This window comes from Lacrimispora sp. (genome assembly GCF_046972725.1).
Classification (GTDB): Bacteria; Bacillota; Clostridia; order Lachnospirales; family Lachnospiraceae; genus Lacrimispora.
In genome coordinates, this window is sequence record NZ_JBKVXF010000004.1 from 115,344 (window position 1) to 173,014 (window position 57,671).

The following is a 57,671-nucleotide window of genomic DNA, read 5'->3' on the forward strand; positions in this document are numbered from 1 at the left end:
GAAAAAATCAGTAAAATTGGGAACACCTGGACAGGAATCGTTTCAGCCGGAACACCAATCTGTGAGGAAACAAAGCAAGTGATACTTGCAGATCAGGAAGGAAGAAGGACCGGACAGTTTGAAGCCTTTACCACCACCAGGGACGGCCTACAAGCAAAGGAAGACGATGATACAAGTACTGAAAATCAGGACCAGAACACCGGGTATCTAGTTACTCCGCAGCCCCTTGGAGCTGGAACCTATGTCCTATGCGAAATCAAGCCTCCGGCAGGCTATGTGAGAACAAAGCCGGTAGCCATTGAAATCTATTCCGATAAAACCACCTATTATCTTGACGGAAACCGGGATGAAAGAGTAGCCGCAGCTATCTATGAGAATCAAAGTGAAAATGGAACTATAAAAGAAGATACGGCCAGAGTATATGTAGCAAACACTCCCATCCGCTTAGAAGTATCAAAAATCAAGGATTCCGCTCAGACCGTTACCTATCACACAGAAACCAGAGTGGAAGGAACGGAACTGGAATTAAAGCAGAGGTACGGAGCTGAAAATCTGGAGTTTGCTTACAAGAACGGTACCTACTTAGGATATGGCTGGTTCAAAGGAACCTTAGAAACCCTTCAGGCCAGAAAAGAAGCCGGGGAGGATGTGGAGCCGGTTTACTTAAATGGGGTATTTGCCGGATATGGCCTCGTTTCCAGACCTCTGGATACAGCAGATGATCAGAACCGCTACGTTGTCGGTGCAAAGATGGCTCTCTACGATGCCATTGAGATCAAAGAAAACGGAGACAGCGGAGATTACGGATATGATGGCGTGGAAGTAATTAGGGACCGGAATAATAATGTCCAGTCCATGAAGGTAAAAAAGGGCTACGCTGGTAATACCGTAGAATTTATAAAAAAAGACGATCCGGAAGGAAGCCTTGCAGGAGGAACTGGAGAAGGCACCTGGACGTACCAGACCATTGACCGGGAAGACACAGACATCCTTTTCTATTCCCTGGCCAATCTTACGGTAATGGAAACTGGAACGGACGGAACTGTTTACGGCTATGACCGCAATGGAACTAAGGTCCAGGCAAAAAATAAGGAATCATTATTCCTCCTAAAAGCAGGAAAACCAGTCTTTGAGCTGACCGGAGGGGGGTTAACCACTATCCGCTACATAAAGGCAGACAAGCGCCTAGAACTTCCATCCGGTACAACACTTTATCACTTAGATGAAGACGGAAACCGGGATGCATATGTCAATCCGACCACAGGAATGGCCTACACCAAAGAGGGAGAAAAGCTCCTGGTATGGCCGGTAAAGCTATCAAAAAATAAAACTGGCGCTGTCATTGCCAGAGAAAAGATTAAAACCTACCGGATCGCTTCAATTAATGCAGATACGGACCAGGAATATACTACTGGCACGTATCAGGGTAAGGCCTTTATAAAGAGCATGAACCCGGTTTTAAACGGCCATGGCTTACCAGAGTATTATCAGAAATCCAATGAAACCTATAAAAAGGGAGATCCCATTTATGACATTGATGGAGATTATGTTCGATACCGGTATGATGATCTCTTAGATGCTTTCAATAAGGCCGCTTACCGGATCAATGATAAGGCCGGAAAAGGTGCCATTGGAAATGAAGAAGATACCACAGACGATCCGAAACTGTATCACCGTCAGGGCGATGCCTGGGTAATGGAAAATACCTGGATCACTGGAGAAAAGTGGCCGAACGATCCCTTCCAGGCGGAAGCCACAATAGGACAGGCCGATATGCTAAAGCGTGTGATTCCAGGAACTTACATCATGCAGGAGGAAAAGGCTCCTTCCGGTTATCAGAAAGGATTCCCCCAAGGAATTACCGTAGAGGAAACCAAAGAGGTACAAACCACCGGCATGGAAGATCCTAAGATCAAAGTAGAGATCACAAAGACCGATGCGGCCAGTCAGTACCGGATTCCTGTTATACCCGATGATGCGGGGTACGCTGTCAGTGACTATGAGGATGGCCTGGTTGTCACAGAACCAAAAGGATCTTACAGCTATAAGCAGATCACCGGGGCTCACTTGGCACTTTACAAAGCGAAGAGAGTTACCACTACGGACAGCAATACCTATCCAAAAGGTTATTACCTGGTCAAAGCAGAAGATAAACCGACAGAGTGGACCGTGGAGAATTCCACAGACAATGCACCGGTGCGGATTGTAGCTGACTGGATTACCGATGGAAAAGCCAAGTACTTTGAGGGAATACCGGCAGGAGATTACATATTAGAAGAATCTGAAGCAGCAAGCGGGTATGTAAGAACGTCTATGGAGATAACCGTAAAGCCGGCCGGTGGCGTTCAGACTATCAACGTAACCGATGATCACACAAAACTGGAGGTCTATAAGTACTTTTTAGACAGCAACGGAGTAAAAAAGCTTCTGCCAAACGATCATGCGGCTGGACTGGCCATATACAAAGCCAAAACAGACCAGGATGGAAACATTTTAACGGAAGGAGGAAAGCCCCAGTACGATGAGTCAAAGAAAGTAGATCAGTGGACCACCGACGATTTGAGCCAATACACGGAGCTGACAGAAAAGAGCAGCAAGCTTGCGGACCGCGTGAAAGGCTTCCTGGGTATTACCGATAACAAATCCAGTTTCCTTACCGATTTTGAAGCCGCTTACCGGGAAAAGGGAGAAGATCTCACCCATCTGACCTGGTACACCAAAGATGGAAAGCGGAGTGCAGAACGAACAGAGAGCATACCAACCGGAAAGGGAGAAAGCATCACCCAGACCTGGACCACCGATACCGGAGCTGCGATCCGGATCACTATTTACCGGAACGTGACAAACGGTGCTCTTGATTCCGACGGAAAACTGCCTTTAATCTTTGAATATCAGTTTAATTATAAGGAAAACAACGGCATAAAAGCCTATGACACCTTAGAGGGTATGCACCGCCTTGATTATCTGCCTCTGAATGCAGAAAGGGACGGGAAGAAGATCGGGGCTTATGTCCTGGTGGAAGAAAACGTCCCGGATGGATTTGAACCGGCCGATCCGAAAACTATAGTCATTACCGAAACCGGAGCTGTGCAGCGAGTCAGCTTACAAAATGAAGAGAAGTTCATCAATGTCTTAAAGGTAGTCACAGATGGAACCAATCAGTATGCAGCAGAAGGGGCAGAACTTGCCCTATACCGGGCCGATGAAGCCGGGAACCTTGTAAAGGACGAACCCCACCTTGTAGAGACCTGGATCTCCGGATCAGACGGACGTTACACCAAAGAAGACCAGTTTTATGACAAAGTCATAGAAGGGTTAAAGATTGGAGATTTAAAGCCCCACCGGATCAGCAAGGTGGCATACGGAACGTATTACCTTGTGGAAGTGACTCCACCGCCTTACATGCAGAAAGCAGATCCTGTGAAGATCGAGGTGGGAGCAGAAAAGATTCCGGTTTACCGGATTACCAATATCCCTACTATTGGAGCATTAGAAATCCATAAAAAAGCTTCTGATATCGATGAGGGATTAGAAAATGCCAGGTTTAAAGTAACCAACACAGATACGGGAACCATCTGGTACATGACAACCGGCACCGAAGGAAGGGCTGTATTGAAAGACCTTCCGGTCGGAGAGGTTCAGACAAATGGGACTATAAAACCCTATACCTACACCGTAGAAGAAATCTCTCCTCCTGATCTTTATCGGATTACCGGAAAAATGAAAAAGTTCCAGTTTGATGGAGCTGAGAATGGAAAGGAAGTGAAGTACGTTTATGAGGTTCTAGATGATCCTACAGAGATCCATTTCCAGAAAACGGACTTCAATACCGGTATAGCGGTAAAAGGAGCTGAAATTGCCGTTTATGAAGCGGCGGTAGTTGACGGAGAATATCAGAAGAATGGAGGAGCCATAGCAACCGTTCTTTCCGGGGCGGACGGATTTACTCTAAAGAAAAAACTAAAAGCAAGCCATGTTTATATCATGGAGGAGTTAAAGGCTCCAGCTGGATATGCGCTATCAAAGCCAGTGATCTTTACCGTCAATAAAGGAGGAACAGGTATCCAAAATGTATCCAATGATTTTAATGTATTAAAACTGGCCAGTGAAAACGGAGCCATTGAAGCGCTTACTGTGACCGGCAGGGTTCCGGTAAAGGTATATACCATTTTAAAAGATCTGGATACCGGCTATGAATTGCCAGCCCTAATAGGAACCGGAGAGAATCAAACCGTAAGCGCCATGGACGGAATTACCGAAGGTCATTTATATGAAATTACAGAGTATACCAGATATTCCGACGGAAGATCAGAAAAATCCTTTAAGGAAACCAGGCGGATCTACTTTGATGAAAATGGAACCTACACGTTACCTTCCAGGACGTACCTGGGAACCAGACAGGAATTAACGGACGGGGAAGGAAATACACTGGCAAGCTGGGCTGTCAATGAAGAAAACCACGAGTATACGATCCTGAATCCAGTTGTCAAAGATATACCAATAGCCAAAGTAACAAGCAGTATAGGAGCGGATTACGGAGCGGTAAAAGCAGGAAGTGTCATAAAATACTCGGTTATTTACACCAACCCCTACAACCACCCGGCAGATATTCGGGTCAAAGCGGCCCTGACAGATGGACTGGAATATTTAAGATCCACCAATTACGGAACGGAGCAGAACGGTATTATCACCTGGAACTTGACCAATGTTGCTGCCCATGAAAGTGGCACCGTGGAAGTGGTTGCAACCATAAATGGAGAGACAGGAACACAGGCGAAAGCATGGTTTGAAACAAAAGTAAATACCATATCAAAACGCACCGTACTGACAAATCCAATTGTACCGGACGGATCTATTACCATTGTAAATAAGCTGACTGGTACTGGAATACTCGGAAGTACGGGGCAAGCAGAAAGTCAAACCGATTCCTTCACTTATCATGTAAAGCTTGCAGATCAGAATGGAACTGTTTTGACCGGATACCAGGCATTTAAAGGTTCCATCGAGGGAAGGATCAAAGGAGAAGGAACCATTACCCTGATGGGAGAAGGAACCATAACTTTTGCCGGACTCCCTTACGGAACCAGATATGAAATAAGCCAGGAACCAGCAGATAATTATGAACTGGAAGGAGGGACCATAACCGGAGAAATACAAAAAGCATTACAGAGTGCCGTATTTATAAATAACCAGGATGACGAAGTGATCCGGGAACTTTTGACAGCAGGAGGAAGCTACCAGCTGACAGAAACCACGATTTACAGCGATAAAAGCAACGTTACCACCGGAATCTACCGGTTTTCCATTAACAGCTCCGGCATGATTGATAACATAGATATGGAAGATAAGCCAGTGAAACTGACCTTTGTAAAGGTTGACAGAGACACCAATCAAGTCCTGAACGGCGGTCATTACAGCCTGATTGATGAAAATAGTGGAGCAGTCCTTCATGAATTTACCGTAGAAAATGGTAAGCCAATAACAATCCCACCAGAACTTATTGCTCCAGGACAGAGATATATATTCCGGGAAGATCTCCCACCTGAAGGCTATGCCCTTGAAACGGAGATTCATTTTATCGCAGATGAAAGCGGGATTCCGGAAACTGTCATTATGGAGGATAAGCAGACAGAAGTAAGTATTATAAAAGCGGATGAAGAAACTGGAAAACTCCTAATCGGTGGGCGTTTTACAATCCGGGAAAAAGAAACCGGAAACGTTATAAAAACCTTTTCTCCGGAAGGAAAGCCGTATCAGTTAAAAGGAATTTTAATCGCAGGAAAAACTTATGAGGTGATGGAAGAGGAACCTCCGGCCGGTTATGCTTACGCTCCAATCGTAGAATTTACGGTACCAATGGAACCCCAGCCGATTACCGTGACCATGACGGATAAAATGACAGAGGTTTTAATAAAAAAGTATTTATATAGTGAATTAGAAAATACACCATTGGAAGCGAAAAAGCAAATGCCGGGAAACATTCTTCAAATATTAAATGAAGACAAGACCCCAGCAAAGGCAATCAGAAATTCCAAACATATCAACATTGGAAAAAAACTTATTTTTACAACATCTAATCAGTTTGAAGAGTTAAAAGGGCAGTTGATTGCCGGAAACAGTTATTGGCTTCGTGAGATACAGCCTGTAAACGGATACTCTTATTCGGAAGATGTGCCATTTACCGTCAGTCAGAATGGCAGCAGGGATATTGTAATTATGTTTAATCATCCGACACATGTGATATTGTCAAAAAAATCCATAACAGGCCAATTAGAACTTCCAGGCAATCATATGAGTGTAAGAAATAAGAACGGTTTTGTTGTAGAAGAATGGATTTCCACTGATCAGCCACATCAGATAATTGCTGGCCTGGTAGCTGGAGAAACCTATTATTTCTACGAAGAAAAACCAAAAAGCGGATATACATATGCAAAACCCGTTGCATTTACTGTAAAACGTAATAATGGTTCTTCCGTGATAGAGATGAGAAACGATATCACAAGAATAAATATATATAAAGTCGATGCAAATGGAAATATGCTGAAAGGAGCTGTATTAAGGATTTTAGATGAAGAAGGAAATGTAATAATAAAAGACTTTATAACCAGTGTGGAAGCGTTTCATATCAATGGGATACTGGATGCTGGAAAAAAGTATATTCTTCATGAGGTAAAGGCACCGGAAGGATATCTTTGCGCTCCCGATCTGGAATTTGTAGTCCCAAAAGAAGCAAAACAACTTCAAGTTTTTATGACGGACAGAAAGGTTCCTGGAACCAATGGAAATGAACCGGAACCAGTGCCAGAACCAATACCAATACCTGAACCTGACCAGCCTGAGGCTGAGATTAAAGTTGGGAGAATAACAGCAACATATGACAAGAATCCTTTTGACCCCGCATGGCTGGAGGTGATTTACGGAAAGATTAATGGAAAACGTGGAGAAAAGACCGGAGATGACTCTCCCATTGGATTTTGGCTTTTTGGAATATTGATTTGCCTTTCCGGTGCATTCATAACATTTAAAAGTGGAAAGTTTAAAACTCAAAGAAGGGATAGCGTTAATAAGAAAATGTCTATCAAAAAGAATCTTGATAAGGATCTATAAAATAGAATTAGTCTAAGAACCTTTAAGACATATAAGAAAGCTAAAAAGCTAAAAACCTAAAAACCTTTCAGGCAGGATTTCATATTTTAATAAAAGTATGATAATAAATGTCATGGAGAAACAAATAAAGAGAAGAGTAGATAAGAGAAGATAAGAAAACAAAAAAGCTAAAACCATAATCAAAACCAAAACCATAACCAAAACCAAAACGCAAAAGCAGAGAGGAGGTAAGAAAGCCTCAATAAATGAGTTCCTATTATAAGCGTTCTAAAGATCGTACTATTCAGAAAAAATTTAAACAAAATTTCTCAGTAATAAAAATATTTTTAATAATAATCTGGCTGTCAGGTGCATTCATATTTAGCTTTAAATTAGCCGGCCGTTATAGAACCTACCAGATGGCAGAACAGGAATATAAAGAATTAAATCAAAATATCTGGAAGGATCAAGATAAATCAAACCTTATCCTTCCCTCTTTTCTCCCAACAATTCCTCATACATCCCCTTACCTCCAACTAAAGAAAATCAACCCCGATTACCAGTTCTGGCTGACAATTCCCGGCACATCAATTCATTATCCCGTAGTGAGAAGCCCGCATCCCGGTTACTATCTAAATCACACCTTTCAGAGAACGGAAAATCCCAGTGGCAGTCTGTTCATTCAGGAGGACGCTCCCGTTCCAGGCCATGGAAATACCGTGATCTTTGGACATAATATGAAAGATAAAACCATGTTTTCAGATTTGAAAAAGTATAAAAGTGCAGAATATTATAAAGCTCATCCCATTATTTTTTTATATTATAAGGAAAGGTGGTATAAAGCAAAAATATTTTCCATCCAGTTCCGGCATGAAAGTGATTTGGATTGCTATGAAAAAGAGTTTAATAATCAAACACAAAAGCAGAAGTTTATTAATAACATGAAGGCTGCTTCCATTCACTCCATCACATATACACCCTCTGCTTCAGAGCCATTCATTACGCTGTCCACTTGTTATGGCCAAACCCAGAGAATGATTGTACAGGCTTCTGTCCTGTGCTATACTGATAATTAGTAATCGTTGTGAAAAATAAAGATAAATCAGGAGGTTTAAGCTATGGAAACAATAAAAATTGGTATTTTAGGAGCAGGTAGAATTGCGTCGGTGCTGGCAGATACAATGGTTAAGATGCCAAAAGTGGAACTGGTCGGAGTTGCTTCCAGAAGTTTTGATAAAGCTCAGGAATTTGCATCACGTTTCTCTGTCAAAAAGGCCTTCGGATCCTATGAAGAGCTGGTAAAAGATCCGGAGATACAACTAATCTATATTGCAACGCCCCATTCGGAACATTGCAGGAACGCAAAGCTGTGCCTGGAGAATGGAAAGCATGTTCTCTGTGAGAAATCATTTGCTGCCAATGCTTCCCAGGCAGAAGAGATGATTGCCCTGGCCAAAGAGAAAAGGCTTTTCATTACGGAAGCCATGTGGGTAAGGTATATGCCCATGGCAGAGACCATAAAAAAGGTTATAAATTCCGGTATAATCGGGGAACCTATGACACTCACTGCCAATCTCTGTTATCTGATCTCTGATAAGCCTCGTCTCGTTCAGCCGGAACTTGCAGGCGGTGCACTGCTTGACGTTGGCGTGTACACTCTGAATTTTGCATCTCTTATTTTCGGGGATGAGGTTACAGATATTAAATCCAGTGTGGTAAAGACCAATACCGGAGTGGATGCACAAAACAGCATCACTCTTACCTATCCGGGAGGAAAGATGGCCATACTTAACAGTTCTATACGTGTTATTTCTGACCGCCAGGGAATTGTTTATGGAACCAGGGGATATATGGTGGTTGAAAACATTAACAACTTTGAATCCATAAAGGTTTACAACACGGAGCGGAAAGTAATTGAAACCTATGAGAGGCCCCAACAGATCTCAGGCTATGAATATCAGATTGAAGCCAGTGCCGAAGCCATTGAAAAGTCACTGACAGAGTGCCCCCAGATGCCCCATAAGACAACACTGAATATTATGAACGTTATGGATGAGTTAAGGAGGCAGTGGGGGATTCGCTATCCGTTTGAGGTTTGAGAGAAGTCTTTGATTGCTTATCAGAATAAATGAACGGAGGAAACAGCAGAGGCTGCCGCTTCATATTATAAATTTGTTACTAACGTTCTTCGTTCATACGCCCGCATGAATCCACATAAGAGCCATCGATCATACGGTTAGTTGCCATAAGTCCGAGTACTCCGTCCTGATTCTGGTTAAAATAGTACCAGGAACCATCGATTTTGTGCCAGCCCGTGGACAGGATTCCAATGTGATTGGTGTAAAACCAGCCGCCATAATCAGGATCATTGATCCAGCCGGTTACCATGGAACCTTCCAAGGGCCCTTCTTCCCGGTTAAAATAATACCAATGGCTGTTTAAATATTTCCAGCCGGTGGCCATGTATCCATTATCCATAAAATAATAGGATTTCCCCTGATATTCTCCCCATGTTCCGGCTGGAGAACTGGAATTCCATTGATTTACGAAACGCCAGCCCACTTCGTCCTTTGTCCAGGATCCTGACAGATATACAGATTCATCCCTGGTATGTGCAAAGCTGACAGTGTGAAAGGAACCGGACACCAGGAACAGGAATAAAAACAACAGTGCAGCCAGTGAGCGAATTTGGAAACGGCGGTGAAAAGTATTCACAATAATGGTCACCTCCTTCATTAAGTCCATAGAATTTCTGAAATTTCTGATTCGATTATAAGTGATGGATTCATAAAATACAATGCGGGAAATAAAACTGTAAGGTTTTCGTCTGAAATCCGTTTAAAAATCATAATAAATCTCTTGACACATATAATGTGGTTTGTTATATTACATATAGAACAACGACTGCAATGTTTCTATATAGCCGGATAAAAGGAGGAAGCTATTATGAACATTAATAAATTTACACAAAAATCAATGGAAGCTGTCCAGAATTGTGAAAAACTTGCTTATGAATATGGAAATCAGCAGATCGAACAGGAGCACTTGCTTTATAGCCTTCTTACGATTGAAGACAGCCTGATTTTAAAGCTCATTACTAAGATGAACATACAAAAAGAGCAGTTTTTAAATGAAACCGTCCAGGCCATTCAGAAGCTGCCCAAAGTAAGCGGCGGACAGTTATACATCAGCAACGATTTGAATAAGGTATTGATCAGTGCGGAAGATGAAGCAAAGGGAATGGGAGATGAATATGTCTCTGTGGAGCACTTATTCCTTGCGATCATAAAGCAACCGTCAAGGCCGGTCAAAGAACTTCTCAGAACCTATGGAATAAACAGGGAAAACTTTTTAAAAGCACTTTCTACGGTACGCGGCAACCAGCGTGTGGTAAGTGACAACCCGGAAGCCACCTATGACACTTTGAATAAATATGGTTATGATATGGTGGAACGGGCCAGGGATCAAAAGCTGGATCCGGTTATCGGCAGAGACAGCGAGATCCGTAATGTAGTCCGAATTCTTTCAAGAAAGACAAAGAATAATCCGGTGCTCATCGGGGAGCCTGGGGTTGGTAAGACTGCAGTTGTGGAAGGTCTGGCCCAAAGGATTGTACGGGGAGACGTTCCGGAAGGCTTGAAGGACAAAAAGCTGTTTGCCCTTGATATGGGCTCCATGCTTGCGGGAGCCAAATACCGGGGAGAATTTGAAGAGCGTTTAAAGGCTGTCCTTGATGAAGTAAAAAAGAGCGACGGACAGATTATACTTTTTATTGACGAGCTTCATACCATTGTGGGAGCCGGTAAGACAGAAGGTTCCATGGATGCCGGAAACATGCTGAAGCCTATGCTGGCGAGAGGAGAGCTTCACTGTATTGGTGCCACTACCCTTGATGAATACCGCCAGTACGTAGAAAAAGACCCGGCACTGGAGCGGCGTTTCCAGCCGGTTATGGTGGATGAACCGACGGTGGAAGATACCATTTCCATTTTAAGGGGATTGAAGGAACGGTATGAGGTTTACCATGGAGTAAAAATCACCGACTCTGCTCTGGTTTCAGCGGCTACCCTGTCTGACCGCTATATTAGTGATCGGTTTTTACCGGATAAGGCGATAGACCTGGTGGATGAAGCCTGTGCCATGATTAAGACAGAGCTTGATTCTATGCCGGCAGAGCTGGATCAGCTTTCCAGAAGAATTATGCAGATGGAAATTGAAGAGGCAGCCCTTAAAAAAGAAACGGACCATTTGAGCCAGGACCGTTTGGCAGAATTACAGAAAGAACTGGCAGAGCTGCATGACGAATTTGCCGCACAGAAAGCCCAGTGGGAAAACGAAAAGGCATCCGTGGACCGGTTGTCCTCTTTAAGAGAAGAAATCGAGAACTTAAACCGGGAAATTCAGGATGCTCAGCAGAAATACGATTTAAACCGTGCGGCAGAGCTGCAGTACGGAAAGCTTCCTCAGCTTCAGAAAGCACTGGAAGAGGAAGAAGAACGGGTGAAGAACCAGGATTTAAGTCTGGTTCATGAAAGCGTAACAGAGGAAGAAATTTCAAAGATTGTTTCCAAATGGACTGGAATTCCCGTATCCCGTTTGACAGAAAGTGAGAGGAACAAAACGCTTCATCTGGATGAAGAGCTTCATAAACGGGTCATTGGACAGGATGAGGCAGTGCTAAAAGTAACAGAAGCCATCATTCGTTCCAAAGCAGGAATCAAAGATCCTACAAAGCCCATCGGTTCCTTCCTGTTCTTAGGCCCTACCGGTGTAGGTAAAACAGAGCTTGCCAAAACATTGGCCCAAAGCCTGTTTGATGATGAAAATAACATTGTAAGAATTGATATGAGTGAGTATATGGAAAAGCATTCGGTATCCCGTCTGATCGGAGCGCCTCCTGGATATGTGGGGTATGACGAAGGCGGCCAGCTTACTGAAGCGGTTCGGAGAAAACCTTACTCTGTAGTTTTATTTGATGAAGTGGAAAAAGCCCATCCGGATGTATTTAATGTACTTCTTCAGGTGCTTGATGATGGACGTGTCACAGATTCCACAGGCAAAACCGTGGACTTTAAAAACACCATTATTATCATGACTTCAAATATTGGTTCCCAGTTCCTGCTTACGGGCATTGACCAGAATGGAGAGATCAGGGAAGATGCAAAAGCAATGGTCATGGATGATTTGAGAAACCATTTCCGGCCCGAATTTTTAAACCGTCTGGATGAAATCATTCTGTTCAAACCGTTGAACAAGGATAATATTGCAGGAATCATCGATCTATTAATGACCGATTTAAACAAACGGCTGCTGGAGCGTGAAATAAAGATAGAACTGACTGATTCTGCAAAAGATATGATTGCAGACCGGGGATATGACCCGGCATATGGAGCCCGTCCGTTAAAACGGTATTTGCAGAAGCATGTGGAAACCCTGGCAGCTAAAATCATACTTGGTGATGAGGTGCGGGCAGGGAATGAGATTGTCATCGATGTGTCTGAAGACGGCCGTCAGCTAATTGCTTATCTGGAATAAAAGAATGTGCCCGGAGCCGGGCACATTCTTTTATTCTCTCTATGAAACACTCCAAAGAATATCCCGGTTAATTGTATGATAGAACAGTTTCCGGATCTTTTTTGGGTCTTTCGTCTGTCCAAGAATCCACATCAGCTTTGTAACCGTAGCTTCCAGTGTCATATCATAAGCTTCTAACAGGCCGAATTCCTTTTTTATGGTATGCCCTACTTCATAAACAGACATATTACTGCCCTCATTGGTTACCTGGGTGGTCATGACGACGGTTTTGCCGAGAGAGATCCATTTTTCAATGGCTTTATAAAAGTCTCCGGAATCGTAGGAGGGCAGGCCTCCCACCCCAAAGGATTCAATAATGACGGCATCATAATGTTCTGCCATATAGTCGAGGGTTTCGGCGCCCATGGAAGGGATCAGCTTCATCAGAGCAACATGGGGATTTAAATCATGAAAAAATTGTGGCTCTTTGGAGTATGATTTTTTATCATCCAGATAAAATATAACATAGCCATCCTGTATAGTCGCAATATACGGAAAATTAATGCTTGAAAAAGCATTATAGCTTTTTGTCCGGACTTTTTTTCCTCTGGTGCCTGCAATGGCTTTTCCGTCAAAAACAATAGTAACACCGTGTGAGCGGTCATCGCTGGCAAAGCGGAGACTGTCGAATAAGTTGATGCGCGCGTCCGTATTCTCCATGTCGATAGGTTTTTGAGCACCGGTTATGACAATGGGTTTTCGCGAATTTTGAATGAGATAAGATAAGGCAGCAGCCGTATAGGCCATGGTATCTGTGCCATGACAGATGACAAAACCATCGTACTCCCCATAATGGTCCTCAATGGCTTTGGCGATGATGAGCCAGTGCTTTGGCTGCATGTTGGTGCTGTCAATATTTAAAATCTGCAAGCTGTCCGCTTTGCAGAACTTTTTCGCATCCGGAACATAGGAAAGCAGTTCGTTAGAGGTCAGGAGCGGTTTTAATCCGGAATCGCCCCTTTTACAGGCAATGGTACCGCCTGTGCCCAGCATTAGTATTTTTTTCATATGAGAGTACCTCCTGAAAGATTCTGAAATTGATTGTAGCATTTCTTTTTCCGTTCGTACAGGCCATTTGTTGAAAATAATGGATAACTATGCTAAAATCATATAGAATGAAAGAAGCAGGAGGGAAGACAATGACTCAGGTACCAAAGGATCCAATGATATTATTAAGCTATATGAATACACAATTAAGAGATTTTTATCCCTCGCTGGAAGAATGCTGCAAAAGTCTGGGAATTCAGGAAGAGGAAGTTACAACCACCCTGGCTTCCATTGACTATCGCTATGACAGAGAGAAAAATCAATTTATATAAGTAAGGACATTCCCTGAATGGGAAAGGCAAAGGGTCGTCGCTTATGCGGTGGCCCTTTTTGCAAAAAAGAATGCAGGAGGGATATTCATGCAAACGGTTTGGGTACAGATATTGGAAGTGTGGAAATGGTTAATGACTCATCTGATCTATATCAATCTGATTCTTTCCATCATCATTGTATTTTTTCAGCGGCGGGATCCCAAAGCGGTCTGGACCTGGCTGCTGGCTTTGTACTTTATACCGGTATTCGGAATTTTATTTTACCTTCTTCTGGGGCAGGATATGCGCAAGAATAAGATGTTCCGGGTAAAGGAAATTGAAGACCGTATGCGCTATTCCATTAAAAACCAGGAAGAGTTTTTAAGAAGCAATGATATGAGCCTGGTGAGCTCTTTATCCAGGGATTATGCGGATTTAGTACTCTATAATCTGGAAACCTCAGGTTCAGTCCTGACGGTTGACAATGAGGTCACTATTTTCACGGATGGAGAGGACAAATTCCGTGATTTGAGGAATGAATTAGCAAAGGCGGCTCATTTCATTCATTTCCAGTATTATATTATAAAGGATGATGAACTTTTTGATTCCATAATTCCCATTCTGACGGAACGGGCAAGGGCAGGAGTGGAGGTCCGGATTCTCTGTGACGGTATGGGAGGACGGTTTATGCCCAGATCCAAGTGGAAGCTGTTAAAGGAAAGCGGAGTAAAGGTAGGCATCTTTTTTCCGCCCATTATGGGGCGGCTTCAGCTTCGTGTAAATTACAGAAACCACAGAAAGATCGTGATCATTGATAACCGGGTGGGTTATGTGGGCGGCTTTAATATTGGAAGGGAATATATATCAAAAGATCCCAAGTTTGGATATTGGAGAGATACCCATCTGAAATTGACGGGAGGATCGGTGTTAAGCCTTCAGATCCGGTTTGCTCTGGACTGGAATTATGCAGCAGGAGAAAATCTTTTCAAGCATATGAAGTATTTCTGTGAAAATGATGACGGAACCTGCCTGGAGTCCATGGGTGTCGTTGATATGAATAGAAAGGAAAAGAAGCTTGGAATACAGATCATAGCCAGCGGTCCGGATGCAGGAAACAAACAGATTCGGGATAATTATCTCCGGCTGTTTTCCAAAGCAAGGCATCATATCTATATCCAGACCCCCTATTTTGTTCCGGATGATGCCGTCCTTTCCACTTTGCGGTTAGCCGCCCGTTCCGGTGTGGATGTGCGGCTGATGATCCCGTGCAAACCGGACCATCCCTTTGTTTACTGGGCGTCCTATTCCTATGTAGGGGACCTGCTTTCCGCCGGCGCCAGATGCTATACCTATGAGAATGGTTTTCTTCACGCAAAAGGGGTGATGACAGACGGAAAGGTCAGCTCCTATGGAACAGCCAACATGGATATCCGCAGCTTTGAACTTAATTTTGAAGTCAATGCAGTGATTTATGATGAGGAAACCACACAAAAGCTGGAAGCACTGTTCTTAAAGGATTTAGAGGTATGCAAAGAGATCACGCCGGAAATTTATGAAAGACGCAGCATCTTTATCCGAATCAAGGAACAGGGAAGCAGACTGCTTTCTCCTCTTTTATAGAATTCTTTACAGCAAAACATAATTTCATAAGTTCCGGCGCATAATGAAAATTATGAAGACACTTACACAAATCGATTTAAAACAATTACCCATGAACTTCTGCAAATGCGGAGTGACAGGCTGGTGCCTGGAGGTTATTTTCACCTCAACGGAATCCATCTTGCGTCATGACTGGCGGCTGATGGGGCAGACCTCTCTCTTGATGTTCCCGATCTATGGATGCGGAGCATTGCTTGGGCCTATCGGGCATTTGATTGACCAATGGGTAAGCCCTGGGCAAAGGCTTGCAGCAAGGCCGGGAGAGCTTGCCATCAGGCATGGATTCCTCTATATGGTTCTTATTTTTGTGGCAGAATACATTTTTGGAGCGCTGCTTACGATCACCGGAATGTGTCCCTGGGATTACTCCGGGCGCAGTACCAATATCGACGGGCTGATCCGTCTGGATTTTGCACCGCTGTGGTTTGCCACGGGACTGTTGTTTGAACAAATTACAAAAAAGAGAGGAAGGTAGTATTGTAATTAAAGTCCCCATTTTATATAATAGATAAAATGGAGGGCGAGAACAATGATACGTATTATTCTGGTAGCAGCAACAGTCATTTTATTTTTGATTTTTAGCATTCCGGTCCTCATTTTTGAGTGGCTGACTGGGAAAAAGGACCGCCATCTGCGGGATATGCAGAGCATTGCGGTGGTGAGAGGGGTTTTCCGGATACTCCTGTTCTTTGCCGGAGTAAAGGTCACGGTAAAGGGAAAAGAGAATATTCCGGCTGATCGTGCCGTTCTCTACGTGGGAAATCACAGAAGTTATTTTGATATCCTGGTGGGCTATGTAACGGTTCCAGGACTAATGGGATTCGTAGCCAAAAAAGAGATGGAAAAGATTCCTCTGCTTTCCACCTGGATGAAATTTGTCAACTGCCTGTTTTTGGACCGTAAGAATCTAAAGGAAGGCTTAAAGACCATTCTCACAGGCATCGAACAGGTGAAAAGCGGTGTCTCCGTATGGATATTTCCGGAAGGAACCAGGAATAAGAATGAGAATCCTCTGGACCTTCTTCCCTTTAAGGAAGGAAGTCTTAAAATTGCAGAAAAAAGCGGCTGTCCAGTGGTTCCGGTAGCCATGACAGGTACTGCGGAGGTTTTTGAACAGCATTTGCCGTTTATCCGGCCATCCCATGTGACCATTGAATTCGGTAAGCCATTTTACCCAAAGGAATTAGAGCCGGAGTTACGTAAATTCCCGGGAGCATATGCAGAAAATCAGATTAAGACCATGCTGGTAAGGCAGCTGGGTCTTAATGAGGACCAGACGGAATCACACAAACAGATAAAGGGAAGATAAGACCTATGAAGACATTAGATTTAGAAGAAATCAGAAAGCAGCTTGACGGAATCGACCGTGAATTGGTTGCTCTCTTTGAAACACGCATGGAGCTGTGCAGGGAAGTGGCCGAATATAAGATCGGTACCGGGAAACCGGTTTACGACGGAGAAAGAGAACAGCAGAAAATCGATGCAGTGACCGGTATGGTGGAAGGAGAATTCTTAAAGCAGGCGGTAAAGGAACTGTTTACCCAGATCATGACCATCAGCCGGAACTATCAGTACAGACAGATGGCAGAATCCGGCTTTCAGGCAGAACATACTTTTCGACCCGTTAAGAGTCTTGCTCTTTCGGGAGTGCGGGTTGCCTACCAGGGGGTGGAAGGTGCTTACAGCCACGGCGCAGCCTTAAAGTATTTTGGACAGGAAGCCAGCCTGTATCATGTAGCCACCTGGGATGATGCCATGAAGGAAGTGGAGGAAGGAAGAGCAGACTATGCAGTGCTTCCCATTGAAAATTCCTCGGCAGGTGCTGTAACGGATAATTATGACCTTCTGATGAAATATCATAATTACATCGTAGCCGAAACCTTTTTAACCGTAAACCATGCTCTTTTGGGACTTCCGGATGCCCGGACAGAAGATATACGGACCGTATTTTCCCATCCCCAGGCCCTGATGCAGTGTTCAGAATTTCTAAATGCCAACCGGCAATGGAAGCAGATCAGTGTTGAAAATACAGCAGTGGCGGCAAAAAAGGTCCTTGAAGAAGGCGATGCCACCCAGGCTGCGGTAGCCAGTGAGATTGCCGGGGAGCTTTATGGTCTTAAGGTTTTAAGTTCATCCATTAATCATAACAAGAACAATACGACCCGTTTCATCATTCTTTCCAAAGAAGCGGTATACCGGGAGGAAGCAGAAAAGATAAGCTTAAGCTTTGAACTGCCTCATAAAAGCGGGTCCCTTTATAACCTGTTGAGCAATTTTATTTACAATGGTGTCAACATGTTCATGATCGAGTCCAGACCCATTCCGGGAAGAAACTGGGAATACCGGTTCTTTGTTGATATCGAAGGGAATTTAAGCCAGGCGTCCATTCAGAATGCCTTAAAGGGAATCTCTGAGGAAGGCCGCAATATGAGGATTTTAGGAAATTATTAAGTCTTTTTCATAAGTTCGGTCTGATTCAGACCGGACTTAAACTTTACACCAGGAGGAAATTATGAAATCTCAGGAACTGATATTGTACAAGAATTTAGAATACCGGGAACTATTTGACCAGATTGCAAAGCTGCTTACACTCTCCCCGGAGGAAAGATCAGAAGCAATGCCCGTTTCTTATGCCTGTGCCGGCCAGCTGGTCAGACTGGCGTCTTCTTACGGGTTTTCTGGAAATCTCTGGCATTGCTTTTTGGCCTTGTGTCTGGCAGATAATGAAAATGCCTACAGTACCGCCTGTGAGGTGGTGGGACCTGTAAAAGGTACATTAAACCGTCTGGCAGCCCATGATTTTGCCATATTTAAAGAACTTTTTCAGTATGATATCCGTTCTTTGGACCATTCCGGAGATTCCGGGATATGGTCGGCTCTGAACGATTATCAGGCGCCGGATGAAAGCAGCAGTGTCTATAATCTATGGATACGGGATCAGATACTCGCTCTTGCAAAAGCCCTTCCAAAGGCTGCCGGTGAGGAAGCGTTTCAGGCAGAGATCACAGAATTCTACCGCCGGTTCGGGGTGGGGAAATTCGGTCTTAACAAAGCGTTTCGTGTGGAGGGAGATGAAAGCGGTCCAAAGATTGTGCCCATCACCAATATTGAGACCATCCATTTTTCCGATATCATAGGCTATGAAAACCAAAAGCAGAAGCTCATGGAGAATACGGAAGCATTTTTGGAGGGAAAGGCTGCAAATAACGTCCTTTTATTTGGAGACAGCGGTACCGGAAAGTCTTCAAGCATTAAGGCCGTATTAAATGAATACTATGACAGGGGCTTAAGGATCATCGAGGTTTATAAGCACCAGTTTCAGATGCTTTTAAAGGTTCAGGAGCAGATTAAGGACCGCAATTATAAGTTTATCATCTATATGGATGACCTGTCTTTTGAGGACTCCGAACTGGAATATAAATATTTAAAAGCCATTATTGAAGGCGGTCTGGGAATAAAACCTAAGAATGTACTGATCTATGCCACCTCGAACCGCCGCCATTTGATTCGTGAAAAGTTCAGTGATAAAAGGGAACTGGATGATGAATTACATAATAATGATACCGTCCAGGAAAAACTTTCCCTGGTTGCCCGTTTCGGCGTGACCATTTATTATGGTTCTCCCGATAAGTCAGAGTTTTTAAATATCGTAAAGGAACTTGCCGCCCGTTATCAGGTATCCATGCCATTGGAGGAACTTTATGCAAAGGCAAATATCTGGGAACTCCAGCATGGGGGCCTGTCAGGAAGGACCGCAAGCCAGTTCATGACTCACATTTTGGGGAAAAAAGAAGAAAATTAGGGAGGAATGGAACATTTTACCTGGATTTAACACAAAAATTACAATGATAGAGTAAAATAGTATCAAAACGGCCCCTTGAATGGGCGGTAAGGAGGACAGGTATGGCAATCAAAATATTTGCTGCCATCGATGTGGGATCATTTGAATTGGAACTTGGCATTTATGAGATATCAGTCAAAAGCGGAATACGAAAGATCGATCATGTTCGCCATGTCATCGCCCTTGGGAGGGATACTTATAACAACGGTAAGATCAGTTATGAGCTGGTGGAGGAGATGTGCAGTGTCATAAAAGATTTTGCAGATATTATGCAGTCCTATAAAGTCATCGGGTACCGGGCTTACGCCACCAGTGCCCTGCGGGAGGCAAAGAACAACCAGATCGTTCTGGACCAGATCAAGGTGAGGACCGGCATTGAGGTTCAGATCATAAGCAACTCAGAGCAGCGCTTTATCAGTTATAAAGCCATTGCTTCAAAGGATGCAGAATTCAGTAAGATCATCGAAAAGGGAACGGCCATTGTGGATGTAGGCTTTGGAAGCATGCAGGTATCCTTATTTGATAAGGATGCATTAATCTCCACTCAGAACCTGATGCTGGGAGTGCTCAGAATCCGGGAGATGATGGGAGATGTGCAGGTCAGCACAAAGATGCAGAATACTTTGATTGAAGAGATGGTGGACAATGAACTCTACACCTTCCGGAAGGTGTATCTAAAAGACCGTGAGATCAAAAACCTTATCGGAATCGGAGAGAGTATCCTCTACCTGTCCCGCGGCAGCAACGGGGGGAAAGCGGTGGAGTGGATTACTGCTGAGGAATTTATCACTTTTTATGAAAAGATTCTTAAGATGTCCAGTGACCAGATCCAGGAGCGGTTTGGAGTCAATGCAGAATATGCGGAACTTCTCGTTCCGGCGGCCATCATCTATAAGCGGGTTCTGGAACTGACCGGTGCGGAGATGTTCTGGATTCCCGGTATCCGCCTTTGTGACAGCATAGCGGCAGAGTATGCAGAAGAAAGTAAGACAGTTAAATTCCATCATGATTTCTCCGAGGATATTCTTGCTGCATCGAGAAACATGGCAAAGCGCTATAAATGCCATGTACCTCATACGGCAATACTGGAAAAATACGTTCTGGGTATTTTTGACAGCATGAAAAAATACCACGGCATGGGAAAAAGGGAACGCCTTCTTTTGCAGATTTCCGCCATACTTCATGCCTGCGGAAAATTTATTACCATGAGGAAGCCAAGCGAGTCTGCATATAATATTATTATGTCTACAGAAATCATTGGCTTGTCCCACATGGAACGGGAAATCATCGCCAATGTGGTTCGGTACAACGGGGTTGCATTCGATTACAGCCGGATGCATCTGAATGAAGAGATGTTCCGCAATACAAAAGGTGAACTGTCAAAAGAGGATATTACCATATTAATGGCAAAACTGACTGCCATCCTAAGACTGGCAAACTCCATGGACCGCAGCCATAAGCAAAAGCTTTCCGACAGCCGCATGAGCGTGAAGAACAGCCAGCTGCTGGTAACCACTTCCTATGAAGGAGACATTACTCTGGAGTCTGTGGCATTCCAGCAAAAGGCGGATTTCTTTGAAGAGATCTTTGGAATAAGACCCGTCTTAAAACAGAAGAGGAGGTTGAGCTAATGGCAGATATCAATGAGATTTATTACAATCCTGAAAATTATGTAAACCGGGAGCTGAGCTGGATTGAATTTAATTACCGGGTGCTCAGTGAGGCGAGAGACAAAAGTATCCCTCTGTTTGAACGGCTGAAATTCCTAAGCATTACCGCCTCCAATCTGGATGAATTTTACATGGTCCGTGTAGCCTCCCTCAAAGACATGGTACACGCGAAATATACGAAACCTGATATTGCAGGCTTAAAGCCTTCTGACCAGCTGGAAAAGATCAGTGAGAAGACTCATGAACTGGTGGCCGTACAGTACTCCACCTATAACCGTTCCCTTCTGCCTGCCTTAAAGCAGAACGGGCTTCGTGTCATCTCGAATCATGAGGAATTAAATGAGGAAGAGGGAAGCTTTGTGGACAGCTATTTTGAGCGGGATGTCTATCCGGTCCTCACTCCCATGGCAGTGGATTCCTCCCGGCCGTTTCCTCTCATACGGAATAAGTCCTTAAATATTGCCGCATTGCTGAAGAAAAAAAGCGGGGAAGAAGAACTGGAATTTGCCATGGTACAGGTGCCGAGCGTCCTTCCAAGAATCGTGAAGCTTCCGTCTAAAGAAAAGGGATTGCAGCAGGTCATATTGCTGGAAGAAATTATTGAGCGGAATATGGAACGCCTGTTTTTAAACTATAATGTCATCACCTCCAGTCCCTTCCGTGTTATGAGAAATGCAGATTTGACAATTGATGAAGAAGAAGCGGTGGATTTGCTGGAGGAAATCCAGAAGCAGCTGAAAAAAAGGCAGTGGGGCGAGGCGATCCGTCTGGAAGTGGAAGAAAAGATGGATAAGCAGCTGCTGAAAATTCTCAAGCGGGAACTGAATATCAGTTCTGGAGATATCTTTTCGATTGCCGGTCCCTTAGACTTGACGTTTTTGATGAAGATGTACGCATTAAAGGGCTTTGATCATCTGAAAGCGGTTCCTTATGTGCCGCAGCAGGTGCCAAGGCTTATGAATGAAGAGGATATTTTTACCAACATACGAAAAGGTGATATTCTGCTTCACCACCCTTATGAAACCTTTGACCCTGTGGTTAATTTTGTAAAAACAGCTGCAAAAGATCCTGAGGTACTGGCAATCAAGCAGACCCTGTACCGGGTCAGTGGAAATTCCCCCATTGTAGCGGCTTTGGCAGAAGCGGCCGATAACCGGAAGCAGGTATCGGTTCTGGTGGAATTAAAAGCCCGTTTTGATGAAGAGAACAATATTAACTGGGCCAAAAAACTTGAGAAGGCCGGCTGTCACGTAATCTATGGTCTGGTAGGATTAAAGACTCACAGCAAGATCACTCTGGTCGTGCGCAGGGAAGAAGATGGAATCCGCCGGTACGTTCATTTGGGAACCGGTAATTACAACGACTCCACAGCAAAACTTTATACGGATCTGGGACTGATGACCTGCAATCCGCAGATTGGAGAAGATGCTACAGCGGTATTTAACATGCTATCCGGTTATTCCGAACCTCTCCAGTGGAATAAGCTTGTGATGGCACCCATCTGGCTGAGAACCAGGTTCCTAAAGATGATCCGCCGGGAGATAAAGAATGCCGGTTCTGGAAAGCCTGCAAAAATCATTGCAAAGATGAACTCTCTTTGCGACAAGGAGATCATCGCAGCCCTGTATGAAGCTTCCTGTGCAGGGGTAAAGATCCAGCTGATCGTACGGGGAATCTGCAGTTTAAAGGCAGGCGTTCCCGGCTTAAGTGAAAATATTTCCGTCCATTCGATTGTAGGTAATTTCCTGGAACATGCCAGAATCTTTTATTTTGAAAATGACGGCAGTCCGGAACTTTATCTTGGAAGTGCGGACTGGATGCCAAGGAATCTGGATAAACGGGTGGAGATCATGTTTCCTGTGGAAGATGAAGAATTGAAGGAACGGATTTTAAATATCCTTGAGATCCAGTTAGAAGATAATGTAAAGGCACATATCTTACAGCCGGATGGAACCTATGAAAAGCCCGATAAAAGAGGCCGGGTCCAGAGAAACAGCCAGGAAGAATTCTGCGAAGCGGCAGTTCTTTCTGTGAAGGCGGAGCTTAAAAAACTGAATCCTCAGTCCAGCCGGGTATTCGTGCCGACGGAGAGCCAGAATTAAATGGAAAAATCAGGTTTGAATTACCGTATTATAGTTTTTTTGTAAGAAAATAGTAAGGCAAAGATACCTTTCTTGTGGTAAAATGGATGCAGGCTTTTTCTCTTAAAAAGAAGAGCCGCTTACATAACGACAAGGGAGGTATTTTTTCATGTCCGAAACGATAAGCATTCTGGTTGTGGATGATGAGAAGGAAATTGCAGATCTGGTTGAAATTTATCTGGTCAGTGATGGCTATAAAGTATACAAGGCAAACCATGCGGAAGAGGGACTTGAGATACTTGAAAAGAATCAGATCCATCTGGTACTCTTAGACATCATGATGCCTGGAATGGACGGACTCTCGATGTGCAAGAAGATAAGGGAAACCAATAACATTCCCATCATCATGCTGAGCGCCAAGTCAACGGACTTGGACAAGATATTGGGGCTGGGGACAGGAGCCGATGATTACGTAACAAAACCGTTTAATCCCCTGGAACTGACAGCCCGTGTAAAATCTCAGCTTCGCCGTTATACCCAGTTAAATCCCAACAGCTCGGTCAACGAAAATGCAAAGAATGAAATCGCGATCCGCGGGCTGACCATCAATAAGGACAATCACAAGGTGACTGTGTATGGAGAAGAGGTAAAGCTTACTCCCATTGAATTTGACATTCTTTATCTGCTGGCTTCCAATCCCGGAAGAGTTTTCAGTACAGATGAAATTTTTGAAAAAGTGTGGAATGAAAAGGTCTATGAAGCCAATAACACGGTAATGGTACATATCAGGCGTTTGAGAGGGAAGATGAAGGAAGACACCAGACAGAATAAGATTATAACTACTGTTTGGGGGGTAGGATACAAAATTGAAAAATGATATCAACCGCCGTTTCCATACCCGGGTCGTCGCCAATATTTTCTACAGCGCAGTCATTACGGTATTAATCGAACTTTTTCTTGTGACCAATATCTCCTTAATCGCTTCTTATATGCGAAACACGGAGAGAGACAACGCATTCGTGGAGCTGCTGACCACCTTTGATGCGGTTGTGATCCTGATTTACGTTGTCTTTGGAATCGGTATTTTTACAGTCACCTTTCTCCTTTTACAGGAAAAGTCCATGCGCTACATCGCCAGGATTTCCGACGCCATGCAGAGCATTTCGGAAGGAGACTTAAACATTACCGTTGATATTGAAGGGGACGATGAATTCTCCGTAATGGCCGCCAGCTTAAACAAGATGGTGGAGGACTTAAGGGAACTGATGGATAAGGAAAGGGAAGCGGAACGGACAAAGAATGAACTGATTACCAACATTGCCCACGACTTAAGGACTCCTTTGACCTCCATCACCGGATATCTGGAACTGCTGTCCGGGGAGACTGCGCTTGATCCTGAGGTTCAGAAAAAATACATAGGTATCGCATACGTGAAGACAAAGCGGCTGGAAAAGCTGATAGAAGATTTATTTGGATTTACAAAGCTGAACTACGGAAAGATGTCCATGCATGTTGCCAGGGTGGATGTGGTAAAGCTTTTAAGCCAGCTTCTGGAAGAATTTTATCCCAGCTTTGTGGATAAAAATCTCTCTTATGAACTTCAAAGCAATGTTCCCGCTCAGGTCATCACAGCAGATGGCAATCTTTTGGCCCGTCTGTTTGACAATCTTATCAACAATGCCATCAAGTACGGAGCCGACGGAAAACGGATTCTGGTAAAGGTTCACGGAGCCGAAGACCAGGTGACGGTTTCCATCGTCAATTACGGCTATGTGATTCCCTCGGAAGAGCTTCCACTTATATTCAATAAATTTTACCGCGTGGAGCAGTCCCGTTCCACCAATACGGGAGGAACCGGGCTTGGGCTGGCCATAGCAAAGAATATTGTGGATATGCACGGCGGAAGCATTACCGTTACCAGTGATTTATCCGGTACGGTATTTACCGTAAAACTGAAGGTTGATTTTGATGTAAACAAAGAGAACTTTGGAAAGATAGGATGACATAGGATGAAACTCAGAAAAATATCTCTGATTTGTGCCATAGCGTTTACCCTGGCAGGCAGCTTCCGGCTGCCTGCTTTCGGCATGACCGCTCCTGACACAGATTCTCAGACACACGAATATACTGCGGCTTCTGATCTGGAAATATCCATGGAGGTTTCTTATGGATACGACGGAAACGCAAAAAGCGGACGTTATGTTCCGGTGAATGTTACACTGAAAAGCCAGTCTGAGTCTCCGTTTTCCGGAACCATCCGGGTAGAGGCAATGGAATCGGATTTTGACATTTACCAATATGACTATCCGGTATCCATGGGTGCCGATGAATCCCTTTTTAAATCCCTGGACATTCCGGTAGGACGGGCAGATGTGCTTTACGTAAAGCTGATGGATTCCCAGGGGAATGAAAAGATCCGCAAGCGCTTGAAGATGAATGTAACCACGGATACGGCGGAGCTGTTCGTTGGAATTTTATCCGACCAGCCCCAGAAGCTTTCCTATATGGATGGAGTGGGGGTTAATTACAGCTCTGTCCGCATTAAGACTTTTGATTTGGAAACGGAAAAGATGCCGGATCATTTCACTGGTCTGGATCTTCTTGATGTTCTGGTCATTACGGATTATGATACCAGAAAGCTTACAGAGGATCAGCTGACAGCCATATGGGAATGGGTGAAGGAAGGAGGGACGCTTCTTCTCGGCACCGGTGAAAGAGCAGGCGAAACCCTTTATGGGTTCCGTTTTGAACTACTGGAAGAAGATTATGCGCCTCCCACTCTGCGGTCGGTGGATATGGGAGTGGAATACTCCACCAACGGACCCGGAGATTCCTTTTTAAATCTGGTCTGTGCGGATATATCCTTAAAAGGAGGAACCGGAGTTCTTTCCAATGACCAGTTTTCCGTTCTTTCTGCCATGGTAAAAGGAAAGGGAACCGTAGGAGTGGCTGCCTATGACTTTGTGGACATTGAAACCTTTTGCAAAGCCCACCGTTCCTATGTGGACAAACTCTTTACAGCACTGCTGGGAGAGACCAGACTTAATAATTTATCCTCCTATTTATACAGCGGGAATTCCGGAAAGTTCTGGTCGGTTCAGAATATGCTGAATACTGGGAATGTGGAAAAGCTTCCCAATCTGATTATTTATATCATACTGATTTTCTCATACATACTTTTGATAGGTCCAGGCATTTATCTGTACTTAAAAAAGAAGGAGCGCAGAGGTTATTACCGGACAGCAGTAGTCATTGTATCTTTTCTGTTTACGGCAGCTGTATATTTAATGGGTATAAAAACCCGGTTTAAGGATACCTTTTTCACCTATGCGACCATTTTGGATACTACGGATAATTATATGGATGAATATACCTATATCAACATGAGAACTCCCTATAATAAGGCATATTCCGTTTCTTTGGACCCCTCTTATGATATCCTGCCTATCACAAGAAGCAACAGTTATGAGATGACTCCTGTTCCCAAGTTCCTGGGGGATGAAGATTATAAGGTTCGTATCAATTACGGGAAGGACAATACCAGGTTTACGGTACAGAATGCGGCAGCGTTTGAACCTCAATATTATTCTCTCAGAAAAAGAACGCCTAATACGGATCATAAAGGTCTGCTGGGAGATATTACCCTGTTTGAGGGAAAGGTTTACGGGACTGTCACGAATGAATATCCTTTCCCGGTGGAAAAGGTAGGGGTGCTGATGTTTGGGAAAATGGTGGTTATCGATGGATTAAAGCCTGGGGAATCGAAAAAACTAAACGGCGTTCCGGTCATTAATTATCCGATCAACAGTTCCTTTATTGTGTCTGCCCGCGTAACCGGGGGTTATAAATATTCAAAAGCGGATATTGAAGATCCGGACTATATGCTGGCGCTTTCAAGAACCAATATATTAAGTTTTTATCTGGACAAGTATTCTTCTTTCTACAATCAGGAAGCAAGGATTGTAGCCTTTGGCAGGGAGCAGTCCGACAACCAGTTTCTTTTCAATGGGGCTTATGAGACTTATGGCATGTCCATGTACACCTCCACACTTGAGGTAAATACGAAAAAAGATGGAAGAACCTCAAAGTCCGCACTGATGAAAACACCAGAGGTAATCAGCGGCCAGTATTATTCCGATTCCAATGCCACTTATGCGGTGGATCCGGTGGCTCTGGAGTATTTTCTGGGCAATGATTTAGAGGTTGAAAAACTGATATTTGAGAATCCCTCCGAGGAGTTTATAAATAACGATGGCATTGCTTATACCAATCTGTTCAAGGGAGATATTTATTTCTACAACCACAATACAGGCAATTATGATGTTATGGATGCAGGCAAAACGGTTTACTCTGCCAGTGAATTAACGTCTTATCTGTCTCCGGGCAATACGCTGACTGTGAAATATGTATGTGACAATGCCGGAGAGAAGAACTGGTATGTGACGCTGCCCATGCTGTCTGTCACAGGAAGGGACAAATAATGCTGGAAATTAAAAAATTATGCAAAAAATTTGGAAAATTTCATGCACTGAACGGTTTGGATATCCATATTCCCAAAGGCTCTCTCTATGGATTTGTAGGGCCCAACGGAGCAGGCAAGACCACCACGATAAAGATCATGACCGGGCTTTTATATGCGGACAGCGGCCAGGTGCTGATAAACGGTGTGGATGTGACGGGAGGCTTCAATGATCTGAAGCTGAGCATTGGCTATGTGCCGGATTTCTTCGGAGTCTATGATAACTTAAAGGTCAACGAATACATGGAATTCTTTGCTTCCTGCTATGGGCTTGACGGGCTGAAGGCGAGAAACCGGTATATGACCCTTTTGGAACAGGTGGGACTGGAAGATAAAGTGAATTTTTACGTGGACAGTTTATCCCGGGGGATGAAACAGCGGCTCTGTCTTGCAAGAGCACTGATCCATGACCCCCTTCTGCTGGTTCTTGATGAACCGGCTTCCGGTCTGGATCCCCGGACCAGATTTGAATTTAAGGAAATTTTGAAAGATTTAAAGGAACAGGGAAAAACTATTTTCATAAGCTCTCATGTGCTTTCCGAGCTTTCTGAGCTGTGTACGGATATAGGGATCATTGACCAGGGAAAGATGGTCCTTGGCGGAAGTATGGAAGAGATCCTTCGCCGGGTCAATGCAACCAATCCTCTGATCATCTCTGTGCTTGGGAACAAGGAAAGGGCGCTTACCATCTTAAAAAGCCAGCCCTGTGTCCAGACGATCGCAGTAAAGGATCAGGATATCCGGGTGAACTTTATCGGAGATGAGCAGGATGAAGCGCTTCTTCTCCAGCAGCTTGTGGATGCAGAAGTAATGGTCCATGGATTCTGCAGGGAGCAGGGAAGCCTTGAATCCCTGTTCATGCAGATCACCGATCATGATAAAGAAAAGGCGGTGCTTGTACATGAAATTGAACCCGGTCTATAAACGGGAAATAACGGTCAGCTCCAGAAGTTTCCGTCTGGCTCTGATTTTAGTTCTTTTTAATTCCATTTTAGCCCTTGTGGTGCTTCTCAATATGTATTCTGTGGTGGAACAGGTAAAGCTGACGGCTGAAATCCAGTATTCCTCCTTCACCAATATCTATGTCTTTGTGGCAGTTGTGGAATTTGTCATGCTTATGTTCATTATGCCTGCACTGACTGCGGCAAGCGTCAGTGGGGAAAGAGAACGTCAGACCCTTGATATTTTACTTACCACCACGTTAAAGCCCTGGGAGATCATATGGGGAAAGCTGATCGCTTCCTTTGGAACCATGTTTTTGATGGTCATGTCCAGTTTTCCCCTTCTGTTCGTATCCTTTGTATACGGAGGCGTGACGGCCTATGATGTCATGATTCTGCTTTTATGCTATCTGGCCGTGGCACTTTTGTGCGGAAGTATGGGAATCTGTTTTTCATCCATATTCAAGCGTTCCACCATTGCTACAGTCGTAAGCTATGGGGTACTTGTGCTCATTGCCGCCGGAACCTATGCCGTGAATGTGTTTGTCTTATCCATTGCCCGTATGAATGCCAATAACACTTACGCCTCCTCTCTCAGCGGAATGGCGGATCAGGCCAATTCCGGCGCATTTTTATATCTTCTGCTTTTAAATCCTGTCGCGACCTTTTATGTAATGATAAACAGTCAGACTGGGGATAATCAGGTAATAAAGAGCTTAAACCAGTGGTTTGGCCCTCATCCGGAAAGTGCGGTCATGGATAACTGGGTGGTGTTAAGCATTATGATCCAGCTTCTTTTGGCAGCCATCTTTCTTTTTACGGCAGTAAAAGCCATCAGTCCGGTCCGGGGAAGAAGAACGAAAAAAACAAAATAACAGGAGGTTTATATGCTTACAATCGGATGCCATCTTTCTTCCTCAAAAGGATATTTTGCCATGGGAAAAGAGGCCGTAACTATTAATGCCAATACCTTTCAGTTTTTCACCCGGAATCCAAGGGGAACCAAAGCAAAGGCCATGAATCCTGATGATGTAAACAAATTTCTTGCCTATGCCGGTGAGCATCAGATCCACCGGATTCTGGCTCATGCGCCCTATACGTTAAATGCCTGCTCGGCAGATGAACATCTGCGCAATCTTGCCAGGGATACTATGAAGGATGATTTGGAGCGCATGGAATACACGCCTGGAAACTGTTATAATTTTCATCCGGGAAGTCATGTGAAACAGGGGACGGAGCTTGGGATCAGGTACATCTCCGACATGCTCAATCAGATTCTCACCCCTGATCTTCATACGACGGTACTTTTGGAGACCATGTCCGGCAAGGGCAGCGAGGTAGGAAAGGAATTTGAGGAGCTCAGGGAAATCCTTGACCGGGTAACGCTAAAGGAACATATGGGAATTTGTCTCGATACCTGCCACGTGTGGGATGCCGGTTATGACATCCGCAGCGACCTTGACGGTGTATTATTCCGGTTTGATCAGGTGATCGGTCTCTCCCGCTTAAAAGCCATTCATCTAAATGACAGCTTAAACCCTTTGGGAGCACACAAAGACCGTCATGCAAAGATCGGAGAGGGGTTCATTGGAGAAGAAGCCTTGAAACGGGTCGTTACCCATCCGCTGTTAAAGGATCTGCCGTTTTATCTGGAAACGCCCAATGATCTTTCCGGATATGCAAAGGAAATTTCCATGATGCGGAATGCAGTATAAAACAAATGCAAAGTATATATTATAAGGAAGATATCTAACGTTGAGGAGGAATTGACATGGGAATTGTTAAAGCGCTCACAACCGCAATCGGCGGTTCATTGGCAGACCAGTGGCTTGAAGTAATTGAAGCCGGAGAAATGGGAGATCAGACCCTGTTCTCCGCCGGTGTAAAAATCCGGAAAGGGTCCAATACAAAGGGAACAGATAATACCGTTTCCGATGGTTCTGTGATTCATGTTTACCCCAATCAGTTCATGCTTCTGGTGGACGGAGGAAAGGTCATTGATTATACCGGAGAACCAGGTTATTTTACTGTAAAGCATTCATCGCTTCCCTCTCTGTTTAACGGCCAGTTCGGAGAAGCCTTAAAGGAATCCTTTGACCGGATCCGTTATGGAGGAGAGACACCCACATCTCAAAGAGTATTTTTTATTAATCTGCAGGAAATCAAAGGGATTAAATTCGGAACTCCGAATCCGATTAATTATTTTGACCAGTTTTATAATGCGGAGCTGTTTTTAAGGGCTCATGGGACCTATTCCATCAAGGTGACAGACCCCCTTATGTTTTATGCGGAAGCCATTCCAAAGAATGCGTCCAAAGTGGAAGTCGATGATATCAATATGCAGTATTTATCAGAGTTTCTGGAAGCCCTTCAGTCTTCCATCAATCAGATGTCTGCGGATGGAATCCGTATTTCCTATGTGGCCTCCAAAGGAAGAGAACTGGGCGAGTACATGTCCGACGTTCTTGATGAACAGTGGAAAGCCCGCCGGGGAATGGCCATACAGTCGGTGGGAATCGCAAGCATTTCTTATGATGAGGAGTCCAGGGATTTGATCCATATGCGCAACCAGGGCGCCATGCTGAGTGATCCGTCTGTGCGGGAAGGCTATGTACAGGGAGCAGCGGCCAGAGGCATGGAGGCAGCAGGAAGCAATTCCGGCGGCTCCATGGCAGGCTTTATGGGAATGGGCATGGGAATGAACGTAGGAGGCGGGTTTATGAATGCTGCTTCCGGCGCAAACCTCAAACAGATGCAGATGAACCAGGAACAGCAAAGCAGTCAGTCCCCGCAGTCACCAGCCAGTACCGTAAACCGCTGGACCTGCAGCTGCGGAAGTGTCAATACCGGTAACTTTTGCCCGGAATGCGGAAATAAAAAGCCGGATGGTCCATGGACCTGTGAATGCGGTGCCGTAAATTCCGGAAAATTCTGTTCCGACTGCGGAAAACCAAAGCCATGAGCGGGGTCATAACCTACCACTGCCCCAATTGCGGAGGACCGCTTAAATTCGATCCCAAAAAACAGAATTATGCCTGCGAATTCTGTTTGTCTGAATTCACAGAAGAGGAAGCAAAGGATCCAAAGCCGGAGGTGAAAGAAGGGGGACATGGAGAACCTCTTCTTTATGCCTGCCCCAGCTGCGGTGCGGAAGTCGTAACCGATGAGACCACCGCAGCCACCTTCTGCTATTATTGCCATAATCCTGTGATTTTAACGAAGCGGCTTTCCGGAGAATACCATCCGGATTATGTGATACCTTTTGCCATCGAAAAAGACCGGGCGGTGGAGATCTTTAATAGCTGGATGAAGAAAAAACGGTTTATTCCCAGTGCTTTTTACAGTGAAGATCAGATAAACAAGATTTCCGGTGTATATTTTCCCTATCTCTTATACAGCTGCCGGGCAGAAGGGAATCTGCTGGCAAGGGCCGACCGCCTTCGGATATGGGTCAGCGGAAATTACCGTTACACGGAAACCCAGACCTATGAGATAAAAAGGGAAGGCTCTATGCCGGTAAAATTTGTACCAAGAAATGCTTTAAAAAAGGCAAGCAGGGAATTGACAGAAGGGGTGCTGCCTTACGAAACGGATCGTATGAAGCCCTTTTCCATGGGATATTTATCTGGTTTTGTGGCGGAACGCCGGGACATGGAAGAAGAGGATTTTTCTGAGGAGGTCAAGGCCGAGATCCGTTCCTTTGCGGAAAGCTCCTTAAAAAACAGCATTACCTCCTATGACTCCGTAAGGGTTCAGGACCAGTCTGTCCGGTTGGAAGATGAAACCTGGGAGTATGCCCTTCTTCCTGTTTGGACGCTTACTTATCATGATCAGGCAAAGAATGAAATGTATTATTTTACCATCAATGGTCAGACCGGAAAGGTCTGCGGAAAGCTTCCGGTGGATAAAGGCAAGCTGCTTTTGCTGTTTGCTGAAATATTCTTTCCGGTATTTCTTGTTTTACTGATTGTGGGGTATCTGATATGAAGACGATGGAATGGATGCAAATGCATAAGAGAAGATCAGCGGTCGTATTCCTGGCACTTTTCCTGTTCTTTGCTGTCTTTTCAGGAAGAAGTGATTCCTTTGGAGAAGAGACAAGAGTATTTGATGATGCCGGTCTTTTTTCTAGGGAAGAGAAGGCTGCCTTTGAAAATCAGATCACTTCCATGAGAAAAGAAATGAACATGGATGTTGTGATTGTGACCACCAATGATACAGGCGGTAAGTCTGCCGGGCAGTATGCGGAAGATTATTATGTTCAAGGGGGATACGGCGTTGGCCCGGATTACAGAGGTGCCCTGTTTCTGATTGATATGGACAATCGGGAAATCTATATTCTTCCCGTAGGAAAAATGAACCGTTTTTTAACGGATAAGCGTTGGAATCATATTCTGGATAAATCCTATGAGGCCATAAGCCAGATGGATTATGCTGCCTGTGCACAAACCTTTTTAGATGGAGTCACCCGGTATTACAGAGCCGGGATTCCGGGCGGACAGTACAATTATGACAAGGAAACAGGTAAAATCAGTGTGTACCGGAGCATCCGATGGTATGAAGCGGCAATTGCAGCCGGGATCGCTCTTTTTGCAGCCGGAATATCCTGTATGGGAGTAGTTTCCAGGTATTCCATGAAAAAAGAAAGGGGCCGGTCAGCAAACGATCTGATGGCATACCGGGTCAGCAGTCAATTCCGGTATTCCGATGAGACCGACCATCTGATCCATAAAACAGTCACCCATGTGATCATCCCCAGGAATCATGGGGGAGGAAGCGGCGGAGGAGGGTTTTCCTCCGGCGGCAGAAGTACCACCCATACCTCCTCCGGGCGCACCATGGGAGGCGGCGGGCGTAAATTTTAACTGCTTTAGTATAACTTTTTGAATTAATTATTTTTCCTGCAGGGATACAGGAACCGGCTGATCCAGAATCATGGAATCCTCTGTTACAATACAGTCATAAGCCAGGAGATGTACCCCTGCTTTTTGTGCTTCTTTCAGTGCTGCGGCAAATTCCGGATGGGTCACTCGGTTAGGCTCAAAGGTAGTCATCTCTTTCATCTGGATGACAAACAAAAGGTAAGCTTCGTAGCCTTCCTTACGGGCGTGAATCAGCTCTTCCACATGCTTGATTCCCCGTTCTGTGGGTGCATCCGGGAACATGGCACGTCCATGGTCCTCCAGAGTAACGCCTTTGACTTCCATAAATGCAGAAAATTCCGGATCAGCCGACTGAAAAGCCAGATCAAACCGTGAATGGTCATAGGTGACCTCCCGCCGGATATTACTTATGGAAAGTCCAAAGCCGGATTTTTTCGTGGAATGATTGTGAAAAGGAAGGGTTATATTTCCGCTGTTGGAAAGCAGCCATTCGTAAGCAGCCTGATTTGGCGCCTGGGAATCCATGTTGATGAGAAGGGGACCGTCCGTCCGTTCCTTCCATACTCCAATCAGAGAGTATTGTGTCTTTCTTCCAAGGACTGCCGCTTCCGGATGAAACTGTACCAGCACCGCAGCGCCTGGAAGCAAAAGCTCCTTGCACCGCCCCGTGTTTTTCACGTGACAGACAACGGTTTCTTCTTTCCCTCCGTCTCCGGAAATCAGAACGTGTGCAATAAAACGGTTGGGTCTTCTGATGAAGGTCCCCTTTCTCATATGTTCATATTTCATAAATCCATCCGGTCCTTTCTATATTTATGAAACTAAAGAATCTGTGAACCTATCTTACCACACAGAAAAGGAAAATGGTAGCCTTACCACATGTCTCTGTAACAAACACATATGTCCGCATAAAGAATACTTTTTGCTTGCGCCATTTTGCAAAGTGTGCTACAATGCTGGCAAGGTTTTCATCAATTCATACTATCACAAAGCAGGAAAGGAATCAAAAAACCATGGAATTATCCTATCAAAGTACCCGGGGCAAAGAAGCCGGTGTAACGGCATCGCAGGCAATTTTAAAAGGGCTGGCAGCAGACGGCGGCTTATTTATGCCTTGCTTTATACCAAAGCTTGACAAAACCATGAAGGAACTGTCTCGCATGACCTATCAGGAAACGGCTTATGAGGTAATGAAGCTGTTTCTTACAGACTATTCCGAAGCTGAATTGAAAAGCTGCATCGCACGGGCATATGACAGCAAGTTTGACACCGAAGAGATCGCCCCTCTTTCCAAAGCGGATGGTGCTTATTATCTGGAGCTGTATCATGGAAGCACCATTGCGTTTAAGGACATGGCTCTCTCCATTCTCCCCCACCTGATGACCACAGCTGCGAAGAAGAATCAGGTGAAGAATAAGATCGTGATCTTAACTGCAACCTCCGGAGATACCGGCAAAGCGGCAATGGCAGGCTTTGCAGATGTGGAAGGGACAGAGATCATCGTGTTCTATCCGAAAGACGGAGTAAGCCGCGTCCAGGAGCTTCAGATGGTGACACAAAAAGGAGAGAATACCCATGTGGCAGCCATTCACGGAAATTTTGATGATGCCCAAACCGGAGTGAAGAAGATTTTTGGTGACAAAGAATTTGCAGACTTTCTGGAAAAGAAGGGATATCAGCTTTCTTCGGCCAATTCCATCAACATCGGAAGACTGGTTCCCCAGATCGTGTATTATGTATACGCATATGCAAAGCTGCTTTCTGGCGGAGAGATTGCAGATGGAGAACGGATTAATGTAGTAGTTCCTACGGGAAATTTCGGAAACATTCTGGCGGCATATTTTGCAAAGCAGATGGGGGTACCGGTTAAGACGCTGATCTGTGCTTCCAATGATAATAAAGTGCTTTTTGATTTCTTCCAGTCCGGCACCTACGACAGGAACCGGGATTTTATACTGACCAGCTCTCCTTCTATGGATATCCTGATTTCCAGTAATCTAGAGCGTCTGATTTACTTAAGCACCGGATGCGATGCATCTTTATGCGCAGCGCTTATGAAAGAACTGAGTGAAAAAGGAAGCTATACGGTAACTGGAGAGATGAGAAAGAAGATGGAAGATTTTACAGGCGGATTTGCATTGGAAGAAGAGAACAGATCCACCATTAAGGAACTGTTTGACCGCACCGGATACTTAATCGACACCCATACCGGAGTGGCATCTGCCGTATATCAGGATTATAAAAAAACTACCGGGGATGATACGAAGACGGTCATCGCCTCAACCGCCAGCCCTTACAAATTCTCCAGAAATGTTCTGGAAGCCATTGAAGGAAAGCAGGAGACAGATGATGAATTTCAGATCATCGATCATCTGGCTGCCGTATCAGGAATTGCTGTTCCCCAGGCGGTAGAAGAAATCCGCACCGCTCCGGTACGTCATAATACCGAATGCGATGCGGATCAAATGAAAGAAGCAGTGATCAGTTTCTTAGACTAACTGAGAGTCCGGTATGCGAACCGGCGCCATTTGCCGCGCAGGACCCGGAGGGAAAAGAAGATTGCCCGAACCAGCCAGTCGATGGTCATGGCGATCCAGATGCCCATAAGTCCAAGGCCTAAGTGAAGGCTTAATACATAGGCTAGAACGATGCGGCAGATCCACATTGAGCAGATGGAGACCATCATTGTAAAACGGACATCACCTGCCGCCCGAAGGCCGTTGGTGAGACAGAACGCCAGGGGATGAATGATCATGCAGCAGATACTGTGGTAAAGCATCAGCTTTACGGCCAGGGAACTGGTTTCCGGTGACAGCTGGAACAGGTTTGTAATAACATTTAAAAACGGTATGATGGAAAGGTTTAATATGATCAGCCAGATATAGGCTGTTTTTAACAGCTTTCCCATATACTTTTTGGCCTGGTCCAGTTCGCCTGAACCTACGCACTGGCCGACCACCGTTATCATGGCGATGCCAATGGCTGTTGCGGGTATGGTTTCCAGACCGCAGATGGTACTTGCAACAGCATTTGCTGCAATGGCTACGGTGCCGAAGCTGGAGATAAGACTGGAAAGAAGCAGCTTTCCCAGTTGGAAGATGCTGTTTTCCACTCCGTTTGGAACTCCGATGTATAAGATCTTACGCAGCATACTTTTATCGATTTTAAGCGTAAAGTCTACGGAGAGTCCGGCATGTCTGTGAAGGAGCACCAGAATAATAACGGCGCAGAGGATTCTTGAAATCAGGGTGGAGAGTCCGGAGCCTGCCACCCCCATATGCAATCCAAAGATAAAGATGATGTTTCCCACAATATTAAATACATTGGCAATGATGGAAACCCTCATGGAGACCCCGGAGTTTCCCACAGAGCGGAACAGCGCGGCCGCACTGTTATAAAAAGCCAGGAATGGGTAGGAAAGAGAGGATAAGTAAAAATAGATCCTTGCATTCCCCATAACATCCTGGCTGATGTTGCCATAGATGAGACGCAAAAGAGATTCATTAAAAATCAGTGTAGCAACCATCAAAGCGATGGAAAGGCCGCCTACAGCCAGAAAAAGCTGACCGGCTGCTTTGGAAACATTTTTTTCATCTCTTCTCCCGATGTACTGGGCGGTGACAACGGAACCTCCGGCAGCCATTGCGCCGAACAGACCAATTAAAAGGACGTTAATGGTGTCCACGATCGATACGCCGGATACGGCTGCTTCTCCAACTGGAGCAACCATAAGGGTATCTGTCATTCCCATGGCAACGGCCAGAAACTGCTCAATGACCAGGGGCAGGATCAGCTTTTTCAGCTGTTTCTTTGTAAATAGTTCCCTTGATTGGTCTTCTTCCATCTTTTGTTTCATAACATCTCTCCCATATTGTATTTATTTTAATACTATTATAAAGCATTGTCCCTATGAAAGCAAAATGTAACTTTGTTATAAAAAAAACAATCTTTTTTAAATTATTCTTTTCAAAAAAGATATAATAGTATATAATGAAAAAATAAAAGATAAAAATCTTAAAACAAATGGAGGTTCGTGATATGTTAGTTTCAGCGAAAGAAATGCTTGAAAAAGCAAGAGACGGAAAATATGCAGTCGGACAGTTCAACATCAACAACCTTGAGTGGACAAAGGCCGTTTTACAGACAGCAGAGGAATTAAAATCACCAGTGATTCTGGGTGTTTCCGAAGGTGCTGGCAAATACATGACAGGCTACAAGACCGTAGCTGCTATGGTGAAAGCCATGATTGAAGAATTAAAGATCTCTGTTCCGGTAGCACTTCATCTGGACCATGGTTCCTATGAAGGCTGCTACAAATGCATCGAAGCAGGATTTTCCTCCATCATGTTTGATGGTTCCCATTATCCCATTGCTGAAAATGTGGAAAAAACTACGGAGCTTGTAAAGGTATGTGCAGAAAAAGGACTTTCCCTGGAAGCAGAGGTTGGTTCCATCGGCGGTGAAGAAGACGGAGTTGTGGGCATGGGCGAGTGTGCAGACCCTGATGAATGCAAGCAGGTGGCTGATTTAGGTGTTACCATGCTGGCGGCAGGGATCGGCAACATCCACGGAAAGTATCCTGCGAACTGGGCAGGTTTAAGCTTTGAGACTCTGGCTGCTGTAAAAGATAAAGTAGGCGATATGCCTTTGGTGCTTCACGGTGGTACAGGCATTCCAGAAGACCAGATCAAGAAAGCAATCAGCCTTGGCGTGGCCAAGATCAATGTGAATACCGAATGCCAGCTTTCTTTTGCAGAAGCAACCCGTAAGTACGTGGAAGCAGGCAAGGATTTAGAAGGTAAGGGCTTTGACCCAAGAAAACTTCTTGCTCCCGGTACGGAAGCAATCAAGGCAACGGTTAAGGAAAAGATGGAATTATTTGGTTCTGTAGGAAAAGCTTAATTGCTGATTTATAAAATATTTTTCAAAAAGTACTTGATTTTTTTAAGGAAATGATATATTTTAAATAGGAACGATGGCGTTCTCCTTATACTTGGAGGGCGCTTTTTCTAATTTTATGCATATTTAATTAAAAAGAGACTTAAAAAGGGCAAACCGGCTTAATATTATTAAGTGGTAATTCATATGAGAGGATGGAAAATTTATGAGTGAAGTTGTGAACGTAGCCGAGATGTTCGGTAAGAATGTATTTAACGAAACAGTAATGAGAGAGCGTTTACCAAAGTCTGTTTTCAAGAAATTAAAGAAAACAATCGAGGATGGCGCAGAGCTTGATCCTTCCATTGCTGATGTAGTTGCACATGCAATGAAGGACTGGGCAATTGAAAGAGGTGCAACTCATTATACACATTGGTTCCAGCCCCTTACCGGCATTACGGCAGAAAAGCATGATTCTTTCATCTCTGCACCATCAACAGATGGAAAGGTAATCATGGAATTTTCCGGCAAAGAGCTTGTAAAAGGCGAACCGGATGCTTCCTCTTTCCCCTCAGGCGGACTTCGGGCAACCTTTGAAGCCAGAGGATATACGGCTTGGGATTGTACTTCACCGGCGTTTTTAAGAGAAGATGCCATTGGTGTTACCCTTTGCATTCCCACTGCTTTCTGTTCCTACACAGGAGAAGCACTTGACAAAAAGACCCCTCTCTTAAGATCTATGGAAGCTGTTGATGAGCAGGCCTTAAGAATCTTAAGATTATTCGGAAATACCACATCAAAGAGAGTCACTCCATCCGTTGGACCGGAGCAGGAATATTTCCTGGTTGACCATGAGAAATATTTACAGAGAAAAGATTTAATTTATGCCGGCCGTACCTTATTCGGAGCAATGCCTCCAAAGGGACAGGAACTGGAAGATCATTACTTCGGCTCAATCCGTGAGAGAGTTGCTGCATATATGAAGGAAGTAAACGAAGAACTCTGGAAGCTTGGGGTTCCGGCAAAGACACAGCATAATGAGGTTGCTCCGGCACAGCATGAGCTGGCACCGATTTATGAGCAGGCCAATGTAGCCGTTGACCACAACCAGCTGGTTATGGAAACCTTAAAGAAGGTGGCAGGACGTCACGGATTAAACTGTCTGCTTCATGAGAAGCCATTTGCAGGAGTGAACGGTTCCGGTAAGCATAATAACTGGTCCTTAACCTCTGATGACGGAATCAACTTATTAAATCCGGGAGAGACACCTCACGAGAATATTCAGTTCTTACTGGTGTTATCCTGTATCTTAAAGGCGGTTGACAAGCATGCGGACCTTCTTCGTGAAGCTGCAGCAGATGTAGGAAATGATCACAGACTGGGTGCCAATGAGGCTCCTCCAGCTATTATCTCCGTATTCATCGGCGAGCAGTTAGAAGACGTGGTAGACCAGCTTTGCAGCACCGGAGAAGCAACCCGTTCCAAGGCAGGCGGAACCTTAAAGACAGGCGTTAGAACCTTACCTGATTTATTTAAGGACGCTACAGACCGTAACAGAACCTCTCCATTTGCCTTTACCGGCAATAAGTTCGAGTTCCGTATGGTTGGTTCCTCCGACTCCATTTCTTCTCCGAACGTTGTATTGAACACCATTACCGCAGAGGCATTTAAAGAAGCGGCAGATATTCTTGAGAAGGCAGATGATTTTGATACCGCAGTACATGACCTGATTAAAAAGCAGTTAGCAGAACATAGAAGAGTCATCTTTAACGGCAACGGCTATTCCGATGCATGGGTAGAAGAAGCAGAAAAAAGAGGACTTCCGAACTTGAAATCTATGGTAGAAGCCATTCCTGCACTTGTTACGGAAGATTCTATCAAGATGTTTGAAGAATTCAAGGTATTTACAAAGGCAGAACTGGAATCCCGTGTTGAGATTGAATATGAAGCTTACAGCAAAGCCATCAACATCGAGGCAAGAACCATGATCGATATGGCTGGCAAGCAGATTATTCCGGCGGTTGTAAAATACACCTCCTTACTTGCTGATTCCTTAGGAAAGATCAAATCTGCATGTCCGGATGCGGATACCAGTGTACAGGAAGAACTTCTTGTGGAAGTAAGCGCATATCTTTCCGATATGAAGCTCGCTTTATCTGCTCTGATTGAAGTTACTGACAAGTGTGCAGCCCTTGAAGATAACAAAGAGCAGGCAACCGCTTATCATGATGAAGTAGTTCCTGCAATGGCAGCTCTTCGTACACCGGCAGACAAACTGGAAATGATTGTAGACAAAGAATTATGGCCATTGCCAAGCTACGGAGACCTGATCTTCGAAGTATAAGAAACCATATGGAGTTGGTAAAAACCGCTCCGGAATAAATAGAATTTAAAGATAAGCCTTAAATGGTATGTTTGAACAGACCCATTTTAAGGCTTATTTTTTGTCCTTTTTCAATCCGGTAGCCATATGGAAGAAAATCTGCTAAAATGGAAAGGCAATCATAACAGAATGAAATAAAACAGACAAATCAAAGGAATTGAACAGGTATAATTCCACAGGATAGAAAGAAGGCCATATATTATGGAAACTATGACATATGTAGCAAAAATACTGGAAAAGATCATTAACATTCCAAGTCCCAGCGGCTATACAAAAGAAGTCTTAAAGGCGGTAGAAGAGGAAGCAAGGGCTTTTGGTTATTCCTCCACCTACAACCGCAAAGGCGGTCTGATCATTGAAGTACCCGGACAGACCGGAGAGGTTTTGGGTTTATCTGCGCACGTAGATACACTGGGGGCCATGGTTCGATCCATTACCCCTCAGGGAATGTTGAATATGGTTTTGGTCGGCGGCTTTATGATGGAAAGCATTGAAGGCATGTACTGTAAGGTACACACCAGAAGCGGCAAGACCTATACGGGGACCATTCTGACAAAAGAGCCCTCCGTCCACACCTATGACAATGCCAGGACTCTGGAACGTAAGGCGAAGAACATGGAAGTCCGCCTGGATGAACTGGTGGAAAATGAAGAGGACGTATTAAAGCTGGATATTTCAGCCGGTGATTACATCAGCTTTGATCCCATGTTTGTCTATACGGAAAGCGGCTACATCAAGTCCCGTCACTTAGATGACAAAGCCTCGGTAGCAGTTCTTTTAGGCGTGTTAAAAGATATTTCTGAATCCGGCAATCTTCCAAAGAGAACGTTAAAGCTTGTGATCAGCAATTATGAAGAAGTAGGATTCGGTGCAAGCTGGATTCCGCAGGATATTGAAGAATTTCTTGCTGTGGATATGGGAGCATTAGGAGATGATCTGACTGGCAGCGAACGGAAGGTATCCATCTGTGCCCAGGATTCCTCCGGTCCGTATGACTACGAGATGACAAGCCGGCTGATTGCGATCGCAAAAGAACAGAACATCGACTATGCCGTGGATGTGTTTCCTCACTACGGATCGGACGCAGGAGCGGCAATCCGCGGCGGCAATAACATCCGCGGGGCCTTAATCGGCCAGGGGGTCCATGCGTCTCATGGAACAGAAAGAACCCATATCAAAGGGATGGAACAGACGTTAAAGCTGATCAAAGGTTATATGGAGCGGTAATGTCTTCCAAATTCTTTCAAAATAGTGAATATGGTGGAATCTTTTTCCGTTTCTATGGTATAATCATAGCCATACTAAGACACGTAACATTTGAGGATTGAATATGAAACCACATGCATTTGCAATCTGTGCCTATAAGGATTCCCCCTACTTGGAATCCTGCATCCGTTCTCTGAAAGCGCAGACTATAAAATCAGATATTCTGCTGTGTACCTCGACCCCCAGCCCCTTTATTACGGAGCTGGGAGTAAAACACGGCATTCCCATATATGTCCGGCATGGAGAAAGCAGTATAAGGGACGACTGGAACTTTGCTTATCATAAGGCCGATGCCCGCTTTGTCACCATTGCCCATCAGGATGATTTATATCAGAAGGATTATGTTAAGAAACTTCTGGAGTTTGAAAAAAAGTACCCGGATATGACAGTTTTTACCGGAGGTTATGCAGTAGTAAAAGAAGATAAGTTATCCGGATTTGAAGCAGTGGAATTTATCAAGCGGATCCTTCGTCTTCCTTTGCGTTTTCACGGAATCAGCCATTTATCCTGGGTGAAAAAAAGTGCCCTTATATTTGGTAACTCCATTTGCTGTCCGGCATGTGCATATAATAAAGAAATCCTGGGAGAACCCCTTTTCACCTCCCCGTACCGGTTTGCTCTGGATTGGGATACGTTATATAAGCTGGCAGATGTTTCCGGACGCTTTATTTGTGTGGAAAGGCCCATATTGTTTTACCGTGTCCATGAAGAGGCCACCACAAAGGCCTGCATTGCGGATAACAGCCGGGCAAAAGAAGAAGCGGAAATGTTTTTAAAGATGTGGCCGGAACCGGCTGTAAAGGTGCTGATGCATTTTTACCGGAAGGCCTATAAAGAATATGACTAAAGAATGGAGGATCAGAGAATGAAAGTTGTATTATTAGCAGGTGGACTTGGAACCAGGATCAGTGAAGAGAGCCATTTAAAGCCAAAGCCCATGATTGAGATCGGAGAGAGGCCCATACTCTGGCATATTATGAAGTACTATTCCCAGTACGGATTTCATGATTTCGTTATCTGCCTGGGTTATAAGCAGTATGTGGTGAAGGAATTCTTTGCCGATTATTTCCTCCATACCTCAGATGTGACCTTTGATCTTGCCAATAACAGCATGGAGGTACATAACAATTATTCTGAACCATGGAAGGTGACTCTTGTGGATACCGGTTTAAATACCATGACCGGAGGCAGAATCAAGCGCATCCAGCCTTATATCGGTGAGGAACCGTTTATGCTTACCTATGGAGACGGTGTCTGTGATGTGGATCTGGACGCTCTGTTAAAGTTCCATAAGAGCCATGGAAAGACAGCCACCATGACGACGGTGAATATTGCACAGTTAAAAGGGGTACTGGATATTGACGAAGGAAATGTGGTTCGGTCCTTCCGGGAAAAGGCAGAGGCCGATGCCAGCCTGATTAACGGCGGATTTATGGTAATGAACCCGGAGGTTTTTTCCTACCTAAAGGATGATACCACAGTTTTAGAACAGGAGCCTTTGCAGAGACTGGCCGCCGAGGGACAGCTTATGAGCTTCCATCACACCGGCTTCTGGCAGTGCATGGATACCCAGCGGGAGATGAAAAAGCTGGAGGACCTGTGGCAGTCAGGCAAGGCACCCTGGAAGATTTGGGAGAAATAATATGACAAATTGGACAAGTATAAGATGGAATGAATTTTCTGAATTTTATAAAGGGAAAAAGGTTCTGATCACAGGGCACACCGGCTTTAAGGGTTCCTGGCTCAGCCGCCTTCTTATAAGGGCAGGGGCGTCTGTGACCGGATATTCCCTGATGCCGCCGACGACCCCAAGTCTGTTTGAAGTGACCGGTCTTTCAAGTCTCATGGATTCGATTACCGGAGATGTCCGGGATTTAGAGCATTTAAAAAAAGTATTTGAACAGACAAAGCCGGAGATCGTATTTCATCTTGCGGCACAGCCCATTGTCCGGGATTCCTATAAGGACCCGGTATATACCTATGAAACCAATGTGATGGGGACGGTGAACGTGTTAGAATGCATCCGACTGACCCCTTCCGTAAAATCTTTTTTGAATGTTACCACAGATAAAGTGTATGAAAATAAAGAGTGGGAGTACGGATACCGGGAGAATGATCCTCTTGATGGCTACGACCCCTATTCCAACAGCAAGTCCTGTTCCGAACTGGTGACACACAGCTATGCCAAGTCCTTCTTTTCCGACGGACGTACGGCAATTTCCACGTCCCGCGCCGGCAACGTGATCGGTGGGGGAGATTTTGCCAATGACCGGATTATTCCGGACTGCATAAGAGCTGCATCAAAGAAGCAGGATATCATAGTAAGAAACCCCCATTCCACAAGACCCTACCAGCATGTTCTGGAGCCTCTCTCCGTTTACATGACCATTGCCATGAAGCAGTATGAAGACCGGGCGTTCCAGGGATACTATAACGTGGGGCCTGATGACAGGGACTGTGTTACCACCGGAACTCTGGCCGGCCTTTTCTGTGAAGTATGGGGAGAAGGGCTTAAGTGGATCAACCGTTTTTCCGGCGGTCCTCATGAGGCAAACTTTCTAAAGCTGGATTGTTCCAGAATAAAGAATGTCTTTGGCTGGACCCCAAGGTACGGAGTAAAGGAAGCAGTAGAAAAGACTGTCCAGTGGGCAAAGGCTTATTTGGACGGAGCAGATATGCTGGAGATGACGGACCGGCAGATTACAGAGTTTTTTAGCTCATAAGAGTATGAGAGGAGAAAACAGCTATGTTTGAACACAAATCAGAAAAAGAGGCCAGGGAGGAGATCCTTGCGCTGGTAAAAGAATATTGTGATACATTTCACAATCAGAAAAAGCCCTATCAGGAAGGGGAACGTATTTCCTATGCCTCCCGTGTATATGACCATGAGGAAATGGTTAATTTAGTAGACAGTTCCCTGGAGTTCTGGCTGACCTCCGGACGCTATACCCAGGAATTTGAAAAGAAATTTGCAAAATACTTAAATGTTCGTTTCTGTTCTCTGGTCAACTCCGGGTCTTCCGCCAACTTGCTGGCTTTTATGACCCTGACTTCTCCTCTTTTAAAGGAACGCCAGATCAGGCGGGGAGACGAGGTCATTACCGTAGCAGCAGGATTTCCAACCACAGTGAATCCCATCATTCAGTACGGGGCAGTACCTGTATTTGTGGATGTGACCATTCCCCAGTACAACATTGACGTAACCATGCTGGAAGCGGCACGGTCTGAAAAGACCAAGGCGGTCATGATTGCCCATACGCTGGGGAATCCTTATGATTTGTCTGCTGTTAAGGCATTTTGTGATAAGTATAATTTATGGCTGGTTGAGGATAACTGTGATGCGCTGGGAACAAAATATACCATTGACGGGGAGGAACGTTTCTCAGGAACCATCGGAGATATCGGAACCTCCAGCTTTTATCCGCCTCACCATATGACCATGGGAGAGGGTGGGGCTGTGTATACCAGCAATTCCCTGTTGAATAAGATCATTCGTTCCTTCCGTGACTGGGGACGGGACTGTGTCTGCCCATCGGGTACGGATAATCTGTGCGGACACCGGTTCGACCGCCAGTATGGGGAGCTTCCGTTAGGCTATGACCACAAATACGTTTATTCCCATTTTGGATATAATTTAAAGACCACGGACATGCAGGCAGCCATCGGATGTGCCCAGCTGGATAAGTTCCCTTCCTTTGTGGAACGCAGGCGTTATAACTTTGACCGTCTTTATAACGGGGTCAAGGAGGTTTCGGATAAGCTGATTCTTCCGGAAGCCTGTCCAAACTCCAGGCCCAGCTGGTTCGGCTTTCTGATCACCTGCAAGGAAGGGGTAGACCGGACGAAGGTGGTACAGTATGTGGAATCCAGGGGCGTTCAGACCAGAATGCTGTTTGCCGGAAACTTGACAAAGCACCCCTGCTTTGATCAGATGAGAGAGGCCGGGGAAGGGTTCCGGATCGTAGGGGAACTTAAGAACACCGACCGCATCATGCAGGATACCTTCTGGGTAGGTGTTTATCCCGGAATGACCGATGAGATGATCGATTATATGGCAAAAGTCATTAAAGAAGCCGTAAGGCAGTAAAGATTACCAGCGGGGACGTATCTGCCTGTCCGGAAGGACGGGCAGAATGGAGGTAACATGGAAAAATATGATTTAACAAAAGTCCATCAGGCGAATCTTGCCATATTAAAGGAGGTTGACAGGATCTGCCGGAAATACCGGATCAAATATCTTCTGGATGCAGGAACCCTTTTGGGAGCAGTAAGGCATAAAGGCTTTATTCCCTGGGATGACGATGCGGATCTGGCCTTTACAAGACCCAATTATGAGGCCTTTTTAAAGGTGGTCAAAAGGGAACTTCCGGAGAACATGGAGCTTTTGGAGCCCAAGGATTTAAGAGGGGGGAAAGGCTTTTATGATTTTACCGCCAGAATCATTTATAAAAACAGCAGGACTCATGAAGATACAAAAGAGATGGAGTATTATGAAGGAAAGTTAAACCATCTGTGGGTGGATTTATTCACCATTGATGAATTGCCGGAACGCAAAGCGGCTTCTACAATCACCCTTCTGCTTCATACCATTATTTACGGTCTTGCCATGGGACACCGGTATAAGCTGGATTTTAAAAAGTATAGTCTGACCAATAAAATCTGCGTAGGCATTCTGGCCCTGATCGGAAAGCTGATCCCCATGAAGGTCTTAAGAAAGATTCAGTACCAGGTGGCTGTAAAGGACAGGAAGGGAAAGAGCAGACTGCGCTATTACAGCAATTATCAGCCGGATTATCTTTATGTGACACTGCAAAAGGAATGGTGCGAGGAAACGGTGGATCTGGAATTTGAAGATACCACATTGATGGCTCCCAAGGGCTGGCATGAAGTTCTCACCTGGATTTATGGAGATTATACCAAACTGCCTCCGGAGGATAAGCGGGTGCCTACACATTCCAGTACAGAGATAAAAATATTTGATTTATAAGAAAATATGCTCCGTGATTTCAAAAAAACAGCCAGGCCCCTGAAGAAAGGATTCCTGGCTGTTTGATTTTTATAAAAAGTATGGCAATTAAGGGAAAACAAGACATTGGTTCCAATAAAAATAAGAACTTTTTTGTGAAGATTTTCTGACTTTTTTCCAAAAGCACTACAAAAAAAACAACACATCAGATATAATGTTAAATGATTAATAAGGAGGAAATTATGATGAAGAACAAAGCGATCATGATATGTGCCGTGTCAGCTTTATTATTAACCGGCTGTACCAAAAGCAATATTCTTTCTTCAGGCGGCCCTGCAGAACCGGTTTTTGAAACCCAGCAGGGAATTGTTCTAGACTGGACTCAGATTGGGAACGATATGGATGAAGAGTTTGTTGACAATGATCAGTATCCGATGGCAATAAGCGTCAATTACAGCGTTGACCAAGAGAAAAAAAGTATGGATCTGACCTTGATGGTAAGACATGGAACCACTCCTGAGGAAGCGGTAGAATTTGCTAATGCTGCCGTGAGATATTTAAATGATGAAGCAGCGACTCAGGATTTTTCTTATGAAAGATCCAGCGAAACCTCATACGGCGGATTTTTTAAGGAATATGATTTAAATCTTCTCGTTATTCCGGATAATACGATGACACAGCAGAAATACTGGCTGGTAGATATGAAGATACCAAAAGGATCAGATAAAGTCATTGAAGCAAAGAAGGATGCAGTGGTTATGGAAACTACCGCTGCTGACGAAGGAGAAGAGGCAGAAGCAGAAGAAACAACGGAAGCTCCTTCCAAATAAGAACTTCATAATTAAAATCAAAGCAAAAACATGGACAGGAATTGATTGCGGTCAATCCGGTCCATGTTTTTATTTATAATGATTATCTCATTCCGTATCCACAGCCAGACCGCTGTGGTAGGAATAGTTTCCAAGCTCCTTTAACAGCCTGTTATGATCCAGACCCTTTAACGGAACAGGGGATGTCAGTTCTTCATTAAGCAGATAGAACACATCGCTGCATTTGGCCATGGTCTGATGAAAAAGCTCAGGGAAGGAGGCTTTGGAAGCCAGCTTGCGGTTCCATGGGTTGCACCAGGTTTCATGCTTTAAATTAAACGTAACCACAGGGTCCGGCGGAATGTCCGTAACCAGCTTCTTTGACGCAATTGGATTGCGTAAGAACAGGGATTCCAAAAATTCAATGCTGTTCTTTTTCCGGCTTTTCGGATCTGCAAGTGTCCGGCAGCCCAGCCGCATGGCAAAAATGGACCGTGAGACCATTCTGGGTGTCACCTGAAAATTGTTCCGGTAATTTAAGGGGTAATAGGTTTCATTGATACAGCCCGATAAGAACTTTGAAATAAACTGGATTTCCTGACCGTTTAAGCAGATGGTGGCTGCCTGATTAAACTGAGACGGCTTTTTTTTCTTATACTTCATAAGAAGCAGTGCATCAATATCATTCTCCAGCATGGCATGCAGGCCGTGGTGATAGTTGCTGGAATTTTTAACATCGTATTCAATTCTGCCGTAAACATAAGGATGGCAGATGGAGTCTCCGATGTAATGGCAGAAAAAGCCGCTCATATAGGAGATGGCCTGTTCCCGCTGCTGCCTTGATTCAATCTGAGACAGGTGGTTTAAGCAGGTGACAAAAAAATCATGTACATGGTTTTCGTGCATATAGGAGCCTACGTTTCTGTAGTCCCTGTGACGGAGAATAGGTATATTGTAAAAAAAAATATCCGGACCCTGAAGACCAAGCTGGTAAAGCCAGCGGTATTTGGAAATAATACGCTTTAAGGGGTTGTTTGGCATATCATTAAAGACCCTGACTCCCAGCAGATAATGGGTTGTAAAACCGGGCATATTGTTCACCTCTCATTTTTAATAAGTACAATGGCACATAAATTGATTATACCATAGGTTCATTTATTTTGTGTGAAAATCATTGGAAATTTTCATACTATGCAATTTCTCAGAATATGTGTTAAGGAAAGCATTCAGGAGATGATTCTATGATACATCGCATACATGAACTGGTATGGGGGCCATGGCTTTTGACTCTCTTTCTTGGGATTGGTATTATATACACCATAAAAACCGGCTTTTTTCAAATCAGAAAACTGCCTTACTGGTGGATGAAAACCATTGGAAGCATACAGGAAGAGGAAGACAGCAAAGACGGAGTAACTAAATTCCAGACAGCCTGTACGGCTCTTGCCGCCACCATTGGAACCGGCAATATCGTTGGAGTTGCCACGGCGCTCACCGCCGGCGGGGCGGGGGCCATCTTTTGGATGTGGGTGTCAGCTGCAATCGGTATGATGACAGGCTATGCAGAAACCATGCTGGGAATCCGTTACCGCTACAGGGACCGTAATGGTGCATGGATATGCGGTCCCATGGTTTATCTGGAACGTGGGCTTAAGCTGCCTGGAATCGGAATGCTTTACAGCTTTCTGTGCATTATGGTTTCTCTTGGCATGGGCAGTATGGTCCAGTCCAATTCCATTGCAGAAACCATGGAATATTCCTTTGGCATTCCTTCCGCTTCCATTGGGGTACTGTTGACGGGAACCGTATTTTTGGTAATCCTTGGGGGGATCAGCAGGATTGCGTTTGTTTCTGAACGTCTGATTCCCGTTTCAGCCGGTATTTACATGCTGTTTTCCATGGTGGTTATTATGTCCTGTTTTGATAAAATACCATATATTTTTCAATGCATTTTTAAAGATGCGTTTCAACCCATCTCTATCTTTTCAGGAACCGCAGGGTATGGCATCAGCAAAAGTCTGCAATACGGCATATCAAGAGGCGTATTTTCCAATGAAGCGGGGCTTGGGAGCATGGCAGTGCTTCATGGAGCTGCAGAAGATACGACTCCGGAGCAGCAGGGAATGTGGGCCATGTTTGAAGTGTTTTTTGATACCGTCTTAATCTGCACCATGACAGCCTTTGTAATTCTCTGCATGACGGATGGTGATGCGGCAGGCTCCGGTTATGACGGAGCAGCTCTGACCGCTTACAGCTTTTCCAAACGGCTTGGCCCTCTGGGGCAGTACGTGGTTTCCGGTGCGATGCTGGTATTCGCATTTGCAACGATTATTGCATGGTACTATCTGGGGCGTCAGGCCGCCACTTATCTGGCGGAAAGTCTGAAAAAAAGAAAGATCCTCTATCTTTTGCAGCGCCTGTTAAGGGGAAAGGTATACACCATACTGTATTTGGGCGCAGTATTTACAGGCTGTCTTGCAAAGCTGGAAACGGTTTGGGAGTTCTCCGATATATGGAACGGACTCATGGCCCTGCCAAACATCATGGCCCTGATCTTTTTAATGAAAGAAGTAACGGTGCCGAAATAACGGTTGTTGTATACCGGCATGCATAAATTCGGATTGCTTCCATATAAATAAGTAAGCAATTGTAAGCAGGAGGCATATTCCTATGTGTACGGCAATTACTCTGCAGTCCGGACAGGGAGAAACTTTTTTCGGAAGAAATATGGATTTTTCTTACGATATTGATCCTCATATTTATATTGTACCCTCAGGATATGAATGGAATAATGTTTTAAATATGAGAAAAATCCGCAACAGGTACCGGTTCATCGGCATCGGACAGGAACTCGAGGGGCTGTTAGGCTTTTTTGACGGGGTCAATGAAATGGGATTTGCAGCGGCAGCTCTTTATTTTGCAGGCTATGCCAGATATAATACCGGACCCGGAAACGGACAGGAAGAATCGATCGCTTCCTTTGAGTTCCTCCATTACCTGTTGGGAAACTGTGCAAATACAGAGGAATTAAAACGATTACTGAGGCAGGTAAAAATTACAGGTCTGGAAGATCCGGTGACAAGGACCGTAGCCCCTCTCCACTGGATCGCCGCAGACAGGGGCGGAAACTGCGTTGTCATAGAACAGACGGACCGTGGTCTGGAAGTATTTGATAATCCGATAGGTGTCCTGGCAAACAGTCCGGATTTTAAATGGCATATGACAAACTTAAGAAATTATATGGAAGCAAGTCCTGTACAGACGGAAGAGGCATTCTGGGGAGATTACCGCCTGACTCCTTTTGGACAGGCGGGAGGGACACAGATTCTTCCCGGCGGTTATACCTCACCTGCACGGTTTGTCCGCACGTCTTATTTAAAATCCTTTCTTCCGGTTCCGGAAAGCAGGAATGAAGCCGTTGTTTCCTGCTTTCATATCATGGAAAGCGTTACCGTGCCCAAAGGTGCCGTGATTACCAGCCGCAACGAATACGACTATACCAGGTATACTGCTTTTATAAATACGGCAACCTGTGAGTACTTCTTTAAAACCTATGACAACATTCAGGTAGGGACCGCAGGGCTGTATGAAGAGGAGTCACCCTATCAAAGACTCGTAAATCTTGGCGGTATATGACAAAAAATGCATGGCTGGAACAGGATTCCAGCCATGCAATGCGTTCGGCAAAAAGTAATGAAAAAGGGAGGAGGGCTGGTAATTGTTACCAGCCCGTATTATGAAAAAAATCTTATTAGTAATTTTCTTTACATGATTATTATATCCACGAAACATGAAGAAACCATGTTGTTTGTGTAAAAGATTTTTGAATGAATTTTAAACAAAATATGAATAACTGGACAAACTCATAAGGATTTGATAAAATACAGACATATGCGAGCTTAACAGCGAGAAAGGGAGAACAATATGAAGAATCCGGTAATAACAATTACAATGGAAAACGGCGATGTGATCAAGGCAGAGCTTTATCCGGAGATCGCACCAAACACAGTTAATAATTATATCAGCCTGGTAAAAAAAGGTTTTTATGACGGTCTGATTTTTCACAGAGTTATCAACGGTTTCATGCTTCAGGGCGGATGCCCGGATGGAAACGGAACCGGAGGCCCGGGCTACTCCATCAAAGGAGAATTCAGCCAGAACGGTGTAGCCAATGCATTCAAGCATACCGAAGGCGTTCTTTCCATGGCAAGAGCCATGCATCCGGATTCTGCAGGGTCCCAGTTCTTTATCATGCATAAGGCAGCTCCACATCTGGATGGTGCTTATGCGGCATTTGGTAAAGTTACGGAAGGAATGGATATTGTGAATAAGATCGCCGAGGTTAAGACCGATTATAACGACCGTCCCATGACCGAGCAGAAGATCAAGTCCATAACCGTCGATACCTTTGGGGAAGAATATCCGGAACCGGAAACCTGCTAAACCCATGACTCTGGAACGGGAAATTATAATAGAAGGAAATACATTTAAGATTACCGTGTCTGATGATCCAAAGGCCCTGTGTTCTGCTTATGCAGAAGGCAGGGCTGTTATTGGTTTATGGGACAGGGAGAAAAAAGAACAAAACCTTTCTCCGGCCTCTTATGTGGTGGAATCTCTGGATGATATTGACGACGAGTTCTTAGTGCGGGTCGTAAAAAGAAGAAAAGGCCTTCCATGGCTGATTGCAGATACGAAACGTCTTACTATCAGAGAATTTATAAAAGAGGACTTCAGGCAGATACCCGACGAGCCTGGCGGCGGGGAAAACGAAGCTGCTTTTTTCAATCAGGAATGCTTAAGAGACTATATCCGGTGCCAGTATGGTTTTTATGAATTTGGCATTTGGGCGGTCATAGAGAAACAGACCGGGCGGCTTGTGGGAAAGGCCGGTATCTTTCCCATGGATTTAACAGGACCGGAAGAGTTTTTAAGGGTAATAAAAGAAAATGATACCCCGGTGGAGCTGGGATATCATATCTTTTCCGGTTTCCGGAGAAATGGATTTGCCAAAGAAGCCTGCAAAGCCATATTATCCTATGGGGCGGAAGCAATCTCTCCAAAGGTCTATGCAAGAATCCTGGAAGACAACGATCCGTCGGTAAAGCTGGCAGAAGACCTTGGATTTAAACTTATAGCCCGAACATGTAGCGGATCAAGCCGGCCGCTGTGTCTTTATGAGTGGAATTGGTCATAACTGAGAGTATGGGGCCGTCAATGGAAAGTCCGGTTTTCTTTGTGAAGTCATCTCCGTCAAGAAGAATGCCTCCGGCAACCTTTTCCCCTGTCTCTTCCACGGTTACGAAATAGATGCGGTCTTTCACCTTTTCATACTCCTGTGGGGTTAAAAGCTGGGTCAGATCCGTAAATCCGCCCATCTGTCCAAAGTGGTCGATGGTATCCTTTCTGCCGATGATTACGTCAAGTTCCTTGGTTGTTATCATAGCAGAGAGCTTTGCTAATTCCGCATAGGTAAAATCGCTCATGGCGGATTCATCAAAGGTCAGAGACATGGAATGGTTCACTTCGATTTTTGTATCCTCAGGAAGATTTATATATTGACGGAAACCCGTGTCAAAGTAGTCTTCCGGGGAGGTGGTCTGGCTGGTTACCCGGCTGTTTAAAATAACGCAGTTAAGAGCGGTATCAAACCGGTTGTTATAAATGACAGAGCTGACGGAGATCACAAGGAATAGGGCCACGATGACACCGATGATGGGGAATTTATAATATTCCCAGATATACCACAGCTTGTCTTTGAGGCCCATGTCTTTCAGCTTTTTTCTCTCTTCCCGCAAGCTGTCTTTTAAGGTTTTGTCTTCGTAAGGGGTCATAATCTGCTCCTCTTTCTTTTTTATTGCAAATACTTTTATGATTATACCATAAGATAGAGGATATTTTAAAAAATAATTATAAATTTTTAATGAAATAAACAAGAATGTTTGCTTTTTATTAGTAAATCCGCTATAATGTGTTTTGACGCTATAAGAGAAGGGGAATGACTTATGTTATCTGGTTTTTTTAATTATGATAATCCGGTGTGGCGCTTTATCGGCAAATTCGGAGACTTGATACTTTTAAATATTTTGTGGCTTGTGTGCAGTATTCCGATTTTTACCATTGGAGCTTCCACCACTGCTGTTTATTATGTGACGCTGAAGCTTGCCAGAGATGATGACGGATACACCATTAAGTCTTTTTTCAAATCATTTAAAGAAAATTTTAAGCAGGCCACGGCGATCTGGCTGATCCTGCTGGTGGTAGGCGCAATCCTTGGTGTGGACTTTTATTTCTTTACCAGAATCTACACTGGTTCAGGAAACTTAAAAACCGTGATGCTCACCGTATTTTTAGCGATGATCATTGTATATGCAGCAGTGTTCATGTACATTTTTCCGCTTCAGTCCAGATTTTACAACAGTGTGAGACGTACATTTTTTAATGCATTTTTCATGTCTCTCCGCCATTTGTTCAAAACTATCGGAATGATCGTGATCAATGGCGTGCTGGTTGCTGCCGGTTTTGTTTTCATGGTGCCCCCGGTGCTTATGATATTCATGCTGTTTGGATTTCCGCTTCTTGCATTTATAAATTCCTATATTCTTTCTCCGGTTTTTGATTTGTATATGCCAAAGACCGACCGGCCGGATGATGAATTAAGACCGCTTTTTGCCGATGAGGAAGAGCAGGTAAGCAGCATCCTTATGGGAAAGGGAGACGAGAATCCTAAAGTAAAATCTGAAGAAGAAAAGAACGGACAGGAATAAGTCCATTCATGAAAGAAAGCTGTCCGGTAACCGTGCCAAGGCATGGGGGGACAGCTTTTTCTAATTCATACTTTCGTCACGATATGGACACAAAAAAAGGATATACTTAGTTTCCATGATAAGGAATTGCCAGGAGGTGGAATATGACCGAAGAAGAGTACCTCTGCTTTGTCCAGCCTTATGAGGATGCACTTAAGAACATCCGTGTCAGAGTGGATGTACTGAATCAGGATTACAGACGGAAATATCAGAATTATCCGATTCACCACATTCAGCACAGAATCAAGCAAAAGGAAAGCATTGAGAAAAAGCTTTTAAAGAACGGATATGAAGCCAATACAGATTCGGCCAGAAACTATCTGACGGACATTGCCGGAATCCGGGTCATCTGTTTTTTTGTAAGGGACATTTATTCCATCGTTGATCTGCTGAAGAAGCAGACGGATATTGTAATAATAAAGGAATGCGATTACATTGCAGCACCAAAGCCCAACGGCTACCGGAGCTATCATATCGTTTTCGGTGTTCCTGTTTATCATACGGATGGAATGGAATATTACCCGGTTGAGATCCAGCTTCGGACCATGTCCATGGACTTATGGGCAAGCATGGAACACCGGATCTGTTATAAGGGAAAACAGGATTGCAGAGCTGAGGAGGCATTCAAAACCTATGCTGCAGCATTAAAAGACATGGAAAAGGCCATGGAAGAGTTTTTATGACCAATCAAGACGAAAAAAAGACAAGCTCCGGCTCTATAGCTGCCGGAGCTTTTTTACTGTAACTTTGTAGAAACATACGTTAAAAGAATAACACTTGTACTTTTCTTCATTTGGGTATATACTAAATACTGTATACAAAAAAATATAAAAATACAATTTAAAAAAGTGAGGTCTATCTGCCTATGATAAGACATCTGGGATTAAAAGCATATGGGAAAATTAATCTGGGGCTTGATGTTTTGAGAAAACGGGAAGACGGATATCATGATGTGCGTATGATCATGCAGACCGTGGGCCTTTATGATAAGATTGACATTTATTTAAAAGAAACACCGGGCATTGAAATCGTAACAAATCTATTTTATCTTCCTGTCAATGAGAACAATCTGGTTTATAAGGCGGCCAGGCTCCTTATGGATGAGTTTCATGTGGCTCACGGCATTCGGATTGATTTAAAGAAATTCATCCCGGTGTCTGCCGGAATGGCAGGAGGCAGCAGTGATGCCGCTGCGGTTTTGTTTGGAGTGAACAAGATGTTCCAGCTGGGTCTTTCCAGAGAGGATTTAATGGAACGGGGACTTAAGATCGGAGCTGATGTTCCGTACTGCGTGATGAGGGGGACCGCTCTTTCCGAAGGAATCGGTGAGATTCTGACTCCTCTTCCGGATATGCCTCAATGCCAGGTACTGATTGCGAAGCCTGCGGTCAGCGTGTCTACCAAATTTGTTTACGAGAACCTGGATGCCGGGGGATTAAAGGAAGAAGACCATCCGGATATTGACGGGATGATCGAAGCCATTCAAAACCATGACATCTATCAGGTTTCCGAGCGCCTGGGAAACGTGCTTGAAACAGTCACCATCAAAGAATATCCCGTCATCGCACAAATCAAGGAAAAGATAAAAGAACTGGGAGCGGTCAATGCATTGATGAGCGGAAGCGGTCCGACCGTGTTCGGAATCTTTATCAGCCCCAAAGCAGCAGAACATGCATATGAAGAGCTGCGCTACGGCGAAAGCAAAGACCTGGTAAAACAGGTATACTTAACGAACTTTTATAACACCAAGGAGGTTACCAATGGGAAATGATCTAAAAGTCAATATGAATGAATATCTGCCGCTTCGTGATGTGGTCTTCAACACCCTGCGACAGGCAATCTTAAAGGGAGAGCTTGCACCGGGGGAGCGCCTGATGGAGATTCAGCTGGCAGAACGGCTTGGAGTCAGCCGAACGCCCATCAGGGAAGCCATCCGAAAGCTTGAACTGGAAGGTCTTGTGCTCATGATTCCCAGAAAGGGAGCAGAGGTTGCAAAGATCTCTGAAAAAAGTTTAAGAGATGTATTGGAAGTCCGCAGATCTTTAGAAGAACTGGCCATCGAGCTTGCATGCCAGCGTATGCTTCCCGACGAAGTGGAAGAACTTGAAAGACGTCAGGAAGATTTTAAGGAGGCTGTGTTAAATGGTACTCCCATGGAGATCGCTGAGACGGATGAAGCATATCACGATGTAATTTATAAAGGCACCTGCAATGACAGACTGGTGCAGATGATCAATAACTTAAGGGAACAGATGTACCGCTACCGGTTAGAATACATCAAAGACAAAGATAAGCGCCAGGTATTGCTGCTGGAGCATGATAATATATTGGAGGCGGTCAGAAAACGCCAGGTAGAAGAAGCCAAAGAAGCCATGAGAGAACATATTGATAATCAGGAGATCACGGTCTCAAGGAATATTAAGGAGCAGGATTAACAAAGAGGAGGTCTTTCAATGACATTTAAAGAAAAGTATCTGGCCGGTGAGATCGGGTTTGAAGCACTTGATGATTTTATTGATGAATGGAACAAAAGCACCACAACAGACACCCTTGCCCGTTTTCTTGGACTGAACGCAGAGGAGGAAGATATCTGGATTGAGGAAAGTGATGAAGCCTTAAAGGAGTATCTGGACAAGGAAAAATAAAAGTAATGGGAAAAATTATTAAATAAATATAACCTTTCTTGACAAGGTGACAACGTGTCATTATAATAAATGGCATGTTGTCACCTTTGTGTTTTATATATCTGGGAAGAGGGAGCAGAAAAAGTGAGGTGAAAAAATGCCAACAGAACGATTTTATAATCTTCCGGCAGGGAAAAAGGACATCATACGGGAAGCAGCTTTAGAGGAATTCATCCGGGTACCATTTGAAAAGGCGTCTATTAATAAGATCATAAAAACTGCCGGAATCTCAAGAGGAAGTTTTTATACTTATTTTGAAGATAAGCATGATGTACTTTCTTATATCTTTGAGAATGCAGCAGAGAATTTTCAAAGTACCTGGGAAGC

At 44.5% G+C, this 57,671-nt stretch carries 47 protein-coding genes (2 of these 47 cut by a window edge); 41 read left to right on the forward strand and 6 right to left on the reverse strand.

The features are described from left to right. The 3 genes from ACLTWA_RS14545 to ACLTWA_RS14555 form a co-directional block, all read left to right on the forward strand. Nucleotides 1-7,107: the 3' portion of a SpaA isopeptide-forming pilin-related protein gene (locus ACLTWA_RS14545; protein ID WP_412328623.1), read on the forward strand. 6,972 nt of this gene lie to the left of the window's left edge; only the last 7,107 of its 14,079 coding nucleotides appear in the window; its start codon lies off the left edge, out of view; it ends in the stop codon at nt 7,105-7,107. A gap of 398 nt (nt 7,108-7,505) precedes the next feature. Further along, entirely contained in the window at nt 7,506-8,162 is a 657-nt protein-coding gene (locus tag ACLTWA_RS14550) for a class B sortase (protein WP_412328624.1), read from the forward strand. 42 nt (nt 8,163-8,204) lie between these two features. Next, nucleotides 8,205-9,185 (forward strand): Gfo/Idh/MocA family protein, encoded by a 981-nt coding sequence (locus ACLTWA_RS14555; RefSeq protein WP_412328625.1) that lies wholly within the window; start codon nt 8,205-8,207, stop codon nt 9,183-9,185. A 79-nt stretch (nt 9,186-9,264) separates the two neighbouring features. Here the strand turns inward: ACLTWA_RS14555 and ACLTWA_RS14560 are convergent, their stop codons facing one another. Then, nucleotides 9,265-9,801, reverse strand: coding sequence for a glucan-binding protein (locus ACLTWA_RS14560; RefSeq protein ID WP_412328626.1), 537 nt, complete (start codon nt 9,799-9,801; stop codon nt 9,265-9,267). A 231-nt stretch (nt 9,802-10,032) separates the two neighbouring features. Between ACLTWA_RS14560 and clpB the strand changes: the two genes are divergently transcribed. Beyond that, complete coding sequence (clpB, locus tag ACLTWA_RS14565; protein ID WP_412328627.1) at nt 10,033-12,621, forward strand: ATP-dependent chaperone ClpB; 2,589 nt, start codon at nt 10,033-10,035, stop codon at nt 12,619-12,621. Nucleotides 12,622-12,660: 39 nt separating this feature from the next. Here the strand turns inward: clpB and ACLTWA_RS14570 are convergent, their stop codons facing one another. After that, nucleotides 12,661-13,668, reverse strand: coding sequence for an asparaginase (locus ACLTWA_RS14570; protein WP_412328628.1), 1,008 nt, complete (start codon nt 13,666-13,668; stop codon nt 12,661-12,663). A 131-nt stretch (nt 13,669-13,799) separates the two neighbouring features. Here ACLTWA_RS14570 and ACLTWA_RS14575 point away from each other — a divergent pair, with 131 nt between their 5' ends. From ACLTWA_RS14575 to ACLTWA_RS14655, 17 genes are all read left to right on the forward strand, one after another. Beyond that, on the forward strand, nt 13,800-13,979 hold the full coding sequence (locus ACLTWA_RS14575; RefSeq protein ID WP_412328629.1) for a DUF4250 domain-containing protein: 180 nt from the start codon (nt 13,800-13,802) through the stop codon (nt 13,977-13,979). Nucleotides 13,980-14,066: 87 nt separating this feature from the next. Next, on the forward strand, nt 14,067-15,578 hold the full coding sequence (gene cls, locus ACLTWA_RS14580) for a cardiolipin synthase (RefSeq protein ID WP_412328630.1): 1,512 nt from the start codon (nt 14,067-14,069) through the stop codon (nt 15,576-15,578). 43 nt (nt 15,579-15,621) lie between these two features. Further along, nucleotides 15,622-16,092, forward strand: a complete 471-nt coding sequence (locus ACLTWA_RS14585) for a putative ABC transporter permease (protein ID WP_412328631.1) — start codon at nt 15,622-15,624, stop codon at nt 16,090-16,092. Nucleotides 16,093-16,146: 54 nt separating this feature from the next. Continuing rightward, nucleotides 16,147-16,926 carry a lysophospholipid acyltransferase family protein gene (locus ACLTWA_RS14590; protein ID WP_412328632.1) on the forward strand — a complete coding sequence of 260 codons (780 nt, stop codon included), beginning with the start codon at nt 16,147-16,149 and terminating at the stop codon, nt 16,924-16,926. A 5-nt stretch (nt 16,927-16,931) separates the two neighbouring features. Beyond that, nucleotides 16,932-18,068, forward strand: a complete 1,137-nt coding sequence (gene pheA, locus ACLTWA_RS14595) for a prephenate dehydratase (protein WP_412328633.1) — start codon at nt 16,932-16,934, stop codon at nt 18,066-18,068. A 61-nt stretch (nt 18,069-18,129) separates the two neighbouring features. Then, nucleotides 18,130-19,419 (forward strand): ATP-binding protein, encoded by a 1,290-nt coding sequence (locus tag ACLTWA_RS14600; RefSeq protein WP_412328634.1) that lies wholly within the window; start codon nt 18,130-18,132, stop codon nt 19,417-19,419. 101 nt (nt 19,420-19,520) lie between these two features. Beyond that, nucleotides 19,521-21,089 (forward strand): exopolyphosphatase, encoded by a 1,569-nt coding sequence (locus ACLTWA_RS14605; RefSeq protein ID WP_412328635.1) that lies wholly within the window; start codon nt 19,521-19,523, stop codon nt 21,087-21,089. After that, on the forward strand, nt 21,089-23,230 hold the full coding sequence (locus tag ACLTWA_RS14610) for an RNA degradosome polyphosphate kinase (protein ID WP_412328636.1): 2,142 nt from the start codon (nt 21,089-21,091) through the stop codon (nt 23,228-23,230). The genes ACLTWA_RS14605 and ACLTWA_RS14610 overlap by 1 nt, the downstream gene beginning before the upstream one ends. A 148-nt stretch (nt 23,231-23,378) precedes the next feature. After that, on the forward strand, nt 23,379-24,086 hold the full coding sequence (locus ACLTWA_RS14615) for a response regulator transcription factor (protein ID WP_412328637.1): 708 nt from the start codon (nt 23,379-23,381) through the stop codon (nt 24,084-24,086). Continuing rightward, nucleotides 24,076-25,212, forward strand: a complete 1,137-nt coding sequence (locus ACLTWA_RS14620; protein ID WP_412328638.1) for a sensor histidine kinase — start codon at nt 24,076-24,078, stop codon at nt 25,210-25,212. The genes ACLTWA_RS14615 and ACLTWA_RS14620 overlap by 11 nt, the downstream gene beginning before the upstream one ends. A 6-nt stretch (nt 25,213-25,218) precedes the next feature. Then, nucleotides 25,219-27,690 (forward strand): hypothetical protein, encoded by a 2,472-nt coding sequence (locus ACLTWA_RS14625; protein WP_412328639.1) that lies wholly within the window; start codon nt 25,219-25,221, stop codon nt 27,688-27,690. Beyond that, nucleotides 27,690-28,652 carry an ABC transporter ATP-binding protein gene (locus tag ACLTWA_RS14630; RefSeq protein WP_412328640.1) on the forward strand — a complete coding sequence of 321 codons (963 nt, stop codon included), beginning with the start codon at nt 27,690-27,692 and terminating at the stop codon, nt 28,650-28,652. Before ACLTWA_RS14625 ends, ACLTWA_RS14630 begins: the two co-directional genes overlap by 1 nt. Further along, the gene (locus ACLTWA_RS14635; protein WP_412328641.1) at nt 28,630-29,544 is read left to right on the forward strand and encodes an ABC transporter permease; all 915 of its coding nucleotides are present in this window, start codon (nt 28,630-28,632) and stop codon (nt 29,542-29,544) included. The genes ACLTWA_RS14630 and ACLTWA_RS14635 overlap by 23 nt, the downstream gene beginning before the upstream one ends. A 12-nt stretch (nt 29,545-29,556) precedes the next feature. Next, nucleotides 29,557-30,384: a deoxyribonuclease IV gene (locus tag ACLTWA_RS14640; protein ID WP_412328642.1), complete on the forward strand. Its 828-nt coding sequence runs from the start codon at nt 29,557-29,559 to the stop codon at nt 30,382-30,384. Nucleotides 30,385-30,440: 56 nt separating this feature from the next. Then, on the forward strand, nt 30,441-31,631 hold the full coding sequence (locus tag ACLTWA_RS14645; RefSeq protein ID WP_412328643.1) for an SPFH domain-containing protein: 1,191 nt from the start codon (nt 30,441-30,443) through the stop codon (nt 31,629-31,631). After that, entirely contained in the window at nt 31,628-32,656 is a 1,029-nt protein-coding gene (locus ACLTWA_RS14650; protein ID WP_412328644.1) for a TFIIB-type zinc ribbon-containing protein, read from the forward strand. Before ACLTWA_RS14645 ends, ACLTWA_RS14650 begins: the two co-directional genes overlap by 4 nt. Further along, nucleotides 32,653-33,534 (forward strand): TPM domain-containing protein, encoded by an 882-nt coding sequence (locus ACLTWA_RS14655; protein ID WP_412328645.1) that lies wholly within the window; start codon nt 32,653-32,655, stop codon nt 33,532-33,534. The genes ACLTWA_RS14650 and ACLTWA_RS14655 overlap by 4 nt, the downstream gene beginning before the upstream one ends. A gap of 27 nt (nt 33,535-33,561) precedes the next feature. On the opposite strand, the gene sfsA is transcribed toward ACLTWA_RS14655, so the two are convergent. After that, a complete protein-coding gene (gene sfsA / locus ACLTWA_RS14660; RefSeq protein WP_412328646.1) occupies nt 33,562-34,341 on the reverse strand; it encodes a DNA/RNA nuclease SfsA in 780 nt (259 codons plus the stop codon). Nucleotides 34,342-34,565: 224 nt separating this feature from the next. On the opposite strand from sfsA, the gene thrC reads away from it, so the two are divergent. After that, the gene (gene thrC, locus ACLTWA_RS14665; RefSeq protein WP_412328647.1) at nt 34,566-36,050 is read left to right on the forward strand and encodes a threonine synthase; all 1,485 of its coding nucleotides are present in this window, start codon (nt 34,566-34,568) and stop codon (nt 36,048-36,050) included. Here thrC and ACLTWA_RS14670 read toward each other — a convergent pair. Then, nucleotides 36,047-37,408, reverse strand: a complete 1,362-nt coding sequence (locus tag ACLTWA_RS14670) for an MATE family efflux transporter (RefSeq protein ID WP_412328648.1) — start codon at nt 37,406-37,408, stop codon at nt 36,047-36,049. The two genes, thrC and ACLTWA_RS14670, sit on opposite strands and share 4 nt — an antisense overlap. Before the next feature lie 182 nt (nt 37,409-37,590). On the opposite strand from ACLTWA_RS14670, the gene fba reads away from it, so the two are divergent. From fba to ACLTWA_RS14715, 9 genes are all read left to right on the forward strand, one after another. Further along, nucleotides 37,591-38,454 (forward strand): class II fructose-1,6-bisphosphate aldolase, encoded by an 864-nt coding sequence (gene fba, locus ACLTWA_RS14675; RefSeq protein WP_412328649.1) that lies wholly within the window; start codon nt 37,591-37,593, stop codon nt 38,452-38,454. Nucleotides 38,455-38,656: 202 nt separating this feature from the next. After that, nucleotides 38,657-40,774, forward strand: coding sequence for a glutamine synthetase III (locus ACLTWA_RS14680; RefSeq protein ID WP_412328650.1), 2,118 nt, complete (start codon nt 38,657-38,659; stop codon nt 40,772-40,774). 240 nt (nt 40,775-41,014) lie between these two features. Further along, entirely contained in the window at nt 41,015-42,040 is a 1,026-nt protein-coding gene (locus ACLTWA_RS14685) for a M42 family metallopeptidase (RefSeq protein ID WP_412328651.1), read from the forward strand. 103 nt (nt 42,041-42,143) lie between these two features. After that, nucleotides 42,144-42,926, forward strand: a complete 783-nt coding sequence (locus ACLTWA_RS14690; RefSeq protein WP_412328652.1) for a glycosyltransferase family 2 protein — start codon at nt 42,144-42,146, stop codon at nt 42,924-42,926. Between the two features lie 18 nt (nt 42,927-42,944). Continuing rightward, a complete protein-coding gene (gene rfbF, locus ACLTWA_RS14695; RefSeq protein WP_412328653.1) occupies nt 42,945-43,721 on the forward strand; it encodes a glucose-1-phosphate cytidylyltransferase in 777 nt (258 codons plus the stop codon). Nucleotides 43,722-43,740: 19 nt separating this feature from the next. Continuing rightward, on the forward strand, nt 43,741-44,802 hold the full coding sequence (gene rfbG / locus ACLTWA_RS14700) for a CDP-glucose 4,6-dehydratase (RefSeq protein WP_412328822.1): 1,062 nt from the start codon (nt 43,741-43,743) through the stop codon (nt 44,800-44,802). Nucleotides 44,803-44,825: 23 nt separating this feature from the next. Beyond that, a complete protein-coding gene (gene rfbH / locus ACLTWA_RS14705; RefSeq protein ID WP_412328654.1) occupies nt 44,826-46,166 on the forward strand; it encodes a lipopolysaccharide biosynthesis protein RfbH in 1,341 nt (446 codons plus the stop codon). A 57-nt stretch (nt 46,167-46,223) separates the two neighbouring features. Beyond that, complete coding sequence (locus ACLTWA_RS14710) at nt 46,224-47,066, forward strand: LicD family protein (RefSeq protein WP_412328655.1); 843 nt, start codon at nt 46,224-46,226, stop codon at nt 47,064-47,066. Nucleotides 47,067-47,287: 221 nt separating this feature from the next. Further along, the gene (locus ACLTWA_RS14715; RefSeq protein WP_412328656.1) at nt 47,288-47,875 is read left to right on the forward strand and encodes a hypothetical protein; all 588 of its coding nucleotides are present in this window, start codon (nt 47,288-47,290) and stop codon (nt 47,873-47,875) included. 87 nt (nt 47,876-47,962) lie between these two features. On the opposite strand, the gene ACLTWA_RS14720 is transcribed toward ACLTWA_RS14715, so the two are convergent. After that, entirely contained in the window at nt 47,963-48,946 is a 984-nt protein-coding gene (locus ACLTWA_RS14720) for a zinc dependent phospholipase C family protein (RefSeq protein WP_412328657.1), read from the reverse strand. A 149-nt stretch (nt 48,947-49,095) separates the two neighbouring features. Here ACLTWA_RS14720 and ACLTWA_RS14725 point away from each other — a divergent pair, with 149 nt between their 5' ends. The 4 genes from ACLTWA_RS14725 to ACLTWA_RS14740 all read left to right on the forward strand — a co-directional run bounded on the left by ACLTWA_RS14725 (nt 49,096) and on the right by ACLTWA_RS14740 (nt 53,051). Then, nucleotides 49,096-50,442 (forward strand): alanine/glycine:cation symporter family protein, encoded by a 1,347-nt coding sequence (locus tag ACLTWA_RS14725; RefSeq protein WP_412328658.1) that lies wholly within the window; start codon nt 49,096-49,098, stop codon nt 50,440-50,442. A gap of 82 nt (nt 50,443-50,524) precedes the next feature. Then, nucleotides 50,525-51,490 carry a linear amide C-N hydrolase gene (locus tag ACLTWA_RS14730; RefSeq protein ID WP_412328659.1) on the forward strand — a complete coding sequence of 322 codons (966 nt, stop codon included), beginning with the start codon at nt 50,525-50,527 and terminating at the stop codon, nt 51,488-51,490. A gap of 288 nt (nt 51,491-51,778) precedes the next feature. Next, a complete protein-coding gene (locus ACLTWA_RS14735; protein WP_412328660.1) occupies nt 51,779-52,297 on the forward strand; it encodes a peptidylprolyl isomerase in 519 nt (172 codons plus the stop codon). Nucleotides 52,298-52,301: 4 nt separating this feature from the next. Further along, nucleotides 52,302-53,051: a GNAT family N-acetyltransferase gene (locus ACLTWA_RS14740; protein ID WP_412328661.1), complete on the forward strand. Its 750-nt coding sequence runs from the start codon at nt 52,302-52,304 to the stop codon at nt 53,049-53,051. On the opposite strand, the gene ACLTWA_RS14745 is transcribed toward ACLTWA_RS14740, so the two are convergent. Further along, nucleotides 52,987-53,688 carry a hypothetical protein gene (locus ACLTWA_RS14745; protein ID WP_412328662.1) on the reverse strand — a complete coding sequence of 234 codons (702 nt, stop codon included), beginning with the start codon at nt 53,686-53,688 and terminating at the stop codon, nt 52,987-52,989. The genes ACLTWA_RS14740 and ACLTWA_RS14745 overlap by 65 nt on opposite strands. A 171-nt stretch (nt 53,689-53,859) precedes the next feature. Here ACLTWA_RS14745 and ACLTWA_RS14750 point away from each other — a divergent pair, with 171 nt between their 5' ends. From ACLTWA_RS14750 to ACLTWA_RS14775, 6 genes are all read left to right on the forward strand, one after another. Further along, the gene (locus ACLTWA_RS14750; protein ID WP_412328663.1) at nt 53,860-54,621 is read left to right on the forward strand and encodes a YesL family protein; all 762 of its coding nucleotides are present in this window, start codon (nt 53,860-53,862) and stop codon (nt 54,619-54,621) included. Nucleotides 54,622-54,764: 143 nt separating this feature from the next. After that, nucleotides 54,765-55,343: a GTP pyrophosphokinase family protein gene (locus ACLTWA_RS14755; RefSeq protein ID WP_412328664.1), complete on the forward strand. Its 579-nt coding sequence runs from the start codon at nt 54,765-54,767 to the stop codon at nt 55,341-55,343. Between the two features lie 182 nt (nt 55,344-55,525). Next, nucleotides 55,526-56,431, forward strand: a complete 906-nt coding sequence (gene ispE / locus ACLTWA_RS14760) for a 4-(cytidine 5'-diphospho)-2-C-methyl-D-erythritol kinase (protein WP_412328665.1) — start codon at nt 55,526-55,528, stop codon at nt 56,429-56,431. Next, the gene (locus ACLTWA_RS14765; RefSeq protein WP_412328666.1) at nt 56,421-57,095 is read left to right on the forward strand and encodes a GntR family transcriptional regulator; all 675 of its coding nucleotides are present in this window, start codon (nt 56,421-56,423) and stop codon (nt 57,093-57,095) included. The genes ispE and ACLTWA_RS14765 overlap by 11 nt, the downstream gene beginning before the upstream one ends. A gap of 18 nt (nt 57,096-57,113) precedes the next feature. Then, nucleotides 57,114-57,305: a hypothetical protein gene (locus ACLTWA_RS14770; protein ID WP_412328667.1), complete on the forward strand. Its 192-nt coding sequence runs from the start codon at nt 57,114-57,116 to the stop codon at nt 57,303-57,305. Nucleotides 57,306-57,441: 136 nt separating this feature from the next. Beyond that, nucleotides 57,442-57,671, forward strand: partial view of a TetR family transcriptional regulator gene (locus ACLTWA_RS14775; protein ID WP_412328668.1) — the 5' portion only. It continues 394 nt past the right edge of the window; only the first 230 of its 624 coding nucleotides appear in the window; it begins with the start codon at nt 57,442-57,444; its stop codon lies off the right edge, out of view.

Bases quoted from the DNA above. Each gene is read 5' to 3' on its own strand.
- ACLTWA_RS14550 (WP_412328624.1), top strand. From the start codon at position 7,506: ATGGCAGAACAGGAATATAAAGAATTAAATCAAAATATCTGGAAGGAT.
- ACLTWA_RS14555 (WP_412328625.1), top strand. From the start codon at position 8,205: ATGGAAACAATAAAAATTGGTATTTTAGGAGCAGGTAGAATTGCGTCG.
- clpB (WP_412328627.1), top strand. From the start codon at position 10,033: ATGAACATTAATAAATTTACACAAAAATCAATGGAAGCTGTCCAGAAT.
- ACLTWA_RS14570 (WP_412328628.1), bottom strand. From the start codon at position 13,668: ATGAAAAAAATACTAATGCTGGGCACAGGCGGTACCATTGCCTGTAAA.
- ACLTWA_RS14575 (WP_412328629.1), top strand. From the start codon at position 13,800: ATGACTCAGGTACCAAAGGATCCAATGATATTATTAAGCTATATGAAT.
- cls (WP_412328630.1), top strand. From the start codon at position 14,067: ATGCAAACGGTTTGGGTACAGATATTGGAAGTGTGGAAATGGTTAATG.
- ACLTWA_RS14585 (WP_412328631.1), top strand. From the start codon at position 15,622: ATGAAAATTATGAAGACACTTACACAAATCGATTTAAAACAATTACCC.
- ACLTWA_RS14590 (WP_412328632.1), top strand. From the start codon at position 16,147: ATGATACGTATTATTCTGGTAGCAGCAACAGTCATTTTATTTTTGATT.
- pheA (WP_412328633.1), top strand. From the start codon at position 16,932: ATGAAGACATTAGATTTAGAAGAAATCAGAAAGCAGCTTGACGGAATC.
- ACLTWA_RS14600 (WP_412328634.1), top strand. From the start codon at position 18,130: ATGAAATCTCAGGAACTGATATTGTACAAGAATTTAGAATACCGGGAA.
- ACLTWA_RS14605 (WP_412328635.1), top strand. From the start codon at position 19,521: ATGGCAATCAAAATATTTGCTGCCATCGATGTGGGATCATTTGAATTG.
- ACLTWA_RS14610 (WP_412328636.1), top strand. From the start codon at position 21,089: ATGGCAGATATCAATGAGATTTATTACAATCCTGAAAATTATGTAAAC.
- ACLTWA_RS14615 (WP_412328637.1), top strand. From the start codon at position 23,379: ATGTCCGAAACGATAAGCATTCTGGTTGTGGATGATGAGAAGGAAATT.
- ACLTWA_RS14625 (WP_412328639.1), top strand. From the start codon at position 25,219: ATGAAACTCAGAAAAATATCTCTGATTTGTGCCATAGCGTTTACCCTG.
- ACLTWA_RS14630 (WP_412328640.1), top strand. From the start codon at position 27,690: ATGCTGGAAATTAAAAAATTATGCAAAAAATTTGGAAAATTTCATGCA.
- ACLTWA_RS14635 (WP_412328641.1), top strand. From the start codon at position 28,630: ATGAAATTGAACCCGGTCTATAAACGGGAAATAACGGTCAGCTCCAGA.
- ACLTWA_RS14640 (WP_412328642.1), top strand. From the start codon at position 29,557: ATGCTTACAATCGGATGCCATCTTTCTTCCTCAAAAGGATATTTTGCC.
- ACLTWA_RS14645 (WP_412328643.1), top strand. From the start codon at position 30,441: ATGGGAATTGTTAAAGCGCTCACAACCGCAATCGGCGGTTCATTGGCA.
- ACLTWA_RS14650 (WP_412328644.1), top strand. From the start codon at position 31,628: ATGAGCGGGGTCATAACCTACCACTGCCCCAATTGCGGAGGACCGCTT.
- ACLTWA_RS14655 (WP_412328645.1), top strand. From the start codon at position 32,653: ATGAAGACGATGGAATGGATGCAAATGCATAAGAGAAGATCAGCGGTC.
- sfsA (WP_412328646.1), bottom strand. From the start codon at position 34,341: ATGAAATATGAACATATGAGAAAGGGGACCTTCATCAGAAGACCCAAC.
- thrC (WP_412328647.1), top strand. From the start codon at position 34,566: ATGGAATTATCCTATCAAAGTACCCGGGGCAAAGAAGCCGGTGTAACG.
- ACLTWA_RS14670 (WP_412328648.1), bottom strand. From the start codon at position 37,408: ATGAAACAAAAGATGGAAGAAGACCAATCAAGGGAACTATTTACAAAG.
- fba (WP_412328649.1), top strand. From the start codon at position 37,591: ATGTTAGTTTCAGCGAAAGAAATGCTTGAAAAAGCAAGAGACGGAAAA.
- ACLTWA_RS14680 (WP_412328650.1), top strand. From the start codon at position 38,657: ATGAGTGAAGTTGTGAACGTAGCCGAGATGTTCGGTAAGAATGTATTT.
- ACLTWA_RS14685 (WP_412328651.1), top strand. From the start codon at position 41,015: ATGGAAACTATGACATATGTAGCAAAAATACTGGAAAAGATCATTAAC.
- ACLTWA_RS14690 (WP_412328652.1), top strand. From the start codon at position 42,144: ATGAAACCACATGCATTTGCAATCTGTGCCTATAAGGATTCCCCCTAC.
- rfbF (WP_412328653.1), top strand. From the start codon at position 42,945: ATGAAAGTTGTATTATTAGCAGGTGGACTTGGAACCAGGATCAGTGAA.
- rfbH (WP_412328654.1), top strand. From the start codon at position 44,826: ATGTTTGAACACAAATCAGAAAAAGAGGCCAGGGAGGAGATCCTTGCG.
- ACLTWA_RS14710 (WP_412328655.1), top strand. From the start codon at position 46,224: ATGGAAAAATATGATTTAACAAAAGTCCATCAGGCGAATCTTGCCATA.
- ACLTWA_RS14715 (WP_412328656.1), top strand. From the start codon at position 47,288: ATGATGAAGAACAAAGCGATCATGATATGTGCCGTGTCAGCTTTATTA.
- ACLTWA_RS14720 (WP_412328657.1), bottom strand. From the start codon at position 48,946: ATGCCCGGTTTTACAACCCATTATCTGCTGGGAGTCAGGGTCTTTAAT.
- ACLTWA_RS14725 (WP_412328658.1), top strand. From the start codon at position 49,096: ATGATACATCGCATACATGAACTGGTATGGGGGCCATGGCTTTTGACT.
- ACLTWA_RS14730 (WP_412328659.1), top strand. From the start codon at position 50,525: ATGTGTACGGCAATTACTCTGCAGTCCGGACAGGGAGAAACTTTTTTC.
- ACLTWA_RS14735 (WP_412328660.1), top strand. From the start codon at position 51,779: ATGAAGAATCCGGTAATAACAATTACAATGGAAAACGGCGATGTGATC.
- ACLTWA_RS14740 (WP_412328661.1), top strand. From the start codon at position 52,302: ATGACTCTGGAACGGGAAATTATAATAGAAGGAAATACATTTAAGATT.
- ACLTWA_RS14745 (WP_412328662.1), bottom strand. From the start codon at position 53,688: ATGACCCCTTACGAAGACAAAACCTTAAAAGACAGCTTGCGGGAAGAG.
- ACLTWA_RS14750 (WP_412328663.1), top strand. From the start codon at position 53,860: ATGTTATCTGGTTTTTTTAATTATGATAATCCGGTGTGGCGCTTTATC.
- ACLTWA_RS14755 (WP_412328664.1), top strand. From the start codon at position 54,765: ATGACCGAAGAAGAGTACCTCTGCTTTGTCCAGCCTTATGAGGATGCA.
- ispE (WP_412328665.1), top strand. From the start codon at position 55,526: ATGATAAGACATCTGGGATTAAAAGCATATGGGAAAATTAATCTGGGG.
- ACLTWA_RS14765 (WP_412328666.1), top strand. From the start codon at position 56,421: ATGGGAAATGATCTAAAAGTCAATATGAATGAATATCTGCCGCTTCGT.
- ACLTWA_RS14770 (WP_412328667.1), top strand. From the start codon at position 57,114: ATGACATTTAAAGAAAAGTATCTGGCCGGTGAGATCGGGTTTGAAGCA.